Origin of the sequence: Vibrio ostreicida (genome assembly GCF_013074385.2) — a bacterium.
Classification (GTDB): domain Bacteria; phylum Pseudomonadota; class Gammaproteobacteria; order Enterobacterales; family Vibrionaceae; genus Vibrio; species Vibrio ostreicida.
This window is the reverse complement of sequence record NZ_JABEYA020000012.1, coordinates 1-57,671: the sequence shown is the minus strand read 5'-3', so window position 1 is coordinate 57,671 and position 57,671 is coordinate 1. Positions and strand designations below refer to the sequence as shown.

Here is a 57,671-nt window from a genome sequence, read left to right as displayed (position 1 = left end):
CCTTCTTTAATTTATGTCATTCACCGTAGATAAAGAGTCATCGTCTCATATAACAGGGAAATCGTCGTTATCATGAACTTTTAAGTGAATAAATCATTATTAGTGAGTTTTAGAGCGTTTTTAGGTGCAAAGAAACACGTATGGTGGTCGGGGTGGGAAGCATAAAATGATCCAACCTCGCGCTAAACGAGGCGAACTCAAAATATGAGGTAAACACAGAGTACTGACTAAAACCTAAGCTCAAGATAGGGAAAAATAGGGTGACTACACGCAACTTAGAGGCCATAGCTGGCTCCTTGAGGAGGAATGGAAGCCGCTACTGGTTACGACACCCTGTGAAAACTCACCTGATGAGCTAATTTTATAGGTATATTTAATTATCCTGCCACCTGTAGTGTTGACTTCTTCACCAAGGGTTTCCAATTATTTATATTAAAATATGGCCTTTAATTTATATATAATACTGTAAATTCAAATGATTACACTATATGCAGACGACCAATATGGCATTTAAGCTAATGACGTAAAATGAAAAACCTGTTAAGATGCGCGCCCTTTGATACTCGGATGAGAACCTATGAATCGCAAAAAAAGAATTAATCAGATCCTAAAAACGAAACTCAAAAAGAAAAATTCAAAACTGCATAAGAGTAATAAACCTCGCTATGTATCAAAACAAGAGCGCGAAAAAATTGAGCAAGAGGACATCCACACTTCAGATAACGCGCTCAATGAGAGCAATCTAGAGGAACAATTAACGCCCTCTCAAGAGTAGTTCTTCCTGAATAGGAATAAATTTATCGCACACATCAACTAATGATTGTGCGCTCAGGCCTGGTACGCCGCACACATCAAACACCGTGCCAAATCGCTCTTGAACACGTTTAACCAATACATCAAAGTCTCCGTCTCCGGAGAGTAAGATAATGCGGTCTACACTGGGGGCAACCTCAAAAATATCAAGGGCAATACCCACATCCCAATCTCCTTTTGCACTTCCATCTTGCCTTTGGATAAAGGGCTTCAGCCTGACATCGAAACCTATCCCTCTTAGAATATGATGAAATTGCCTTTGCTTAGCATCCTGCGACGCTATCGCGTAGGCGTTTGCTATTGCGATTTCCTTTCCTAAAGCAACAGACGACCAAAACTCGTTGTAATCAAAATGAGCACGATATTTTTCGCGAGTGGTGTAATAAATATTCTGAACGTCCACAAAAATTGCAATTCTTTCCATTATGTCTCTCGTTGGTGTTGAGGTATACAAACTGTAAAACCAACGATTCTAGCAGTAAAGGGGAAGTCACTAACAATAAATTTCAACTCAATCTAAGACATAACCTTTACCACAAACATCATGCATGGTTCCAAAAAATCGATGTGACTCGCAGTATCGAATCATTTTTTGGCCAATCTACCACGTGCGGATTTAACTATTTTATAATCCTTTGTCTTAGGTAAAACCAACTTGTAGATAATGTGCATCAAGTTTTTTCAAAGGCTGTGTTATTCATGACAAAAAAGTGTGATCTTGGTTCAATCAATTGCTTGATTCCAAAACCGAAAAGCATACTATTACCTGATATTCGCACAAGTGCATAACCCTTTAAAAAGGCGAGGTAAATGGAGCTAGATATTTTTAACCCTTCCAGACAGTTACGACGTTCAGTTATGTTCTGGCTGAGTACGCTCTTTTGCCTTGTTTCAGCGACGATTATCACCGTAAATCTAGCGTGGGGTGTTCTTGACTCTATTACCGTCGTGCAAAGCATTTTTTGTCTACTTTCACTATATATGACGTACAGTGGTTACAAAAAATCCGTTTCATTGAGCATGGCCAACGGCTATATCTACTCGATTATTGTTGTTTTTTACGTCAGTACATCGGCCTACCCGATAGAATACGGATTTTTCCTATGGAGCTTTTTATACCCCGTTCTTTTCTATCTTATCCTTGGAAAACGCTATGGTTTCCTCGCGACATGCATCGGATTTATAAGTCAGTTTGTTCTTATTTTCTGGAAGTCTTTTGCCGATGGTTCATGGAGTTACACAGAGTTAACCACAAACTTTATTCTCGCTTATCTCAGTGCTTGGTTGGCTTCACATATTTTAGAAGTTAAGCGCAAGACGTCAGAAGCCTCTTTAGGACAACTAGCTTCACGTGATGCATTGACCAACGTTTATAATCGTCATGCACTGGTTCACAACTTTGAGCGTTACCACAAAGAAAGTGAAATTCTCCCTCTGGCGCTACTGATCCTTGATTTAGACCATTTTAAACAGGTTAATGACCAATATGGCCACGATATTGGTGATAAAGTGCTCGTCCAAACTGCAATGTTAATTGATACATTAAGTGATGAACACCTCGTTTATCGTATTGGTGGAGAGGAGTTTTGTATCGCTCTCCACAACACAGATATGACTCATGCCATACACAAAGCAGAGCAGATACGTACAGCGATAGAAAGATCGCCCTTTAATAATGCCGAGCAACCAATATCTCTAACGGTCAGTATCGGTATTTACCAATGTAATTTGTACAAAGATCTAGAGAGTGTTCTAAAAGAGGCCGATAAAGAGCTGTATAGAGCGAAAAAAAATGGTAGGAATCAAGTTATGGTCTGTAATCAGAATGCACGACCACTCAGTTGTTCCTAACGTGTCTTTGAATCTTCTTCATCGAAAATAATGTTATAGTTTTCAGTGTAATTACATTGAGGTTGACGGCTACAAGTAAAAAATCGACGTCCCTTAAATTCTCCCTGAGTCGCTGTTTTTATAACCATAGGGCTACCGCAACGCTTACAAAATCGAACCTCTTTTTCTGGTTCAATTAAATCTATATGCGTGGCGAGAAGGCGGCGTAACTTCCCCACTTGATAACTGTGTTTTATTGATGTGCCAATAAGCGGAATCCCAGAAGACTTGCAGACATGCATGAGTAACTTCTGCCTTTCTATTTTTCCCTTCTCCAATGTACGCCCATCGTCTAACTCTATCGCAACAGACACTTGCAGAGTTCGCGGATCACAAACCACAAAGTCAAAATAACTTTTGGCAATACGATTGTTGGCAATAAACCATTGTTTTTTATCCATCGCGAGTGGTGCGACGACATTGGTCATATTCACTTTAACCATCACAACACCATGTTGCCCCACTGCGGCAACCAATGCATTGTAAAAGGCTGTCTCTTGCATATTGATTAAAGGCCCTTTTTGCTTGAAAACACTATCTTTTAACTCTTCTTGTCTTAAATAACGTTTTTGAACAAACAAAAAGAACAAAGCCAACAAAACGCCAACAATAATAACACTTTCCATTTCGCGCTAACTTCTCCGATTAGAAATAGGAATGATCATCTTTTTAGTTTTTATACGCTAACTTCATGATCATGTCAGCGTTTATATGAAAGCTGGTGTTTGTTATTGAGATCCATGCTCAGGTAAAGCAAGTTCAATCACAACTCTGCCCTCAGGCTTCAGTTGTTCGAAGGTCGTTTGCCAGTATTTTTTGACAAGACGTTCCATCAATCCACTTTGCTGTGCGTTTAACAGTGCTTTTTCCAAAATAGATTGGTAATGGGCGAATTGCGGGGAAAGATAAAAATAGAAATCTTTTTGATAAACCAGTAATAAACGCTGCTCTACCGCAAGATGTGGGTTCTGTTTGGCTTCGTTAAGTACTTCAATCATCCCTCTGGGAAAGTAATTGACGAAACCTGTCGAGGTCAGTTTGGAATAAAGAGATCGCCATTCGCCATCTTGTATGTACACTGGTAACTGATTAGATTGCCAAACATCAACATCAAACCAATTTATCCCCATTCCGGCGATCAGCCCTGAATTTTTCAGATCTTTCAGGTTATTGATCGAATCAAACTTTGTTTGCAACTCCGGAGGAATAAGGGCCACTCTTTTGCCAATTAAACCATTGGTTAAGGGCACACGAACTGGCACAAACTGTTTGTTCCGCTCGGCCGTAGCAATAAGCCAAGTCAGCGACAATTGCCCCATAGAAACCATTTTTTTTGCTCTTTTTTGCGGTATATGCTCTTTGGGTATCTCAATGATAACCTTGTATCCGTCAGCTTGTAAGGATTGATAGAGCAGTTCATGATAGAAAGCATGCCCCCCATCCACCTGTGATGGTAATGTTAACTCAATATCTTCGAGTGCAAGGACTTGAGTGCTCCCACACAGTAACGTCATTAAAAACAGCCATAAGTAGTTACGCGCAATCATAATTTTATAGATACCTCAGTCATAGGCATTGATAATTTATTGAGTAATCGACTGGATTCTGCCTAGCCGATTATTTCAAATCATCGTGTCCTCGTTGAAGTTGATTGGCAACTTGACCACTTACCCCAAAGTTAAACACATAAAAGGGCCAAGCTTCAGTAACTACAAGGACGATCTCAAACCCACCCGCTTCATAACCCGTCTGGTTGATGCACCATTTCTCTCGATTTCTCATCAGTCCACAGTCAAGGTGAACCTCTCGCAATTGCTGGGCGGCGTCGCGTTTTCAACGCCTTGCTATCCCAGCGTTTAATCGTGCAAATATCCATAAATGTAGAGGGCAATAAGAGATCCGTCTAGGCAAGCGGGAGTACAATTCTTGGCCAATGGCTTTATTTATAGCCTGTTAGGGTTTGTAATAGCTTCGTTCTGGTCTCCCCACACTGCCGTAGTTTAAGTCGGCAGCTAATTCTCCAGCGCCGATCAAATATTCTAAATAGCGTCTTGCTGTCGTTCGACTTGCTCCTATCTTTTCACCCGCAGCATCCGCGGTCAAAATAGGGTTAGACGAAAACAGTGAGCGTATTTTATCAAGCGTAACTCGATCGATGCCCTTGGGTAACCGCAGCTCCGTAAGGTCTGTTAAAGTCGAAAATTGCAACATCTTGTCTACCAAAACCTGATCGATATTGGAAGAATTGACCAACTGTTGGGTTTGTGACGCGTACTTTTGCAATGCAGCCTCCAAACGCGAGAAAATAATTGGTTTGAGCAGATAATCGACAACGCCACAACGCATCGCCTGTTGAAGTGTTTCTACATCTCGATCGGCAGTGATCAAGATAACATCGCAGCTCTGATTGAGTGACCGCAAGCTTTGAAGCAATTCAAGACCAGTACCGTCAGGTAAGTAAACGTCTAATAACAAAAGATCCGGTTTTAAAACGTCAAGCTGAAGCTCAGCCTCTGCCTTACTCGTCGCAATACCGATCACTTCATAGTTATTCATTTTCTGCAGATATCTTTGATGCAGATAGGCAATATTGAGGTCATCTTCTACCACCATTACTCTTATTGGGGGGGCCATAGTCACTGCCGTCATAAGGGTTGCTCCTTAGGCAAATATACCGTCACAATAGTGCCATGAGGTAGGTTATCCACCATTTCCAATGAACCTTGATATTGCAATGCGAGCTGATTCACCAAATAAAGGCCAATCCCTCGAGAGGCATCCGCTTTTGTCGACACTCCCCTTTCGACCAATTGTGCACAAGCTAAATTTGAAGGCAAACCACATCCCTGATCAATGACTTCTAGAATAATTTCATTGCCAAAATCACCAATGGAGACTTCGACGTTTCGCCGTGTCCCAAGTGATATCCCTAACTTAATGGCCTCGCGCATCGCATCAAAAGCATTATCGATAAGATTCCCTAAGATTGTCACGACATCCTCAGCGTGGATTCTTTTCGGTAATAGCCCAAGGTGGCTTCCATCATCCAGTGTCATTTCTAGGCCAATTTCGCGAGCCCGTTCGGTTTTCCCTAATAGCATGCCCGCAATAAGCGGATCTTTAATGGTATTGCGTAAACATTCTATGAGTAATTGGTAGTGTGCTGTTTCTCGACCAATCAGTTGCTTAACAGCTTCAAGTTCTCCCATTTGCACCATCCCACTAATGGCACTGAGTTTGTTACTGTATTCATGTGTCTGAGAGCGTAACATATCTGCATACTCTTTCGTTTTGGCCAACTGCTCCGTGACCACATTCAATTCGTCTCTCAAACGAAAACTTGATACCGCGCCCACCACTTTTCCAGCGACAATGATTGGGCTCCGGTTAGCGATTAAGCATTGCTCATTTAAATAGAGGTGAATATCGTTATCGTTGCGTGCGGTGGTCAATACGGTCGGTAGATCACTGTCGGGCAAGATATGACGAAAGGGTTGATTGATGCTCTCTTCTTTATTCAAACCCAATATTTGGCAAGCACTCCTATTGATGGACCTAAGCCTTGCTTGATCATCAATACTTAAGATACCCTCTTTTAGCGTTTCCATCGTGACGTCAAGTTCCTCATAAAGCCGACCAATTTCCTCAGGTTCAAAACCCAATATCGCTTTTTGAAATCGACGTGAGACATAACTGGAAATGATCGCATTAGCAGCAACCACCAGTAAAGCCATCATGATCAAGAAGGTAAGAAATGGTTCGACTCTTGCGTGAAGTTTATCAATAAGATAGCCAACGGAAACCACACCAATAATCTTTCCTTCGGCATCAACAACAGGTGCTTTTCCTCTCACTGAGTATCCGAGTGAACCTTGAGCGAATGAGATATATTGCTCCCCTTGAATCAGCGCGCGAGTATTATCACCGCCTTTCATCGGTCCACCTATCCTGTCATTGATTGGATGGATCAGTCGAACCCCTTTCTGATTACCGATAACAATAAAAGCAGCGCCTATAAGCTCTGTGAGAGCTCGGTAACGCCGTTGCTCAGTTTGATGTCCCTGTTGCTCTATCATGTCAATCACGAATGGAGACTGGGCCAGAAATGACGCTACACCGAGTGCCTTCATTCCCATTTCTTCTTCCTGAGCTTGTTTGACATAATGAAAACCCGCCGCCGCCAGCATTAGAAGTTCTATCAAACCCGAAAGAGTCATAATGATCAGCATTCTTTTGCGAAAACTGATACTACTCCATTTCATAACCCCTCCTTCCTTAATTCTGGAGAGGCTATCATTCTATTGACATTGATACGAGTTACCGCTCTGCAATTTGTGAGCCTGATAATTCAATGAGAATGACTTTTACCGAGTCAATGACAAGCAAGACAATTAAGCCTCACTGTCGCCGGTCAGGTGAACGACTCAAATAGAGAGATGTTGTTCACAAACGGGTAAGCCTATTTTTACTCTATGCAACCTTATTTGTATAATTATTAGACAGAAAGGTATGTTAACTGTGTCTTCGATCAGCCTCTATCTTATCGTTCGCTGGATTGTGGGCAAGACCCTTAACGGAGGGAAAGTCATGCAAAAGGACATCTTTGGTATTTGTTTATCACAATCAATGTTAGCAAAAAACTTGTCAAGCACCTTCACTCACGTGAGAGCTTATGAACAATCCCCACAAAATGACCATGTGCAAGTTTTGCATACATACTCTCAGCTTTCAGGGAGAGAGTTACTCTCAACGATAAAGAAATCAAAACGCTTACTGTGGCGCGCAGAGTATGTCTGCCTAGATCCGGATAAGTCGTAATTCTTCTCGTTGAAAGAAAGCGCTACCCAGAGATACTGGTTTCTGATTTGGCGCGTTTTATTTGATAGAGATATTTTATCCAGCTTTTGGCTTGGTTCGATGGTTCAATACTCTCTGAGATTTTTGCTTGGCTCAACGCTTTGTCTAGTCGGTTGAGCTTATAGAGCACTTGTGTTTTTGCCAACGCCACATCTGCCTTTCTGCCCTGCACTTGGTCTAGGATATTGAGTGCGTTGAGATAATCGCTTTGTTGAACCAAGAGTTGAGCAACGTTCCATAGGTATTGAGCGTCGTGGCCTGCCGCCTGCTTCCATACGATAAGGGCTTTATCCCATTCCTTGGCCAATTGCCAATAAGTGGCTTGTTCGGCCAAATGCTGGGCATCGTTGTTTGCTTCTTCCAATTCGCTCATCTCTAACGCAGCTCTTTCAGCGATACCTTGTTTAGCATACATTTGTGCCAGTAAACGTTGATCGGTGGGCGTCAAATCAAGTCCCTGCAGCTTGGCTAGTGCAAGCGTATCTAGTGCTTTCTGATCTTGGCCGACATGCAGTTGGATACTCACCATCTGGCGCCACCATTTCAACTGTTTGGGCTGTAAGTCAATCAACATCTCTAAGCTGCCTATTGCTTGCCGCCATTGTTTTAATTCAAGCTCTGCGCCTAGCTTCAGAGACAGTGGAGTGAGCCGATCTCTCGTTTCAGGCTTTAAATAATGGTTAACGGCTACAGTGACCTCTTCCCACTGTTCTAGCTGGTAGTGTGACTGAGCAATTCGCAACCAGAGATCACTGATGACTTGAGTTTTCGGTACCTCATCAACCAGTGAATAATAGTATTTAAGCGCCAGTGCAAACTGGCGATCGTTGAGGTAGAGATCAGCTAGCATTCTTTGACTGACCCAAGCCTGTTCACCTTTTAGCCAACCACTCTCAATCGCCGTTGCCATGTAGTGAATCGCTTGTCCATTATTTCCATCTTGCCAGTAGAAAACGGCCAGCATTCTATCAATAAAAGCCTTGTCATAACCTCGAGATGTTTCAATGCTTTTAAGCAATATAATCGCTTGTTCAAACTGCTGGTCCTCGCCCAACTTGTGGGCTTTTTGGACACGTACGGCAGCATATTGGCTGAGCTCGATGCCAAAAACCATTGGCGAACTCAGCATTAACATCATCATTGCAATTATTCTTATCATTTCGGTAACTTAAATTCCACTCTAGCACTACGTCCCACCTGTGACACCGCCACACCATCAACCAGCTTAGGTTGGTATCGCCATTTCTTGAGTGCTGTGATGGCTTCACGTTCAAACATTCGTTTTGGGCTGGCATCAGAGATTTGAATATCAACCGGCTTACCCGTAGGATCAATGGTAAACACCAACACCACATACCCTTCGACACGACGCTTTTTGGCTTTTGTCGGGTAACGGGGTTCAACACGATATAGAGGCAACACTTGTTGACTGACATTGAAATCACCAAACGTCGGGGCGATGATTGATAGCCCTTGGACATTGGTATTAAGCGCAAGTGAAGTTTTGGGTATCGATGAAAATTGATCCAGTTTGGTACTGGACTGAGTAAGCGCTTTTTGCTCAGGAATCTCTGGGGTTTCTGGTGGCTTAGGAATCGTTCGCCGACGTCGATTAACTTGTTGTTCATTGTCGACCATAACCATGTTAAAACTCACTGGTTGACTTGACTCATCGCTGCGGTTATCCATATCAACCATCATCGCCATCAAACTAAACAACCCTAAAGTACCGACAAGGGCGAAAGGCGCAGCTATCAAAAAGCGTCCCACTATTTTTTCTCCGCCGCCAATGCAATATTCTTTACACCTGCCCCTTTGGCGGCATCCATCACTTTGACGACAACCCCACTATACGCATATTCATCAGCCTGAATGACCAAAGACGCCTCAGGTTTATCCAATAGAAGGTGCTCAAGCGCCGCTTGAACACGTTCAACATCAACAATACGCTTATCAATATAGACATCGTTCGCCGCTGTCACCGCCACAAAAATACCCGCTTGTTCTTGACTTGCAACATTTTCGGCTTGTGGTCGACTGACTTCGACTCCAGACTCTCTGACAAAAGAACTGGTCACGATAAAAAAGATCAGCATGATAAATACAATATCAAGCATCGAGGTCAGATCTACCTGAGCTTCATCTTGAGAATAGGAACGTCGGCCAAGCCTCATCGCTGACTCCTTAGTGATTTTTCTAGTTTTATTTCTCTGATTTGGCATGCTTTAACTAATCGAGCATGAAAAAACATCCCCGACAGTGCCGCCACCATACCCACCATAGTCGGAAGCGTCGCCATTGAGATACCTGATGCCATTAGCTTGGGACTGCTGCTCCCCTGACTAGCCATGACATCAAACACGGTAATCATCCCTGTTACCGTGCCGAGCAAACCCAGCATGGGACAAATAGCCACCAAAACTTTTAAGATATTGAGGTTATGGTAAAGGACAGTGTGCGCCTGTGACAGCCAACCTTCTCGGATGGCACGAGCATACCACGAGTCCTGTTCATCGCGAGCTAGCCACAACGAAACCCAAACTGTTCTTTGTTTTGGATACTGCACAATGAGATAGATGATTCGTTCAAATATCAGTAACCAAGTTAATACGACCACTGCAAATAGCCACCAAAGCACCTGCCCACCCTGCTGCATAAAACTCTGCAGAGAGGTGAATACATTGTTACTTGAAACAATATCCGTCAACACAATAACCACCGAGTCCATTAAGCTGCGCTCTCCTGCGGACCCTGATTTGCCTGAATATCTCTTTCTGCTTGAGCGGCAACCAAAGAAATGCTTTGTTTTTCAAGAATTGCCCGAATCGCCGCTGCCTGTGAACTGAGTATATTGTGAGCGAGTAGCAGCGGCATAGCCGCAATCAGTCCAAGAACGGTAGTGACTAGGGCCATCGAAATTCCGCCAGCCATGACTTTGGGATCGCTATTACCAAACTGTGTAATAACTTGGAACGTTTCGATCATACCTGTCACGGTTCCAAGTAAGCCGAGCATTGGTGCTAATGCTGCCAACAACTTAAGCATCGAAAGGCCTTTTTCAAGGCCTGATTGTTCGTCGACAATGGCTTCTAGCAAGCGTAACTCCAGCGCTTCGACGTTGAGCTTGTTTTCTTTACTGTACACAGCAAGAACGCGACCAAGAGGGTTATCTGTTGGGGTTTGTGGTACTTTTAACTGCGCGTGAATTTTCTTCCGAGCAATAAGTAGACTGACACCACGGATCAGGGCAATGATCAAACCTATGCTCATTAAGCCCAAGATGATCTTGCCAACCAATCCCCCCGCTTGAAGACGTTCAAACAAAGTGGGGCGTTCTTCCAGCTGAGCCAACAAAATACCTCGAGACGGATCCAATACAATATGTTGCTCTTGTCCTGAGGATAGAGCTGACAAACTCAGCTGGGTTGGTGCTTGGCGCGGTTGCTGCTTATAAGTCTGAGCCTCTCCCTTTTTAGCCAACCACCTGAGATAGCCATCCTCTCCCACCAAGCCAATGGAGCCAAGGCGCACAGCCGTTTTATCGTGGGAGATGCCCTCCCCGTCAACAAAGCGAATAGGTATGGTGACGAATTCCCCACTGGCTTGTATCTGCTCCTCTAGCGCCAACCAAAGTCCTTTTAGTTGTGCCATGGAAGGGAGTTGGGAAGCCGCAGCGATTTCCTTTACCGTTTGTGTATACGTTTGCTTGTCAGCCGAGGTCACCGAGTTTTCAAGCTCAGACTGAAGCTCTTTTGCATTTTGGCGCACAACACCAAACACTTCACCAAGACTTCCGCTTTCCAAACGCAATTTCTCTTCCAATCGAGCGAGCTTATCTTCATTGTCACCAAACTGACCAACGAGTTTATCGTTTTGTTTTTGCAAAGCGCTGCGCTGACGCAGCAGTTGAGACTTCCGTTGTTTCAGTTGCGATTCAGTTTGCTGAAACCTAGCCTCACGCTTAAGATTATGTTGAGCCTGCTGCTTATTCTCCAATTGGGCTTTATCAACCAAATCGGCCAAGGCATTCGTCGTCCCAATGCTACACAGCACAATAAGCGATATTATCATGTTAAATTTCATCAGAGTCTCCCTGCTTGACATGCGTTGAGACCGGAAGGACGACTAAGCTTGGGCTGGTCTGCTTTGTGGCTATGTCAAACGCCTTATCAAGATCAGATTTTATTGATTTATCAAGGCGTTGCCACCGTTTTTCACCCTGATTCCATGACCAGAATTTAGTCCGGTTTAAGCTCCGAGCAACTAAAGACACCCGCCCTAGGTGGAGAATGTCGACTTCTCTCGCCATGTTCTCGACTTCTATTTTTCCTTGATACCAGCCCAATTTGGACCCGTAATCAAGCTCGATCTGATAAGCTTCTAGAATTCGACGATATTTTTCAGCGTCACTCACATCCGCACGAGTCATCAATGTTTCCAGCTTGACCACTCTCGCTTCACGCTGCGCTTGCTTGATGGGGATATCCTTCTCTATCACCGTTCGTAAACCGGAAATCATTTGATACATCAACGGCACCAAACCTTCACGCGTCGTTTTGATCTCATCAATCTGGATCGAGATATTGATGACTTCTTGATTTTGGCTTTCAATCAGGGCCGATAGATGAGATTGATAAATATCTAGATTCTTGATTTCTTCTTCAAGCTGTTCGACTTCTTGCTTCAAACTCAGCGTGTTTTCAGCACTAAAATCGATGCGCTTTTGACTTGCGGCAGAGGATGCATTCGTTTTACTTTGGATAGATTGAGCGCTGTCAAGGGTCGAGGCAATGACGCCAAACGCTGCCATCGAGAGCAACAAGGATAAACTGGATTGTCTAAGATTCATAACGTGTGTTTTCAATGATGTCCGGTCAGATTAGTGAGAAGCAATCTCATTTTCACTTGTTGCACATATTAACGTGATTCCATAAAATTTCAATCAGCCCTTTACTCAATAACTCATATCAATCCCACTCAACGTCATGAATAATCGTAAATTATGGTTATTTAGAACACGTGTTATTGCCCCAAAATTGGTCTCAGGATCGTCGCAATGGTGACAAACACTCATAAAACAAGAAATATATGCATTCTGATGTATAATTTAATTAGTGGAACTCACATTTGACTCACTCATGCGAATAACTGATAAGTCTTTAGTCGAACAGCAACATATCTCTGATAACGAGTTGATGCAGAGGTTACGCTTATTTCGGCTAACACCTAGCGATCTCTGCGAGATACATTCGATTAAAAACATCATCAGTCGAGAATTGGACCAAATTGTGGACGAGTTCTACGAACACCAAACTCACACACCAGATGTGGAAACGTTAATTGGTGATTCAGGCACGCTAAAACGCCTCATTGCGGCGCTCAGGCAGTATATTATTGATTTATTTAGTAAGGATATCGATCTGGATTACGTTGAACACAGGTTAAGGATTGGTTTGGTCCATAAAAGAATTGGCATCGATCCCAAGCTGTACCTCTCAGCGGTCAATTATCTCAAAAACACGCTCATTCTACGAATAAAGAATAATATCAACGACGAAAGCTATGCCGATAAACTGTGTGGCATCCTTGAGAGACTGATAGACTTTGATGTTTCATATGTTTTTGATACTTATATTAAAAGTATGATGAACGAAATTGAAATTGAAAGAAACAAATCCAATAGCTATGTCGCTGACTTAGAGTCAATCGTATTAGAAAGAACCAAAGATCTCAAGGAAATGACTCGCCTTGATTCACTCACGAATCTCTATAACAAACGGGCGTTTGAGGAATTTTCAAGCAAGTTATTTCTAGAGTCAAGACAAAGAGGCGAACCCATATCGCTCTTATACATAGATATCGATGCGTTTAAAGCGTTCAATGATCTGCACGGACATGAACACGGCGATAACGTGCTCATCGCGGTATCGGACAGCCTGCGAGGGGTGTCTCGAAGTGTGGATTTGTGTTTTCGCATGGGGGGCGATGAGTTTGTTGTGGTTATGCCCAACTGTGCAAAAGAAGATGCCAGTTTAAACTACATCCCAAGGCTATTGGAAAAACTTGAGGCCATGCGCAAAGATGTTTCTTTGAGCATAGGAATCGCCCAGTCTGGCCCTACAAATTACCTTTCCTGTCGAGATACATTGTCGAGAGCGGATAAGGATATGTATCTCAAAAAATCAGTCACGCATGCTGAAAAGAGCAACCCATCGCTGACCTATATTACCCCCAAAAGTAAAAAATCGAGTTCACAGTGAATACTGTTTTTGCCGTATCTAAAAAAATCCGTCATGTACATGGGGAAGCACACTGAAATACATAGTCCATTTCTCCCATCGACTGCTTACATCAGACCCACCCCCCCCCCCAAATCAGCCATCAAGGTTAGCCCCTCCAACAAAGGCGCTACAAATAACGCTACTTATCGCTCACCCCAAATAGCCACACCGCGCCCAAGAGACTTTTTAACTTTATCTTTGTGGCCCGCCAGTGTGTCGTTGGTGTTATCGGAGCCACGTCGAGTAAATACTGGTAAGACGTCGGGGTCAATTTCACTTCTCCCCCATGAGCCAACAATAAAGTTTTAGGCGACATTTGGTAGACCCGCTCGAGAGATTGACGGTACTTGTTAGGATGGAAAATAGGGAATGGAGCGATAAGTCGCTTTTTAACTTCAACAATCAGATCGGCGACGTAAAGCAGCCGCTGTTGGGGGTGATACAAAGAAAGGTCTCTGTCAGTATGCCCCGGCGTTTCCATGACTTCCCAATCTTCAAACCCTGGGATTGCCTGACCATCTTTTAGAGTAAGATCCGGATAGAGATATCTTGGATACCAAAGTCTGCGTTTTGGTTTTTTCATTCGAGAAGCGACCCAACCCGCCAAAGCGACATCCGTTAAGTGCATCACAATACCGACAAAACCACTGTACCACTGCTTTTCCTTTTCCGCAGAAACGATTTTACATCCTGTTAGCTCTCTGAGTTTATGGGCCCCTCCAGCGTGATCTGGGTGCATATGAGTCACGACAACCATTTTCAATCTCGTAAAGGGTACACCCATCGTATGAGTAATATAGTGCTTGAGAAAAGGGATATCTGCCCGACTCGCCCCATCGAGCAACATGAGCTTATCTGAATATTCAGCCAAATACATTGTTTGGATATAACCCTGAATCGTATGTAGTTTCATCTCAAAACCTATTTAGCCTCGTACTAATGATTCAATTTAGCAATACGAGACCAAATGAAAAGAGTAAAAACTCTACGTTGTGACCTTGGCGCTATCTCACATTGCGTCTTATGCCTGACCATCGAAACAATCGTCCGTCAGTACGGTATAACAGCAAAGCCAATAAAATAAGGCCACAGCCAAACAGTTTATTGACAGACAAGGACTCCCCGTACATTAAGATGCTCAGTATTACGGTCCAAATCGGTTCTAGAAGCATAATGAGCGCTGCATTCGCTGGTTGACTATGTTTTTGCCCTAGCGTTTGCATAACATAGCGCAAGCTCGTTGCCAAAAGGGCACTGGCCGCAAACCACCCCCAAATACTCAGCTCCACACGATCAGGGATAACTTCAAACATCACCGACACAAGCAGACCCAACACGCCAGTAACAAACAACTGTATGCAAGTCAGCATGAGTATCGGCATAGACTGCGCTAAACGGCTGTTGACATTGAAATGAAGTGCAAGCAGGCACGCATTGGCCAGAAACCATAATTGCCCTGTGGCCCCATTCCACCCATCTTGAAGAGATAATAAACCGAGACCAGAAACCGCAATCGGCATAGCGACCCAAAACGCCCGTTTTGGCCGCACGTTAAACAGAGCCCAAGCCACAATAGGGACAATGATCATCGATAGGCTAACAATAAACGCTCCCTCTCCCAACGTCTCACTGATGGCAATCGCATGAACCCAAGTCAGCAAAGCCAAAGCAAGAATGAACCCACCGCCCATTGCCTGCATACATTGAACCACGGTCATATGCTTGAATGATTTAAGGCAGAAGGGAAACAAAAAAAGGGAAGCGACGATAAAACGCAGGCCAATAAAGCCAAATGGGGGTAAACCCTCAATGGTTTGTTTCGAGAATATCCAGCCCAAGCCCGCCAATGCTGTGGTGGCGACGAGTATCCATGCGGATCTGTTTTCAGCATTCAATGGTGATTCTCTCTAGGGTTGACGAAATAGACGATTCTGCGACTGCAGTACATTTTGATAATGTCAGATTCGTCTATAAATACCAAGTAAACTCTTTTATATCTTTATTACACGACGTTTGGAGAAAAAATATGATGATTATAGGGCACCGTGGTGTCGCGGCATATTACCCTGAAAACACTCGCTCAAGCGTGCAAGCTGCCGCGGATCTCGGTCTCGAATGGGTTGAAGTTGATGTACAACCAACCAAAGACAACATTTTGGTTGTTTGTCATGACTATACGATTGATCGTTGCAGCAATGGGCATGGCAGAATTGACCAATTGACCCTCGATGATCTTCGTCAGTTTGACTTTGGGGATTGGTTCGATAAAAGGTTTCGTGGCGAAAAAATAATGACGTTGTCAGAATTACTTCTACTTTCTCGCCAACTGGGCATCAAACTGAACATAGAAATCAAAGTAGACCATCAGGATACACTGAATGTAGCCAGTCTAGTGAAACAAACTCTCGAATCTGACCTAACCGCCCCAGACACCATTATACTATCAAGCTTTGATCACGACATCATGCGACACTTGCATCTTAGATTGCCTGACTATCGCCTCGCGGTGTTAACCGAGTCTTTGTCGTCCAATGATATTCAACTTCTCGAAGATATATCAGCATTTAGTTGCAATCTTCACTATCAGCGAGTCAATCAAGAACAGATTTCTCAATTACAATCCTCCGGTTATCAGGTCTGGTGTTATACGGTCAATCAGCCCGAATCTATTCGCTGTTTAACGAATATTGACGCGATTTTCAGTGACGATCCTGCGCGTTTCTTATAAGGGAAGACCTCTCTTTATTCCACGTCTTTGAAGTCGTCCATTCGTGCGACTTTGATGATCTTCATTGATGACTGAGAGAAAAAACAGAGACATTAAAAGAATCAATACGTTAATACCAAATACACATCATCCCTCTTTCAAGCTGGGTAAAAAATCATCCCGCAAGGTTGATCCAGCCGAGCAAATGAACTACTGTATATTTAAACAGTATGTATATAAGGACAGCATCCATGTTTCAGGCTCACTCGGAAAATAGACCCATATCAAAATTTAACGTCTTGGCCCAATCAACTCAGCCCATGATGATGCCGCCCTCAACGCTCAACCGACTAGCAGGTTTATCGCATAGTGACCAATGGATTCTGTTTACCGCTGAATGCCCTCGCCCTGACTACAATCAGTTTTCTTCGTATAAAGTCCTGTGTAAAAAAATTCTCCAAATGAAACCCTCACAACGGTTATCTGAAGTTGATATAGTGGCGAAAGCGATTAAATCAGGAAACGCTAGTGCTATTGTCGCATCGGATAATATTACTCAGATCGAACGAAGCTGGCTGCACAATTTAGCTAACCAGTATCACTGCGAGGTGTTTTTTGTCGAAAGCGGCGCGAATCACTATCACTAATCAGGCAATACAAACGCACGATGGATAACAAAGGCTCGATTCCTCATCATAGAGAAACCAAGACAACGCCCTCGTTCCTCGATTTCAATATTAATCTTGTCACAGCAAAGGCAATCGTTTGCCTTTTACCTGAAAGCTTGATTAAGTTCTGGTATCATCCAAGCATAACCGCTTGCCTTTCCAAGCCAACCTTTCACTTTTGATAAACATAGGTATGCCTCAATGAGTCTTGCTGATCAAGTTCTTGCCATTAATGATGATCTTCCCATTCGCACTCTGAAACCCGTCCACAGCGGAAAAGTCCGTTCGGTCTATTGGTTGACTGAAGAGGATAGCCAACGACTAATTAAAGAAAAAGGGTACGATGTTGCCGCTGATGCCCCTTTAGCTATTATGGTAATCAGTGATAGAATTTCTGCCTTTGACTGTATTTGGCACGGTCAAGAGGGACTCAAAGGGGTGCCAGGTAAAGGGGCGGCTCTCAACGCCATTTCCAATCATTGGTTTGAACTTTTCAAAAAAAATGGCTTAGCGGATAGCCACATTCTTGATATTCCTCATCCACTTGTCTGGATTGTACAAAAAGCGAAACCTCTAAAAATAGAGGCCATTTGTCGTCAGTATATTACTGGTTCAATGTGGCGTTCATATGAAAAAGGCGAGCGTACATTCTGTGGCATTGAGTTGCCTGAAGGGCTTAAGAAAGACACAGTGTTACCCGAGTTGATCATGACTCCCTCAACGAAAGGTGTTTTAACTGGCATTCCAGGCGTGCCTGAAGCCGACGACGTCAATATTGAACGCCACGATATCGAGCAAAACTTTGCTGCATTCAATTTTTCTCATCAAGACGACATCGCTCAATATGAGAAATTGCTGAGAGAAGGCTTTGTTCTCATTAGCAATGCCCTAGCTGAGGTTGAACAAATCTTTGTTGATACTAAATTTGAATTTGGCTATGTAAAAGACTCTACCGGTAGAGAGAAAATGATTTACATGGACGAAGTCGGGACACCGGACTCTTCAAGAATATGGGATGAAAATGAATATAACGCGGGCCATATTGTTGAAAACTCTAAAGAAGGTTTTCGTCAGTTTTTGTTACGTTATTTCCCTGACCCTGACATCCTGTTAAATAAAGAACGCATGTCAGAGCGCTTAGCTCTCGCGCGTAATAATGAGCTTCCTACCGACGCCTTACTCGATATTTCACGCACCTACATTGATATAGCCGAAAAAATCATCGGCAGACCCATTAAAATGAGTGACCACCCAAAGCAAGAAATCATCAATATACTTGATAAGAAATATGGACTCATAAGGTAATTACTGTGTCTTCGTCTGGCGCAGTCTAGGCGATCTCTCCGGTCTGGTCGGTGTGCCAAGCCCGCATTGCCTATCTAGCTAACATCCAATTACAGTCATCAGAATAGAAAAAGCCCGGTTTCAAACCGGGCTTAGGATACATCCCGAGTCTCTTGATGATTGGCCTTCCATCACTGTATAAACACTGACATCTTCACCAATAGTACTCAGTTGGTTTGCCTTATAACTTAAAGCGCGCGATTTCTTGCTCAAGTTCATAAGAAAGCTCTGACAGCTGCGCCGCCTGAGACGCTGCGTCATGTGCTTCATCAGACAATTCATTCGACACATCTCGAATACCCACCGTGTTGCGGGTAATTTCAGATGTCACAGAAGCTTGTTCTTCCGCCGCGGACGCAATTTGCGTAGCCATATCGCTGATTTGTTCAACTGCGGTTTGAATCTGTGTCAGGCTAATCGCTGCAGAATCTGCGTCAGTGACACTGGTATCGGCCAGTTGTCGACTGTCCCCCATGATCCCAACGGCTTTAGAGGTTGTGCCTTGCAGAGTTTCAATCATTTGTTGAATCTCTTTAGTAGACGCGTGCGTTCTTTGACTGAGTACTCGCACTTCATCGGCTACCACGGCGAAACCTCGACCTTGTTCACCCGCGCGTGCTGCTTCAATGGCTGCATTCAACGCCAGCAAGTTGGTTTGCTCAGCAATATCTTGAATCGTCGATAGAATCGTACTGATGCTGTTACCATGTGTTTCCAGTTCTTGAATGACACCCGTCGCGACCTGAACTTCTTGCGCGAGATTCTGAATAGAATTTTGCGTTTGGATGACCTGCTCGCCGCCGTGGACGCAAGCGGTCACTGCTTCTGTGGAATTTTGAGCAGTATTGTCCGCATTACCCGCGATTTCCTGAGTCGCCGCCGCCATCTCATTGATTGCCGTTGCGACCATATTGACTTCGTCTTGCTGTAAACGAATGCGTGCACTTCGCTCTTCAGCCTGCTCTGCGGTATGTTTTGCTTGCTCCGACAGGGATGCTGAAACACGGCTAAGCTTAGAAACCATGGCATGCATGTTACCAACGAAGGTATTAAAATTAGTGGCGAGTTGCCCCACTTCATCATCGCTGCGTGGTTCGAGACGTTGAGTCAGATCGCCCTCACCTGACGCAATTTCCTCTAAAGCACGAGAAACATGGCCTAAGTCTCGGAATAAAAAGCTGACGAGCCAAGAAACAAGACCAATCACCATGATCGTAATAACAATGGCGGTGAGGAAGAGGTCTTCCAGTAGTTCCGTATGCGCGGCTTCTTCAATGCTACGGTCCATTTCTATCGCAAAAATCCACTGTGTATCAGGCACCTTATTAAAGAAGTAGAATTTTTCTTCTCCGTTTCGTTCAATGATTTCCATTGAGCCTGAAGCGGCCGCCTTTTCAATCATGCTCATCGTTAACTTTTTCGACAACGCAGTGACGGGTTTAAGCAACAGTTTTTCATCAGGATGCGCTAGAAACGTTCCATCTTGAGTATCAATCAACATGGCGTAAGCACGTTCACCAGCATCAAGACTAATGACATCATCAATCAACTGATCAATTAACACGTCGGCACCAACAACACCAATAAGTTGACCATTGCGGCGCACAGGCTCAGCAATCGTAACCAAAAGTGCATTGGTGATAGCATCTTGATAAGCGGTCGTAATGATCTGACGGCCAGCTGAATTGGCATCTTTATACCAAGGGCGAACCCGAGGATCGTAGTCTGCGCGATTTCGTTCTGGATGTGAACGATACATTCCGCCTTGAGGCGTACCTAGGAAAAGCTCGTCAAAACCACCCGCCTTGCGAGCAAGTTGAAGAAAAGGAACAATGTCCGTTTCTTGGCTGTAATCATTAAAAGCCTTCGCGATGTTTTTACGGATACTAATCCAGTCCGAGATTCCCTCAGATGCGGTTGTCGCAAGGCTCTCAGCCCGAGCATAAACGCCATTACGAGTTTGTTTGAACAGTTGATCAGCAGACAGCCAAGTCAGGGCACTTGCCATTAGTACGACGGCCAATAAACTGGCGCCAATAAATTTTTGTTTGAGTGACAGTTTCATAATTCTTAATATTGATTGTGGAACAGACAGAAGTTGCGAATTTTATAACCATTTATCTCATCATGCACGTAATATTATTTATCCGATGTTAATAGTTATAAAGTTATTTTTTTGACGCCATGCGCCCGTCATAAATAGCATTGATTATTACGCTAGATTAATTGTTTTTATTAAATTTGTTAGATTCATTCCATTTATATTTCAATAGCGTCAATTTTTAATTGTATATGTTAGATAGTTTTATTTCGTAAGATAAGTGACCTTCCGGTTCATGTAAATTACGGCCTTCTAGAGAAGGGGATTTCATGTAAGCCCCATTTAAGACGGCTTTATCTAGAACGAACGGTTGCTGTTCAGAACGCTCTTGCTTCTCTTGAACCCTTAACATCGTGTCCGAATGGTTTCTTTATTCACTCTGACCCTATCGATAAATAGCCCCTTGGCCAAAAGGGTGGCCCAACGATATTCTTCCTCAAACTCGAAACCTATTGAATACTTTTAAAGCTATTTCACCTTGGATTATGCTCACCAACTGAGGATATCGACATCTTAAAATGCGTGTGAGGCTTAATTATATGTACTCATGTTATTTGGCTTCTTTGGCTTCGCTATAAATCCAGAAAGCATTTAACATCGATAAAGCGACAAGGAAGGCCTAACCGGATAATAATTACCTATTGAGGTAAGTCGTTTAAGTCTGAAAATAAAAAACCGGGCTCTTGGCCCGGTTTAGTTTACTGCCCATTATGTGTTATTCGGACACATCTTCCCCGGCTTCTGATGTAGGCTTAGCATCATCTGCAACAATCTCGTTGCTTTCTTGTTCGGCCTCATCGTCAGACGGAGCAAGTTCTTCAACCTCATCAATGCGCTGCAAGCCAACAACATTTTCATCGTCAGCGGTACGGATGAGTGTCACGCCCTGCGTGTTGCGGCCAACTTGGCTCACCTCAGCAACGCGTGTCCGAACGAGAGTACCTGCATCAGTGATCATCATCATCTCGTCGCCGTCTTCAACTTGAACAGCACCGACAACTGGGCCATTTCGGTCGGAAACTTTAATAGACACAACCCCTTGAGTTCCACGGCCTTTAGTCGGATATTCGGCCAGTTCAGTCCGCTTACCATACCCATTTTGCGTTACCGTCAGGATATCACCTTGGTTTGATGGAATGATAAGCGAGACCACTTGATCATTTTCCGCCAACTTCATACCACGAACACCGGCTGCCGTCCGGCCCATAGAACGAACCCCCTTAAACTTGATTTCCGGCTTCCCATGCTCGTCTAGCACTGGGTTTCCATTCTCATCAAGAACGGGGATCTCTTCCGCTTCTTTGAAGCGCACTACCTTACCCGCTTTTGAGAACAACATTATTTCGCTGTCCCCATTAGTGATATCCACACCAATCAGCGAATCATCTTCACGCAGGTTGAGGGCAATAAGACCATTTGAGCGAACATTAGCAAACTGGTCTAATGATGTCTTTTTAACGGTGCCATCACCCGTCGCCATAAAAATAAATTTCTCAGGAGAGAATTCACTCACAGGTAAGATAGCCGTAATACGTTCACCGTCTTCAAGAGGAAGAATATTGACGATCGGTTTACCACGAGCTGTGCGGCTAGCCAAAGGAAGCTGATAAACCTTGAGACGGTATGTTTTTCCACGAGTAGAGAAACATAAAATATTGTCGTGAGTATTCGCCACAAGAAGACGTTCAATGTAGTCCTCTTCTTTCATCTTGGTGGCACTCTTGCCTTTACCACCACGGCGCTGGGCTTCGTAATCGCTTAGAATCTGATACTTTACGTAGCCTTCATGTGACAATGTCACAACAACATCTTCGCGTGCGATCAACTCTTCCATATCTATGTCATGAATCGCCGCGGTGATTTCTGTGCGACGTTGGTCACCGTAGCTGTCTCGAACTGCTTCCAGCTCTTCACGGATGACTTCCATCAGGCGTTCAGTACTAGCAAGGATATGCATTAATTCGGCAATTTCTTCCAACAGAACCTTGTACTCATCAAGAATCTTTTCGTGTTCTAGACCCGTTAGTTTCTGTAAGCGAAGATCCAAAATGGCTTGAGCTTGAGGCTCTGTCAGAAAATATTGATCATCACGGATACCAAATTCTGGTTCGAGCCATTCTGGGCGAGCAGCATCAGTACCTGCGCGCTCCAGCATATTCGCCACATTACCCAGATCCCACCCACGAGCAGTCAGGCCAGCTTTGGCTTCTGCAGGTGTTGATGCGCGACGAATCAATTCAATAATTTCATCAATATTGGCCAGTGCCAGCGCCAAACCTTCAAGTATGTGCGCACGCTCACGAGCTTTGCGCAGTTCGAAGATGGTGCGACGAGTCACGACTTCACGACGGTGATCAACGAAACATTTCAGAGTTTCTTTAAGGTTAAACAATTGTGGCTGTCCATTGTTCAACGCCACCATGTTTATACCAAATGTGGTTTGTAGCTGGGTGTTCGCATAGAGGTTATTCAGAACCACTTCACCCACCGCATCTCGCTTACATTCAATGACGATACGCATACCGTCTTTGTCTGACTCATCACGTAATGCGCTGATACCTTCGACTTTTTTATCTTTAACTAACTCTGCGATTTTCTCAATCAAGCGAGCTTTATTAACTTGGTAAGGGATCTCGGTAACAATAATGGTTTCTCTACCATTCTTGTCTGCTTCAATATCCGCTTTCGAGCGCATGTAGACCTTACCACGACCTGTCTTGTAAGCATCTATAATGCCTTTCCGACCACTGATCAATGCAGCAGTAGGAAAGTCTGGACCCGGGATGTACTCCATCAACTCATCAATAGTGATGTCTTCATTGCTGATGTAAGCAAGACAACCATCAATCACTTCGCCAAGGTTATGAGGCGGGATGTTGGTTGCCATACCGACCGCAATCCCTGAAGCACCATTCACTAAGAGATTAGGCACTCTTGTTGGTAGGACCGCTGGAATCTGTTCGGTGCCATCATAGTTGGGCACATAGTCAACCGTCTCTTTATCAAGATCCGCCAATAGTTCATGAGCGATTTTCGCCATACGAACTTCGGTATAACGCATGGCCGCCGCTGAGTCACCATCGATTGAACCAAAGTTGCCTTGGCCATCAACAAGCATATAACGTAGTGAGAACGGCTGAGCCATACGTACGATGGTATCATACACAGCACTATCACCATGAGGGTGATATTTACCGATTACGTCGCCGACAACACGGGCAGATTTTTTGTATGGTTTATTCCAGTCATTACCCAATACATTCATCGCGAACAAAACACGTCGATGCACTGGCTTCAAGCCATCGCGCACATCGGGAAGAGCACGACCAACGATTACGGACATCGCATAGTCAAGGTACGAACCTCTAAGCTCATCTTCAATGTTAACTGGCGTGATCTCTTTAGCTAGATCGCTCATAGAGCCAATATCCCTCTATTTGTATATCGTATTTACAATATGTTTAAGGTGCAAAAATATAACACACAAATCCCCAGTTCGGCATCACTTTCCCTGACCTTTTATCAGGTTGTGAGCTTGGTAGTGAATCAAACGCTGAGAATTTGCACACTCTATGTTTATCTTGCTGAATAATGGTTATATTTACATCAGCTTGGTTAAAAGTGATTCTGTCTATGACGGAGTGAACGTTAAGCGTTATAATGCTAGCCTCATGCCGTAAGTCTCACAGTAGATAGAGTAGTTATGATTCAGTCACAAAATGTCGATCCAAACGAAATAAAAAAATTTGCAGAAATGGCCTCACGCTGGTGGGATTTGGAAGGAGAGTTCAAACCCCTACACCAAATTAATCCACTGCGCTTGGATTACGTCATTGATAATGCCCAAGGGTTATTCGGAAAAACTGTACTCGATGTTGGCTGTGGAGGCGGTATTCTCGCTGAAAGCATGGCAAAACAAGGGGCACTAGTGACCGGCTTAGATATGGGAAAAGAACCTCTGGAAGTCGCCCGTTTACACGCGTTGGAGACAGCCACTGAGTTGACCTATATCCAGAGTACTATTGAAGAGCACGCGCTAGAAAATGCAGGTAAGTACGATGTCGTTACTTGCATGGAAATGTTAGAGCATGTCCCTGACCCACAATCGGTGATTTCATCCTGTGCACAACTGGTCAAACCCGGTGGCCATGTTTTCTTTTCAACACTCAACCGCAACTTTAAATCGTATCTTTTTGCCATTGTTGGTGCCGAAAAATTGCTGCGTATCGTTCCCGAGGGCACCCATGAACATGACAAGTTCATTCGACCTGCTGAACTGATTAAGATGATCGATCAAACCGACCTCACTGAAATGGGCATTACTGGACTTCATTACAATCCATTAACCGACCGATATAAACTGGGTCACAAAGTGGATGTCAATTACATTGTTTACAGTCAAAAATCTTTCTAGACCCACACTTTTCGCCCTCTAGTTCTCAGAATGCGGAGGCTCAGCTGACTCCGCTTTTTACTAAATTTTGAACAATTTAGAGAAGAATGATTCCAAAATAACCAGCCAAATAATCACGACCAAGTTTGTTCAAAGATCAAGGAATTTTTTTTTGTTTATGGTTACTTCTAAACCGATCTCAAAACGGTAATTTTATACAATCAATAGGTCTCTAATCCCATCGGTTAGTGGTTACTTACTGAAATTTTCAATTTTGTTAGTTATCCACAAGTCATCCCAGAACTGTAACTTGAAAAGACATCCCGATAGCACTATCTTGTAAGTCACACAGCAATGAACCCCTATATGTTGTGTTTGTACTATAATAGATAGATAGACTTTGATCACAAAGCCGGAACATTTTTTACAAGAACCACAAGAAAATACGGCTTTTATTAGTTTTGTTAGGGAAATTAAGCAGAATGAACCAACAACTAACCGTTACCAAGCGTGACGGCCGCAAAGAAAGTATTGATCTGGAAAAGATCCACCGAGTAATTACCTGGGCTGCGGAAGGCCTAGAGAATGTCTCTGTATCTCAAGTTGAACTTCGTGCGCACATCCAATTCTACGATGGGATCACGACAACTGACATTCATGAGACCATCATTAAGTCAGCGGCCGATCTGATCTCTGAAGATACACCGGATTATCAATACCTAGCCGCTCGGCTGGCTGTTTTTCATTTGCGTAAAAAAGCGTATGGCCAATATGAGCCCCCCACACTTTACGAGCACGTTGCTCGTCTGGTTGATATGGGAAAATATGATCAGCACATAATGAAAGATTACACCCAAGCAGAACTCGTTGAGCTTGGCCATTTTATTGATCACAAACGCGACCTTGATTTCTCTTACGCTGCAGTCAAACAATTAGAAGGAAAGTACTTCGTCCAGAACCGTGTGAGTGGCGAAATCTACGAGAGTGCTCAATTCCTATATATACTGGTTGCCGCCTGTTTGTTCGCAAACTACCCAAAAGAAACGCGCCTTAGCTACATCAAACGTTTCTATGATGCAACATCCACTTTTAAGATTTCCCTACCCACGCCGATCATGTCTGGCGTTCGAACTCCGACTCGTCAGTTCAGTTCTTGTGTTCTTATAGAATGTGGGGACAGCCTTGATTCTATCAATGCCACCGCAAGTTCTATTGTCCGTTACGTTTCTCAACGTGCGGGCATAGGCATTAACGCTGGTCGTATTCGCGCGATTGGATCTGAGATCCGTAATGGTGAAGCGTTCCATACTGGCTGTGTTCCTTTTTACAAATACTTTCAAACCGCCGTTAAATGTTGTTCACAAGGCGGGGTTCGCGGTGGCGCAGCCACTGTTTTCTATCCATTGTGGCATGGCGAGTCTCAAGCACTGATGGTGCTTAAAAACAACCGTGGTGTTGAAGAAAACCGAGTTCGTCATATGGACTATGGTGTCCAACTGAATAAGTTGATGTATCAACGCCTCGTTGAGGGCGGAAATATCACGCTGTTCTCGCCTTCAGATGTACCGGGTCTTTACGATGCTTTCTTTGAGAATCAAGATGAGTTCGAACGTTTGTATGTCAAATACGAGAACGATCCAACCGTCAAAAAAGAGAGCGTCAAAGCTATCGAGATGTTCTCTATTCTGATGAAAGAACGCGCCTCAACTGGGCGCATTTACATTCAGAATGTTGATCACTGTAACACTCATAGTCCATTTGATGCTGCCGTTGCGCCTGTCCGCCAGTCCAACCTCTGTTTGGAAATTGCGCTGCCAACAAAACCTTTGACCAATGTAGAAGATGACTCTGGCGAAATAGCGCTGTGTACGCTCTCTGCGTTCAACCTTGGTGCGATTAAATCCTTAGACGATTTCGAAGAGCTGTCAGACCTCGTAGTTCGTGCTCTCGATGCCCTACTTGACTATCAGGATTACCCATTACCCGCGGCTTACAAATCGTCAATGAATCGCCGTACTTTAGGGGTTGGCGTCATTAACTATGCCTATTATCTAGCCAAGAATGGGGTGAAGTACTCCGATGGCAGTGCCAATGGCTTGACCCACCGTACCTTTGAAGCTATCCAATACTATCTATTGAAAGCGTCAGTCGCATTGGCCAAAGAGCAAGGCAGGTGTCCATCATTTGATGAGACAAACTATGCTAAAGGTTTATTGCCGATCGACACATACAAAAAAGACGTCGATTTGGTCTGTGATGAGCCCTTTCACTACGACTGGCAAAGCTTGCGTGAAGAAATTATGGAGCATGGTCTTCGTAACTCAACCCTGACCGCTCTGATGCCTTCTGAAACATCTTCCCAGATTTCAAATGCGACCAATGGTATTGAGCCACCAAGAGGGTATGTTTCAGTTAAAGCGTCTAAAGATGGCATCCTTAAACAGGTGGTGCCTGATTTCACTAACCTGAAAGAAAATTATGAACTTCTTTGGGACATAGGCTCAAACGACGGGTATCTGCACCTCGTTGGGATTATGCAAAAGTTCGTCGATCAAGCGATATCAGCCAACACAAACTATGATCCCGCTCGTTATGAAAGCGGTAAAGTACCAATGAAGAAATTGTTGCAAGACCTGCTGACAGCATACAAATTCGGAGTAAAGACACTTTACTATCATAATACGCGAGATGGTGCTAAAGACGACCAGAAAGACGCAGTACAACCACAAGATGAAGATTGTGAAGGCGGCGGTTGTAAGATTTAACCTTACTCATTCATAATCAGTAAAACAGACTATCGTATGCCTCTCAGATGAGAGGCGTAAAAGGAATTGAGGCATCATGGCTTACAGTACTTTTAATCAGACTAAAAATGACCAACTAAAAGAACCCATGTTTCTTGGTCAATCGGTCAATGTCGCGCGCTACGACCAACAAAAGTTTGAGATTTTCGAAAAACTCATCGAAAAACAACTTTCTTTCTTCTGGCGCCCCGAGGAAGTGGACGTATCGAGCGATCGTATCGATTACAATAAACTTCCTGATCATGAAAAACACATTTTCATCTCAAATCTGAAATATCAAACCTTATTAGACTCTATCCAAGGCCGCAGCCCCAATGTTGCCCTACTCCCTCTGGTCTCATTGCCTGAGTTGGAGACTTGGATCGAAACATGGTCATTCTCAGAAACCATTCATTCACGTTCTTACACTCACATTATACGCAATATAGTGAATGAGCCGGGCGCAGTATTTGATGATATCGTTGAAAATGAGCACATTCTTAAGCGTGCAAAAGACATTGCGCACTACTACGATGACTTGATCCAAATGACGAATGATTACCATCGTTACGGTGAAGGGACACATGAAATCAATGGCCAATCAGTCGATATCAGTTTGCACGAGCTTAAGAAGAAACTCTATGTTTGTTTGATGTCAGTCAACGCATTGGAAGCGATTCGCTTCTATGTGAGCTTTGCTTGTTCTTTCGCTTTTGCTGAACGTGAACTGATGGAAGGTAATGCAAAAATAATCAAATTGATTGCCCGTGATGAAGCATTGCACCTCTCTGGAACTCAAAACATGATCAACCTGCTACGTAATGGTCAGGATGATTTCGCTTTCATGCAGATTGCAGAAGAAGCAAAGCAAGAATGTTTTGATTTGTTTAAAGAGGCGGCGGAACAAGAGAAAGAATGGGCAGAATACCTATTTAAAGATGGCTCGATGATTGGACTGAACAAAGATATCCTAAGCCAATACGTCGAATACATTACTAATATCCGTATGCAAGCGGTCGGATTGCCGACAGCTTATCCAGAAGCCACCACCAATCCCATTCCATGGATCAATGCTTGGCTCTCTTCTGACAACGTACAGGTAGCGCCACAAGAAGCGGAAATTTCTTCTTATCTAGTCGGCCAAATAGACAATGAAGTCGCGGCAGATGACTTTGAAGGGTTTGAATTGTAATGCCACGAATTAAGATCAACGATTCAGCGTCAATTGAGTCCAACCCATCGAATACAATTTTGGAAACCATGGAACAAGCTGGGCTCCAACCTGAGTACAACTGCCGTGACGGCCACTGTGGAGCATGTCGATGTCAGTTAGTCAGTGGCGATGTTGAGTACGTTGGTTTTGCAATGGCATATACATTAGAGAATGAAATTTTGCCTTGCATCTGTAAGGCAAAATCTGATGTCGAAATTGTCGACGTTAACTACGCGCTAAAAGAACAATCTGCATGACGACGAAAACCCGATGCTTTACGTCGGGTTTTTTGTCACTATCATACTCGCAGCTGAATGCCGGATAGTAATTCATCGGCGGTAAGCATAGACACCGCTTTGTCCGCGATCTCCCTTCCATCATCATCAAACAAAGATAAGCGATAGCCTAATGACTTGGCTTGATTTTCCTCTTCAGGTGCCTTCAACCACATGGAGATTACATCCTGCTTATCGCCACTAAGTGCCTCTCCCAAAATAACTTTTTGACTTGCTACCTGATACCAAACCAAAATCTTTGAATGATGGAACATGCTGCCCTCCCTTGAGTGAAACCCGAGATGAGTACTCATTTTAAGCGCTAATAAAACAAATGCACGCAGCAAATTGGCCAGAAATTGGGCTTCTATTTAAAATCATCGCTTTAAGCGATAGACGATTTTCTTCTAAGAAAAAATTGTTATCGCTCACACGTAATAACAAAACGATTCATTCACTTACCCCGTTATGCGTATTGACGGGTGTTTGACATGCCTAAAAGTTTGGTCTAATCAGAAATTACACTGATCGGGACATACATCTCTTTATCTCGTTTGAGTGAACTGTAATCTGGAAACATAAGCTTACCCGATAAATACCGCCTTAGCATATCAGCCGCAACCGTAGAAATAATCAACGTTTGTTGGTCACGTTTATAAGGTCGATTGAACACTAACCTTTGCCCCCATTCCCCTTCTCGGGTGGAGATCGCGACAGAGAAAGCATTTTCAGAGACTTTCCCCGTTGAAATGGCAATGTCGGTGGCACATTTGTCTTTGGTTGCCCCAGCTAAAGCAAAGGCGGCCGCCAAATCATCGGTGTCAGTGCTACTCCCCAAGTCGACTTTATTTCCTAACACCCAACCATGCCCGCAGTATTCGGCTGCTTTTTCATTTGAATGTAACCAGTGTGACAAAGCTCCGTGCGTTGACTGCTCTGCTGTAGAAATCGACAATTTTCGCTCAATAATTAAATGACCAACATGATCTTGCATCGATTCATCTACGCTCACGACATTACTCTCGATTAGATTGTGAATCATCTGCAATAATTTGATTCGGCTTTGGAGATCACCTTTTGGCCCAAACAGTTTTACTTCTATGTAAGGCAGATACGAACGGTAGCCAACAAAGTAACCTTCGGGGAGTTGCAATCTGTCCAGTTGATCCGATAACGCGGATTCTGAAGTGCCAAATGTATGAAGTTTACTGCACTCTAAACCAACCTGCGTTGTGTGTTCTTGTTTTAAATGCGGCAACACCTGAGATTCAACCATCAGTTTAAACTCATCAGGCACCCCAGGGGTGAAGTAAAAATCACACTCATTAAAGCGCATTAAAAAACCGCAAGCCGTTCCGATTGGATTATCAAGTATCACCGAACCTTGTGGTAGCATTGCCTGCTTACGATTGCATTCCGGCATTGATATACCGCGAGCGGCAAAGAAATTTTCAAGCTTCTCTAACCAGTCGGGAAATAACATCAAAGGTTTGTCAGCAGCCTGTCCAGCAGCCTCTGCACTCAAATCATCGGATGTCGGCCCTAAGCCACCATTTACAATGACCACGTCGCTATTGAAGCTCAGCATCAGCAATTCTTCAGCCAATGCCGCCTGACTATCCCCGACGGTCGATCTCTTCGATAAAGAAAATCCTTGTTCAAAGAATTGTTCAGACAACCACGCTGCATTTGTATCTACGATATCACCATGGAGCACTTCCTCTCCGGTACTTAACATCGCTATTTTTAACATATCCCTTTCCTTGTCAGGCCGCTCTTTTAACCTAATCACAGTCACTATCATTTATAATGATGAGTTTGATTTTTAGAGTATCAAAAACCGTTAAGCTTCTTATTCAGAACAATTTCCGGTTTCCATTTTTCATACTTTGATGGATAATTGTGCACCTGAATGTTGTAAGACACAAGACTGTGGAGTATATCCGTGTACCGAAAATACATCATCGCTTTTATCTTGTTCACGACTTCCAATGCCCATGCCAATGACGCTGAAAATTTGATGGGCTCTGCTGATAATACCACTTATTTTGAACATACGACTGAAAACGAAAACCACCCACTTTTCAATTATTCTTATAATCCTAGCAAGAGTTATGCCTTAGGTTTAACAGAAAATGACTTAAAGCTCGAAGAACCGCCCCTCCCTCGTTACCTTACGGTAAAAGATGACAAAGATTGGAACTACCTCAAAGGACAAACTTACACCATATTAGGGCTCAGTGTTGCGACGGTCGGTTTGATGACACTTTTGCCTGAATCGGTCACCAAATGGGATGAGGAAGATAGGGACCTCAGTGGCTTGGGGTCCAAGTGGGTGGACAATGTGTCCTCGGGCCCAACTTGGGACCGAGACGAGCACTTCTTAAATTATGTGATGCACCCTTACTTTGGTGGTGTTTACTATACCGCGGCAAGGCACTCTGGCTTTAATGAGTTCGAGTCATTTCTCTATTCGGCCACGATGTCGACCTTCTTTTGGGAATATGGTGTCGAAGCGTTTGCAGAAATCCCTTCATGGCAAGATCTCTTCATTACCCCTTTCTTTGGTGCGGTGGTCGGAGAAATAATGTTCGAGGCCGAACAAGATATCATTACCACTGGTAGAGAAGTCTGGGGCTCTCGAACAGCCGGAGACGTGACCTTATTTTTCCTTAACCCCGTTGGGCATATCCACGGCTGGGTAAGCGACGCGTGGGGCGGCTCCGCAGAGTTTCAATACAGCAGCAAGCCTTGGTTTGGTAATCAAGATGCTGCCCAATTTGCCCTTGATGCTGGAGCCCATTCTGACCATATTTTTTATGGCGCACAAGTGATCATAAGTTTCTAGTCCTTACGGAATACACCGTTGCCGTCCCCCGTCAAAGAGCGGCGAAACAGTACCGCTGATGCATCTGACCTGATTGGTAAATCCAATAATCACAGATGCCGCTCAGCACTGAATGCTCTCTCAACTGGGTCATCACCTAAAAAATGAGATTTCTCTAACTTCTCAGTGACGTATTGGCCACCCAAATCATATCTGCGACTCGAACCTTGTCAGTTAACCGACGTTTGGCTGAGCGAACGCTTAAAGTCAGAGTAGGAAAACTCATTGAGCTGTTGAATCTCTCCATTGCTACGTTGGCAGTATATTGAAGGCATTCTTAGTCCATTAAACCAATTCAGCTTAACCATGGTATAGCCAGCACTGTCTATCACATGCAGTCGCTGTCCGATACTCAGCGGCTTTTCAAAATTGGCGACACAGAACTGGTCTCCTGCCAAGCAAGAGCATGAACCAATGATATACTGATGTTCACCGCTGTCAGTCGCCTCTTTGATGGAGGCTGGTTCATTGTAAATAAGCGTATCTAAACGATGGGCTTCTGTTGCAGAGTCAACGATGGCGGTTTTTTTTACGTTGTCGACAATATCAACGACCGTCACAACAAGATCGGTTGTTTGAGTGATAATGGCCTCACCCGGTTCCAAATATAGCTGAACATTATGCTTTCGGGAAAACGCTTTTAGGGCGAGGGCAAGGGTGTCAATGTCATAACCCGGCCAAGTAAAGAACACGCCTCCCCCAAGACTGATCCAATCAAGCTGCTCAAAATAGTCCCCAAACTTGTCTGAGATTGAATCAAGCAGTTCGATAAAGGCATGAACGTCTTTATTCTCACAGTTCATGTGGAACATGACACCATCTATACCGTGAAACACTTCAGGGTCTATATGGTCGGCTTGAACGCCTAAACGAGAGTATTGCCGCGCTGGGTTGGCCAAATCTTGACCAGAGTAGCTCACTCCTGGATTTAAACGCAATCCCAGAGATGCTTTTCCTTCAACGATATGGCGATGGCTGGAAAGTTGGTTTTGCGAATTGAAGATAATCTTGTCACAAATATCAGCCACTGCGCGGACATCGCCCTCACTGTAACCCACACTGTATGCATGAGTTTCCCCTCCAAAGGTTTCATGCCCCAACTTAACCTCAAACGGCCCCGAGCTTGTCGTACCGTCTAAATACGGTTTTATAATGTCAAATACACCCCATGTCGAGAAACACTTCAAGGCTAAAACCAGCTTAACCCCCGACATTTCTTTTAGGTGCTTTGCCTTTTCTAGGTTCTCGACCAGCCGCTCTTCGTTGATCATAAAATACGGAGTTTCTAATTCACTTTTTCTCATTGTATTACCTTAAATGGAACAAAACCGACGCGTACGCATCGGCTTATTCTTGTCATGTCACTTGGGGGAGCGAAACCATCACTTCAGAGCATGAATCACTGGCTGACTGGGCTCTAATTCCATAACCTGCCAGTCCAGCCCTAGGTCAGGCATAGTATCGAGGAACGGGTCCGGGTTTAATTGCTCCATATTAAACACGCCTTTCTCTGCCCACGCTCCTTTGAAAAACTGAAGAGCCGCTGTAATGGCGGGCACACCTGTTGTATAGGAGATAGCTTGATGTTCAACGTCTTTGTAGGCCACTTCGTGATCTGCGTTGTTGTAGATAAACACACTGCGTTGCTTGCCATCTTTCTTGCCTTGAACCCAAGTGCCGATACACGTTAGGCCCGTGTAGCCGGGTGCCAAAGATGTCGGATCAGGTAACAGCGCCTTAAGGACATGCAGAGGCTGGACAACTGTACCATCATGTAGGGTTAACGGTTCTGGACTTAATAAACCGATATCACGCATACAATTGAAATAGTTTAGGTATTTATCACCGAACCCCATCCAGAACTCAATGCGTTTTGCTGGAATGAATTCTTTCAACGAGCGGACTTCATCATGAGCCATGGAATAGACTTTGTGAGAGCCACAGTTTGGAAAATCAAATTCAAGCATCCGAGAATGGCATGGGACCTGTTTCCATTCTTGGTTTTCCCAATAGAAAGAATCACCCTGAATTTCTAACATGTTGGTTTCAGGATCAAAGTTGGTCGCAAACTTCTTACCGTGATCACCCGCATTGACGTCCATAACATCTATTGTGTCGATTTCGTCGAACAAGTGCTTAACCGCATAAGCCGCGAAAACAGACACCACACCCGGGTCAAAGCCCGCTCCAAGAATTCCGGTAATCCCAGCATCTTTAAACTTTTCACGGTAGCCCCATTGCCAATCATAAGCTTGAGGAACTTGTTGGCCCTCAGAGCAAAGGTCAACGGCGACCGATGTGTCTAGGTAAGAAACTTTTGCTTGATAGCACGCTTCCATAATGGCCATGTTAACCCATGGAGGTCCCGCGTTGATGACAAGATCAGGCTGAACTTCTTCGATCAGCGCCACCAAAGCGTCCACATCATCAGCATTGACTGAACGAGCTTGCAACTTTTTGGATGGATCTTTCAGGTTATTTTTTTTTCGAATAGATGCGATGATATTTTCACATTTACTTATCGTACGAGAAGCGATGGTGATATCACCCAATATTGGATTGTTTTGAGCCGCTTTATGTGCAACCACCCAACCAACACCACCTGCACCAATTTGTAGAACTGCCATAGTTTTCGTTACCTTATCCTTTTAGCTCAGACACTAATTTGTTAATTTCACTCAGCAAAGACTCGAAGTCCGACATCTTCAAACATGGGTTTAAAATTGTGAACTTAAGCGCTGACTTTCCATCCACGACCGTTTCACCCAAAACGGCAATGCCGCGCGTGAGCGCTGTGAGCCTAAGTGTTTTATTCAATTCATCGACATCTTCAGTGCAATGACCGACTGCACGGAACAAGATCGTTGATAATGAAGGCTCAGCCAATAGTTCAAAACCTTCATGATCCTGCACCAAGCCTGCGACTTTCTGAGCTTGTTCGAGAAGATGATCATACATCTCACCTAGGACGGTTGGCCCCACGTTTTGCATCGTCATAAAGACTTTTAACGCATCGAATCGTTTTGTCGTCGCCATCGACTTATCAACCAAATTGGGCAATTTATCGTGTTCTCGGTTTAAGTAGTCCGCATGATGCAACAGGTACTGAAAATTCGATTTTTCCTTTAGCAATATCGCACCACAGCTAATGGTTTGGAAAAACAGTTTGTGGAAATCCACACTGATAGAGTCAGCCCGCTCAATCCCTTCAAGCCGCGATTTGTGACTACTCAAAATAAGAGCGCCACCATAAGCACTATCAACATGGAACCAAAGGCCATTCGTTTCAGCCAAATCTGCGATGGCATTAAGGTCATCAATCGCACCATGATCCGTCGTCCCCGCTGTACCCACAACGACAAATGGAATCAATTGTTCCGATTTCATGACTTCCAGTTCATGAGCTAACGCATCAAGCTGGATAGTGCCGTTTTCATTGGCCTCAACACATCGTACTGAATCTGCGCCAAGTCCAAGCAGCGACGCCGACTTTTGCACCGTAAAATGTGCCTTTTTCGAACACAGAATACGTAATCTATCCGAGTAATCGGGTAGGCCCCGCTTTTGAATGGAATGACGATCAATTTTGTCTGCGATCCAGTCACGCGCAAGCATTAAACCCATGAGATTACTTTGCGTCCCTCCGCTGGTGAAAACGCCATCCGATGTTTTCCCCAAACGGAACTTATCACACATCCAATCAACCACCTTCTGCTCAACATAGGTGGCCGCGGAGGCTTGATCCCACGAGTCCATCGATTGATTGAGGGCCGCGATCATAGCTTCAGCCACCACAGAAGACATCAATGGCGGTGTATGCAGATGTGCAATACAGTTGGGGTGCTGGACAAAAATAGAGTTTTTGGCAACCAGTTCAGCCGTCTCACCTATCACATCAATCAATGATGCATTTTTACTGTCTAAATCAACTTCGTTGACAGCTTGCTCGAGAAAACGGGGTTCTAGGCCAGAATAAGGGGCACTCACTTGCTCAAAAACTGACTTCATTGCAGCGGTGCAATGGTTCATCACTTTACTAAACTCATCACTGCCCTGTTCACCCGTTTGGATAAAGTGTTGCTTCCACTGCGCATTGGAAGACTCAGGCTCTAAATGATGGCCCCCTGCCGCTATGATGGCTTCTTCAAGAACACGTAAAGCAAAATCAATTTGTTCGAAAGAGATAATTAGAGGCGGTAAAAAGCGAATAACTGAGCCATCACGACCCCCTTTCTCAACAATCAAACCGCGTTCTAATGCTGCACGCTGGATACCTAATGTAAGCTCACCATCTGACATAGGCTCCCCAAACGGGTTGCGTTCAAAACCGGGCTTACGCACTTCAACACCGAGCATCAAACCTTTGCCGCGTACCTCTGCGATGCAATCCACACGTTTCTGAATGGCTTCTAACCCGTGACGGAAATATTGACCTGCAATATTGGCATGTTCGACTAAATTATCGCGTTCAATAATCTCTAATGCTTTGGCTCCAGAGACCATGGCAAGCTGGTTGCCACGAAATGTCCCCGTATGCTCTCCCGGATTCCATGTGTCGTGTTGCCTATTGATAACGAGTAATGACATCGGCATACCGCCGCCGATCGCTTTAGACAAACACAAAACATCTGGAACAATACCAGATTCCTCAAAAGCAAAGTTGTAGCCGGATTTTCCAACACCACATTGGATTTCATCGAAGATAAGTAAAATACCGTGCTCATCACAGATTCTGCGTAATTCACGAAGCCAAAATGCGGGTGCGGGAATAACACCACCTTCACCTTGGACAGGTTCAACAACCATCGCCGCTGGTTTCATGATGCCCGATTCATCGTCTTGCAGTAAGCGCTCAATATAACGAATACTCGCTTTTGCCCCTTCATCGCCACCCAGACCAAATGGACAACGAAGTGCATAGGGAAAAGGCATGAAGTGGACATCGGACATTAAACCCGTGCGACGCGCTTTAGTGCTCAGATTTCCCATCATTCCCATGGTGCCATTTGTCATACCATGGTAAGCCCCTCGAAAGGCAAACATGGTGTTTCGGCCCGTGGTTTGTTTCGCTAATTTAATTGCGGCTTCAACAGCATCGGCACCAGAAGGGCCACAGAATTGAATAACGCAGTGATCGGACAACTCTTGTGGCAAGAAATGTTTAACCGTCTTGATAAAATGCGTTTTCGCTTGAGTTGCAATATCAAGCGTTTGATAAGGCAACCCAGAATCGAGCTGCTCCTTTAACGCTTGGTTGATCTCGGGATGGTTGTACCCCAAAGCAAGTGTACCCGCACCCGCAAGACAATCGAGAAAAAGCTGGCCTCGTGTGTCTTCAACAAGTGCACCATAAGCTTGCTTAATCGCAATAGGCAGACGCCGCGGGTATGAACGAACCGCAGATTCATGCTCAGCCTGCTCCTGAAGAACACGATCAGGCGTAAGGTCATACAGGCCATCGGCCGCTGGAATATGGGTAGAAAATGGGGTCGATATTGCCGAATTATCGACATCAAAGGCTGTACTCATGATTGAATCCCTTGAAGTATAACGCTATTTAATAGCGTTTATCATTGCTAACAACAGGTGCAAAACCAACCTAGGCAGACCAGTGGCCTTAATGAGATTTAGATTGGCTTAACCACAGCTTCGCAGTAACCACGGACTTACGTGTATGCGAAATCGATCCATCGAGGTGACGGATTCAAGTTTCTAATGATCAATCAAGGTTCGGTAATACTACCGTTTTGAAGCACAGGGCATTTAGGAAGCACTAAGCTGATTAAACGTTGTTTCTTAAGTGAGTTCAATGTTGGGTTTCCCATTCACATGTCGCATCGCGACCACAGTATCCCGTCTATTGGCAACAAGGTTGACCAATACCTACCCTACGTAACGCACACTCAGCCCGAATGTTCATTACGCGTTTCCCCCAGAGCGACAAACTAACTATTAACTCCGAGATTGCGCGCGAAAATATCATAAAACAAAAACGCTTAGCAAGAATTTTTGTCCACACATAAAGCAATTTCACGCATTTATTAACAAAGACATCACTTAAGGTCCTCCAGCAACACTTTGTTAGTCGAAAGCCGGATACAAAAAAGCCAGACATCGGCCTGGCTTTTTTCAACTAGAAGAATCTAAGAATTGGTTTCGGCTGCTGGCTTATCCGCCAGCGTTACCTTTTTTGGTAAAGAAAAGTGCAGGAGTAGATACCCTATCACCGCCGCTGTTGTGGAGCCCATCAAAATACCGAGACGCGCATAAGTATCAAACTCAGCATTGACTGGGCCAAATGCCAGAGAAGAAATAAATATCGACATGGTAAAGCCAATACCACACAACACAGAGACTGCGAAAATGTGTCGGAAAGTAATACCCTCAGGCAACTTTGCTAAGCCCAATTTTACCGCAACCCAGCTAAAGCTGAAAATACCAAGCGGTTTACCGACCAATAGTCCCATGGCAATGCCCAATGGCAGCATCGACGTTAATCCCTCTAGAGAAATCCCTATCAATGAAATGCCTGCATTGGCAAACGCAAACACCGGCAAGATACCAAAGGCAACATATGGGTGAAGTGCATGTTCCATATGTTTTAGCGGCGAACGCTCACCTTTTTTCCCTTTCAAAGGGATCGCAAAACCAATCACCACACCAGCTAGGGTTGCATGGACCCCCGATTTCAGCACGGCAAACCACAGGATTGCACCGACGATCATATAAGGGGTCAGTTTGGTTACCCGCTTGGCGTTGAGCAAAAACAGCGCTGCCGTCATCGCGAAACCCACCGCTAGAGCAGAAGTCGACAAATCCCCTGTATAAAATAAGGCAATAATCACGACCACACCAAGGTCATCAATAATCGCCAATGCCAATAAGAACACCTTAAGGCTGACTGGCACGCGCTTACCAAGCAGGGCCATAATGCCCAGAGCAAACGCTATATCGGTGGCAGCGGGAATCGCCCACCCCTGAATCGCCTCGGCATTCTGGTAATTAAAAGCAACATAGACCAACGCGGGAGCTAACATTCCCCCAACGGCAGCAATCGCAGGAAAAATAGCCGTTTCTCTGGATTTTAACGCCCCTTCTAGCAGCTCACGTTTGACTTCTAGACCTATCAGCAGAAAAAAGACTGCCATTAGACCATCGTTAATCCAGTGAGAGACGGACATACCCAAAATGTATGAATGTAATACCGCCTGATAGGCATCGTTCAAAGGGGTATTGGCAATAGTCATTGCGATTGCAGCGGCAATAACAAGTAGAATCCCGCCCGCTGACTCGAGTTTGAAGAAATCGCGAATAATATCACTCATGATATTTTCCTTTTATTTATCATGTTAATAGGTGATTAACAGTAGAGCCCTTGAGTGTATAAGAATCGATTCCTCAGGAAAAATCGCTTGTTTAGATGTTTAACTTCGGAATTTTCGATATAAACACTCAGGCGATTTAAGCACTGTGGTCCAACAGTTGTTCCATATCACTTATTATAGGTAACTTCATAGAATTACCAGTACAAACAATAACACACCGCCATTTTTCATAAAAATATGCGCTTAGAATCACTCAAGAAGAAAACAAGGTGAAAAAGCTCGAGAGCTTTTGGGACGTCAGAACAGCTAATAACCTGCTAGTTGCATAAATCCTGACCCCTGATGACTCCCTGTGGTGTGCACCGTTCCCTGCCAAAATGGCACCACAAAGGGAAGCCACATTTCTTGATTGATCGCCTCGGTAGTCAGGTCAATGTTTTGGTCTGGGACACGTATGCTCCATTGCAAAGGAACCGAACGTCCATCATTCAACCTAGAAACTCGTATGGGCTCAACCAGCAGTTTGTCAGACGATAAATTCAGGCTTGTGCCGTCACGCTTAGACAAGGTTCCAAAAACATAGGGGGACTGCTTAGCATATCGATAGTGGCTGACAGAAAGTGTTGTTTCCTCATCCAGGTTGAACACAAACCAATCCCACCCTTGCCTATCTTGGACCGCAAGATCACTTGACCATTCTTGACTTATCCAAGCTTGGCCTTCGACCACGATAGGAACGCCGTTTCCTAGCTGGAGAGTACCTTGAACAGCCACAAACGGATGAGAAATTTTATGGGACGCTAACGGCAACATTTCATGCTTTTTAATGTAGCCTTTTTCCCCAGGGATGACATAAGGCCCCTTTTCAAACGTCGTCAAAGCTACGGAAAAATCATCACTTTTCGCACTCAAATGACCTGTAAACGGGCTAGTTCCAAGTGAACGCCAAAACCAGTTATCAATCCAAAGGCTAAATGGCTGCGCGCTCGTACCGGCTTGGCCAATACCACCTCGAGCGACTCTTTGATGTTGCCAAACTCGGTGTGCGTTCGAGACAACGGCGTAGGCAATGTAGAGCTGTGGATTTCTCCACCCTTCTTCTTTTCTGTCTTCCGTAGCAAGTCGAAAGTAACTCCACTGGATACCATAAGAGTCTCCTTTCTGGTCAGTCACATTGGCATAGACTTGCCACGATTCTTGTTGATAGTCATTGTGGAAATTGAAATCTTTGGTCAAATACACTGGAGCATCGGGTAGAACAGGGTCAAATACCTGATTGCTGGCGGGCGATGTTATCTTGCTCTGTGCACTCAATTTTTGCGACGTCAACTTGTTAAGGCTAAGCAAGATAATCGTGCTGAACAAGACAACGAAAAACAGTGCAATAACCCAATAGCCGCGCCTAGAATGGACGCCAAAAACTTTTTTCATTTACAAGGCATCCCGCATTGATTTCATTGGCGCTGACCTTATCGTTCTCAAAACGGGTAGCCCACCCGCCAACATTAATGAAAACATCGCTAACAAACCAGATTGAAGATACTCTCCTGGGATGACTTGCAGCTCTAAGGTCCAGCCAAAGGATTGCCTGATAACGATATCGACGACAATATTGGCCAGCGCCAACCCCAATGGGAGAGCAATCAAAACCGAAATAAGGCCTAGAATGAACAATTGCAAGCCAGCCATCGCCACTAACTCTTTCCCTGACATACCCAAACAACGTAACAAAGAGACATGTTTTTGACGAGAAACTTCACCGGCCACGGTAGCGAAGAAAAGCCCAAAGACGGCAATGAGTAACGTAATATTTCCGAGTTTACTGGCAATGGAAAACGTACGATCAAATATCTTCATCGCCTGCTTATGAATCTCATCATTATCAAAGACACGCTCAGGATTTAATCTAAATACTGTCAACATTTTTTGTTTCAGCGCAGACACGTTTGCGTCCGGTTTAAAGACCGTACCTAACATAACACTGCCGCTCCCAGAAGAAGTGAAAAGCCAGTTGCGATGCGAGAGCAAAACCTGATTATAGGGATTACCGTAATCATAATAGACACCCACAACCAGCCAACCGGGACCAATTCCCACAGGCAAATCGAGATTATCTCCAGGACGAATGTTCAATTTTAGCGCCATGGATTCACTGATCATAACACCTTTAGAATGATGTAAATGGTACCAATAGTTGGGGATTCCTAACTTGACGGTAAGTGCATCCAGCTCTCCTTGGGACGACCCCGTACTCACCACCTGTAACACATCTTTATTGATGTTAACTTCTCTCTCCCAGCGCCACCAAACTGAGTCCACTTCCTCTTGCTTGGTAAGCCAAGTACTCATTCTTGCTGCGGCACTGTTATTGGGGTAGATGTACATATCGGCGGCCAATCGTTGATTCAACCACTTATCGGTGGTGTCGCGAAAGCTACCCACCATTGTCTCAACACCAATATTCGCTGCCATTGCCAACATAAAAGCCATGGTCGCCACACCACGATAACTCATACTCGCGCCCGCATCCGCAAAAAACCAGCGCACTTTTACCCACTTTAAAGAAAACGATAAACTATCGAATACTTTCCATATTAAGAACGGTGTGAGGAGTGCGACGCTGAGTAACATCAGTACAATAATGGCAAAACCCGCCCCCTGAGTCTGAGGGGCCTGATAAATCGCGATACCAACGACACAAAGAGCACAAGCTAACAAAGCCTGAATGGCAAATTCCTTTCCGCTAAACCGCACTAACGACAAGTGCGCGCTTAAGCGAATGGGTTGAGCACGGAGCAAGCGTACCAGAGGCCAAGCGCAAGCGGCAAAAGCCGCTAAAATCGTCAAGGCAAAGCTGTAAATACTGGTTTGCCAGCTCCAGGAGATCAACAACCCCACATTCGCATCATAAAGGCTGTTCAGGCTTGCTGATACGGTTGGGATAAGTTGGTTCGCGAGAAGTAGGCCGAAGAAGTTGCCGGAGAGCCAACTGACAAGCACGAAAACAACAAGTTCCAAACTTAACGCCTGTGCCAACTGCCACCCCGATACGCCAGCTTGACGCATCGCACCGACCAAAGGTTGTCTTTGGGTCAATGATAAGGACATCGCTTGATAGAAGATAAACAACCCAACCAAGAAAGCCAACATCCCCATAGCGGTAAGGTTCATATGAAAAGCCTGAGTCAGCGACTCTAACTCCGTACGAGTATTGCGCGTAAGTGCAATACCATCGGGTAAGTACTGTTTTAGCTTAGCCAGTTTTTTTGGTGGCATATTACCGCAAGCAATTTCGGAGATACCTGAACGTTTGTCTAAGGTTCTAAGCTTTGATATATCTGCAATTAGGCGAGTTCCGCCTAACTTGTTGTATTCATCAATAACAATCGGACCAATTCGAGTACCGTCAGCTAAATCAATAAAATCATGGTCTTTCCATCGCATATGGATAGCTAAGTCAGCGCTGACGATAATCGGATAAGGCTTCTTGAGTAATTTCAACAAGGAGAAATCACTCAACATCTTATCTTGATTTAACGGCAGCATAGCCACTGGATCAACGCCAACCAAGACCAGATCAGCACCATTAGACATCTGTAAGCGGAGACTTTTAAACGGTGAGCATTGGTTAAAACCATCACGACGCAGCTGTACGTAAAAGCCTTGAGGAATGGTGTTGGTGATATGCTTAGGGCGGATACGATAAGGCAGGGGGTTAGAAAACAGTTTTTCACCATGCTCATAACTTTGTTTAGCATGGTGATTGATGGCTGTCACGCCAACGAGTAGCGAAACACCTAGGGTTAAACCTAGCCAGACAAGAAGAATTTGAAAAGGGTAACGTTTATAATGGCCAAGTAATGCTTTAGTGACGGGCCAAAACATGAAGTTGCCCTCCTTGCAAACGCACTCTTCCTTTCATATGAGCTGCGACACGCTCACTGTGTGTCACTAACAACAGTGTACAATTCAGCTGGCGGGTAAGCGTCGTTAGCAACCTCATTACCGCTTCAGCATTACGCTCGTCAAGGCTTCCTGTCGGTTCATCCGCCAAAAGAATTTTGGGCTCCATATACAATGCCCTTGCGATCGCCGCACGCTGCTGTTGACCACCAGAGACCTCTTCAGGGTAACGACCTAACAGAGGCATCAAATCAAGTGCAGAAAGGATCTGGCGCCATAAACCGGTATCTTCTGGTAGCCCTTTAAGCTGACGACAGAAACGAATGTTATCCGCTATATTGAGTGTCGGCAACAGGTTGAACTGTTGGAAAATAAGTCCCACATTGTTGCGCCTAAACGCTGTTCGCTTGCTTTCAGCAATACTATGCATTGGAAACGTTGGAAACCAGATCTCTCCTGAATCGACCGAATCCAGACCAGCGATCAAGTTAAGTAACGTGCTTTTGCCCGACCCACTCTCGCCCATCAATGCCACCTGCTCCCCCTGCTCAAGAGTTAACTCAGCACCTTGTAAAACGGGGTGAAAATCACCGCCATCTACGTAACCTTTGCAGAGTTCTGTCAGTTGAAGCATTAAACGTCCCACAAGCGAACCAAATTGGACTGTGAATCTACACTAAAACCACGCTGGTAGGAAGTAATTTGGACACTGGATCACAACATATGCATCAAAACCCTTAGCATTAAGGTTTTATGTCTAATTTCCGATCAAATTATTTCATTATTTTCCGCGCTTCATCAAGAAAGTTCACCCATTCAAAGGCGTGGATAACCCTCGCTGCTCTCTCTGCTTAGGGGGCCAATGACACAACGGGGGGCAGCGTGATACTGGCCCACTCATTTTTCTTCAGAGCGATACAAAGGGTATTCTTAAAAAAGCGTAAAAACCTCCAAAAAGAGACCCATTGTAAACGTTATAATGGGTAGTTTTTCGGTATTTCCGCCAAGTGCGTACCCTGATTTGCCGGATACACCAAATATTCACCATGGTACTTCACATTCGATTTGTAATCAGTCACCTTGTACAACACAAAGCCCGCAAGGCAGGCCTGTTCGACGAACTGAGCATGATTGCCGCGCACAAACCAACTCATAGGTTTAACTAAAGCCTCTCCATCAAAGCAGTCGTCGCACTGATTTGAACACAGTGCAAAAGAGTTCGGCCCCTCGGTAAAGATCTGTACTTTACCGCATTGAGTCAGCGGCTCAGACGTTGAGACTTCCCAGCCAGATTGCTCCATATGATCGAGAAATGCTTCGATGTCACTGTCTTTAAGGGCAACCTCTTCCTGATTGTGAGGAAAAAATGCCCCATAAAACTGAGAGATCCGCTGAAACGTCGCCATCAGCGCTGACTCATTACCTTTTGACCGCCCCATTTTTTGCCAGCGGGTAAGATCACTCACGACGATTCGCGAAAATTGTTGTGATTTTAAAACCCGAGTCACCCAACGAACCAGATAATGATTATTTGAGACGGGGGCATCCGTCACTTTGCCCAACTTATGTGCTGCGGTGAGTTCTTCCAATGCAGTGTTAACGACATTTTGAATTTCAGATGTGTACTGCGACATTACGCCTTTCTTCCAAATTTCCAGTAAAAACCGACGGACAATAAAGAACATCCCGTCATAACAAGTATCATTGGCCATGCCACACCATCAGGCAAAAAAGCAACCACCGCACCGACCAGTGAACCCAAGCCAAAACGCAAGGTTCCTGCCAAAGAGGAGGCCGTTGCTGCCATTGCCGGATAACCACTCAGTAGCAAACCCATGGTGTTGCTTCCAATGGTGGATATCGTGCCAATGAACAAAACCACACACGGTACCGTGCCCCACAACCCTAGGTCAAGAACCCAGCCGATAAATAGCCAAACGCCCGCAATCAGCTGGACAACAAGTCCAAATCGCAGCATGGTATGCGAGCCTACTCTTCGCACAAAACGCCCATTAATTGACGTCATAATCATCATTGCGACGATATTTAAAGCAAACAGATAACCAAAGTTTTTGGGTTCAACACCATAGAGATCAATGTAAACAAAAGATCCGGCCGTCAGAAAGGCAAACATACCTGAAAAAGAAAACGAGCCAGACATTATCAACCCCATCGCCATTGGGTTTTTACACAGATGAACATAGTTTTTCAACGCGGTAGCAAAACGCAGGGGTTGCCTATTTTCGCTCGCCAATGTTTCTGGAATTTTCCACAACACCAGCACGATCACAACCGCTGCAAACACCGTCAAAATCCAGAAAATCGCTCTCCAACCGAACCAATCGGAGACATACCCTCCCACCATAGGAGCGACAAGGGGCGCCATGGTCATGACCAAGGTGATAAACGACATCACTCTTGAAAAGTCGTCTCGGTCAAACATATCCCGTACAACAGCCTGAATAACCACTGCTGCCGCCGCACCCGCGAACCCTTGTGCAGTGCGCACACACATCAAAGCTTCAATACTATTGGTTGTTGCACTGATCACCGAAGCAACACCAAAAAAAAGCACGCCTAAGAGGAGCACAGGTCGTCGCCCAAAACTGTCAGCCAAAGGGCCATGAATCAGTTGCCCCACAGCGAATCCCGCCGTGTACATAGTCAAGGTAACCTGAACCGCACTGGCAGAAACACCTAAATCATTGGCAATGGTAGGCATTGCGGGCAAGTACATATCAATAGCGAGTGGGGTCAATGCTCCCACTGCACCTAGAACAAAAAACAGTAACAACGACGTTTGAGACGCGTTCGAGATTGGGGTTTCAGTAGTGGGCATAACGCTCCTATTAAGCTGCACTGAGCGACACCCGTGCAGCCATTAGACCAAGATAGCGGACTTCCGTGAATAAGTCTGGCAACCCAACTATAATGAGCGAACTATTGATGAAAAACGAGCTTTTAATCAGTGAATTATTGCCATACAGAGTCAATTTCTGACTGTGTTAGGTAACGATATTCTCCAGGTTCCAACTCTTCATCCAACAAAATATGACCAATTCGCTCTCTGTGCAAATGTTCAACTTTATTGCCCAACGCGGCAAACATACGTTTTACTTGATGGTATTTACCCTCTGTCAGTGTCAGAAGGACCTCACGTTGTTGTGGATCGATAACCTCTAGCTTGGCAGGTAAGGTCGCTACTTTTTCATTCCGCAGTTCGATACCTGACGCAAATTTTTCAACATAGTCGTCACCAATCGATTCAGCCAGCCATACACGATAGGTCTTTTCACATTTGTGCTTTGGCGAAGTAATACGGTGAGACCACTTCCCATCATCCGTGATCAAAACCAGCCCCGTCGTATCAACGTCAAGTCGACCAGCAAAATGCAGGGCCTCGATTTTCACTTCATCAAGCAACATAAAAGCCGTCTGGTTAAAACCATCTTCATGCGAGCAAACAAATCCATCCGGCTTAAACAACATAATGTATCGAGGCCCTGGGGCATTCAGAACGCGGCCCTGCCACTCGACGCTACAATCAGCAGACACCTTAAATGCACCGCTTTTTTGCACGGTGTCATTCACCGTAACATCCCCACTTTTCAGAATTTTCGTTGCTTCTTTCCGAGTTGCACCGAGTGCATCACATAAGTATTTATCTAAACGCATGAATACCTCATCTCTATCAGGTGAGGTAGTATAGTCCCACAAGACCAAATAGTTGAGATATTTCACACAATTTATGTATACACTCCGACCTTATCAAACCGACTCAGTCAAAGCTGTGATTCACTATTTCCGCAAGCACACCAGTCCGGCGGTGTTAGTGTTACCCACCGGTGCCGGAAAAAGCTTGGTCATCGCTGAACTCGCAAGGCTTGCGAGAGGTCGGGTATTGGTCTTGGCTCATGTTAAAGAATTGGTTGAGCAGAATCATGCAAAATATGAAGGTTATAATCTCACGGGTTCTATTTACTCAGCGGGGCTAGGCAGAAAAGAGACAGACCAGCAGGTGGTGTTTGCATCGGTACAATCTGTGGTCCGTAATCTCGACGAGTTTAAAGATTCATTCTCGTTAGTCGTTATTGATGAGTGCCACCGAGTCCCCGATGATAAGAATACTAGCTACCAGAAAGTCATTACCCATTTGCGTGAACTCAACGATGGTATCAAAGTGCTCGGTCTTACCGCGACACCTTACCGTTTAGGTATGGGTTGGATCTATCAATACCATACGCGTGGGCTGGTCAGAACAGAAGACTCACGATTTTTTCGGGATTGTATCTTTGAATTGCCAATCCGCTATTTGCTCGATGAGAACTTTCTGACACCAGCCCGAATGATGGATGCGCCAGTCCTAAGTTATGATTTCTCCCAATTAAAACCAGCGTCTACCGGAAGATATAAAGAGCACGAGCTGGATCTGGTCATCGATAAAGCCAAAAGAGCAACGCCTCAGATAGTAGAACAAATATTACAATTGTCACAAAGTAAACTGGGCGTGATGATTTTCGCCGCCACCGTTCGCCATGCAGAAGAGATTTTCAGTCTATTGCCCGACCAGCAAACTGCGCTGGTCATTGGCGAAACACCGACCCCTGAGCGTGATACCATTATCCATCGTTTTAAGAATCGTCAAATCAAATACTTGGTTAATGTCTCTGTGTTAACCACGGGCTTTGATGCCCCGCATGTTGACCTCATTGCGATACTGAGGCCCACCGAGTCGATTAGCCTTTATCAACAAATTGTCGGACGAGGATTGCGTCTGTCACCGGGCAAGAAGGAATGTTTGGTGCTGGATTACGCAGGTAACAGCTATGACTTGTATCAGCCAGAAGTGGGCGAGCCTAAGCCCGATTCTGACAGTGAAATCATCACCATCCCCTGCCCTGCCTGTGGCTTTAATAACAACTTTTGGGGAAAGTTGGATAACAACGGTTTTCTGATTGAGCATTTTGGTCGAAAGTGTCAGGGCTTTTTTGAAGATGAGGAAAATGGCCAGCGCGAGCACTGTGACTATCGATTCAGGGCGAAATATTGCGGTGAATGCGGTGCAGACAACGACATTGCTGCTAGGATCTGCCACGAATGTGATGCCACCTTGGTCGATCCTGACAAAAAACTCAAAGAGGCGTTAAACCTTAAAGATGCCCTAGTATTCGAATGCCTATCAATGACTCTGAGTGTCTATAAAGATAACAAGGGGAAAAGCAGCGTAAAAGTCTCTTATGTCGGAGAAAACAAGGCGCAGGTACACGAATTTTGGTCACTCTCCACAAAGAGACAAAAGCTAACGTTTAAAAATTGTTTTGTTCGTCCCCACCTTGCCGATAAACATCGTCCCTTTGAAGCGGCTTCTCCAACAAAAGTCGTGAATAACCAGCATCGGTTCCGTCCCCCTCAATTCGTGATAGCTCGTAAACACGGTCGGTTTTGGAAAATGCGCGACAAAATCTTCGAAGACGAGTTGGTCAACTAACATCAATGCTTAGCCAGCGATATTCACCTTGTATTCAGAAAAGTACCACTATAATGATTGATAGAAAATCCGAGAAGGTTACCTTATGTTTTATAGACAGTTAGTATGCTCTGTCGCAGCGTCCCTCAGCTTAATGGCGAGTTACCCGAGCTACGCAGACAAACATAATACGGATGAAAACATCCACCCAGCACTTCAGGATGTCCATAAACCCGGAACAGAAATTGAATTTGACGCCGATCAGGATGAAGTTTTTGAAGCGGTCCGTCAGGGGTATATCCGCCCATTCTCGGAACTGTATACTGCGGTAGAAAAAGACCTCCGTGGACGAATTATCAAAGTCGAACTCGATGAAGACGACGATGTGTGGATCTACGAACTCAAATTGAACTTTAAAAATAACATCATTAAAGTTGAGTACAATGCTACGACTCTGGATTTACTTTCAATGAAAGGCCATAACGTCAAAAATGCAATCAAAAACTAAAAGAGCGCCCCTATGAAAATACTAGTCGTGGAAGACGAACCCCGCTTGGGCCAACAAATCATTGCCGCGTTTGAACACAATGGTTGGGTCCCTGAGCTTTCCGTCGATGGTATCGATGCATTATATCGCGCCACATCGGAACAATGGGATGCGATTGTGTTGGATCTTGGTTTACCCAAATTGGATGGCCTGACCGTATTGAAAGGCATTAGAGATGAAAACGTTAATACTCCAGTTGTTATACTGAGTGCACGCGACACCTTAACTCAGCGCGTTGAAGGTCTCAATGCTGGTGCTGATGACTACCAAACAAAGCCTTTTGAAATGGTGGAGTTAACCGCAAGAATTCGAGCCCAGTTACGCCGTGCTTCAGGCAACGCTGCACCCGTAATGCAGGTGGGTGGATTGAGTCTGGATACTCGAACGTCCAAAGTTCTATGGCAAGAGCAAGCCATTGACCTTACTGCACTGGAATATAAAGTCATTGCTTACTTTATGCACAACTCAGACAAGGTCATTTCACGAACCGAATTGGTTGAGCACATCTACAAACAAGATTTCGATCGCGATTCAAATACGATAGAAGTCTTTATTGGACGTATCCGCAAAAAAATCGCGCCAAAAGTCATCAAAACAGTTCGAGGCCTTGGGTATCAGCTTAATGCCAACTAAAGCAAATCAATTGCTCAAACGCCTAAGCTTAAAGAGCCGTCTTGTCTTAGCGGCCATTGTCTGGCTCACCGCAATGATAATGGCTGCAGGCGTGATGGTACCCTCTCAAGTCTATCGTTATATGGAAGAGGATGCCAAAGCACAGCTGTCTACGTTTATGGATGAAATCGCAGCCACGTTAGAGGCCGATGAACAAGGTCATATTTCTTTATCTTCCCCGTTGTCAGATCCTCGATTTAGCCGCCCCTATAGTGGCTTTTATTGGTCCGCGAATACCGATAAGGAGCTGCTGCGTTCGCGCTCTCTTTGGGACAAAAAAATCATCCAGAAAGGCTTGGAACACTCTCTTCTCGGTGCCCGTGAAGAAAAACTGATCCATATACGTTCAACTCTCTACTTTCCTGATTATGATGGCCCCATTGACGTGGTCATTGGCATGGATGAACAGCCTATTGAGGACACCGTACGCAGCCTTACTGGCCAACTTTGGGTTATTCTCTCCCTTCTGTATATTGGTGTGCTCACACTGATCATTATTCAAGTTCAGTGGTCGTTAAGTCCTCTTAGCAAAATGCATCAGGAATTATCGCAATTACGATCGGGAAAAAAAACGCAATTGGATCAAGAATACCCACGTGAAGTCTCACCCGTCGTTTCTGATCTCAATGCATTGGTTTTCCATTATCAAGAGCTGCTTGAGCGAGCAAGGCATCACGCGGGAAATTTGTCGCATGCGCTTAAAACGCCGCTTTCTGTCTTAAAAAATGAAGTGGATTGTCTGGACCATCACCTCCAGAAAAACCTCATACCTCCACTCAATCAAATCCAAAGCCAGATCGATTATCATCTGGGCAAAGCGCGAATGGCCGGTTCAAAACATATACTTTCAGTCAAATCGTCCCCGTCTCATCGAGTCGACGCTATTTCCAAAGCTTTCGATAAAGTCTACGTTCAGCGCCATATTACGCTGGTTAATGAACTGGACTCCGAGTTAGTCATCGCGGTCGAAGAAACGGATCTTGATGAAATGATGGGTAACTTATTGGAGAACGCTTACAAGTGGTCACGCAGTATGATTCGGGTTCATTCGAAACAAAACCCTCTCAACAGCGATTCCGTTGACATCATCATTGAAGACGATGGCGAAGGTATCCCACAAGATAAGCTCACCCAAGTGATCGAACGAGGTGTTCGGCTGGATGAGACGACCCCTGGGACAGGGCTTGGGCTAAACATTGTCAGTGAAATGGCGCACAGCTACCGCGGTAAACTAATTTTAGAGCCTAGCTCACTTGGGGGTCTCAAAGCCGTACTTTCAATGAAGACCTCTCAATCCAACCATTAATAGTGACGCCCAATAACTATCCTAGCGCCACTGATGTTCCGGCCATTTGTCATGTTCTAAAATGGCCCCGATATCGCTGATTCGCTAAACTCCATACCTCAGTGGGCGGTTTGTCAAACCCACTCAGGTAGGCAGGATATTCGACAAAATAGCGAGAAGGTTTAGCGTTTAAACGTGAATGAGAAATCTTAATTATTATTGATTTATGAATCAGGCTCAACTTGGCTAGAGTGGTGTTATTCGATATTTTATACTGCCACCAAATCAGCTAGAACACATCATAACAGCGAGGCAAGTGGACAGGTAAACAAGGATAATGTGATGAGAAATCCTCTGATTGCCATCGGCATATTGGTTAGTGGCTATCTTTTGGTCAGCCTCCTAAAAGCGGATGTCGATAAAAGGCTGGTCAAACAAGATATTCTGAATACGATTCAAACCGATAATCAACTCAACACAGCAGATCGAATCGCTGATACATCCAGACTTTTTCTTGGGGTCGATTACCAAGCCAATACTCTGACGTCAATCAACGCGGAAAAGGAAACTCTGGTCAAAAACCTTAATCATGTCGATAACTTAACGTTACTCGACTATGTTATCTCCCTAGCGTTCTCCGATTCATTCGCTCAATTTGAACACAACCTCAGCAGAGTGCGCTACCTGCATGGACACATTGACTATATTACTCGTCGGCATTTTTTCTCTGACTGGCTTAACGACAATACTTTCAATCTGATTGATATGACCGCTAAGCTCAGTACGCGCACCGTCACCACCTTAAAGCACATCAACCAAAAAACCCCGCAAGGTCAGCGATGGATACCCTCTGTCCCCATCACAGATAGGCATATCAACTTTATTCCACGTCAGTTCATTGATGAGAATCTGATGGCGCAGCTAAAAAATGGAGATTTGATCGGTATATACAGTCACAAACTTGGCTTAGACGTTTCCCACACAGGAATACTGATTAACAAAGAGCGTAAGGTCTATCTTCGTCATGCCTCGTTGAAAAACGACAAGGTGGTCGATACTCCACTGATGCAATACCTCAAAAACAAACCAGGGATCCTCATCTACCGTTTCAACAACCCGACTCTAGCCTACACCCCCATTCAATAGGTCATATGGTAAACCATTTTATTACCAATTAAGGCGGCACTGCCCTCACCTAACCGAGCAAAGGTGACACGCCCATCAAACGCCCCCGTTCTGACAAATAAATTTTCGATGACACCTTGGTTTTGCGTAGGTACATCCAGCGCAATTTGCTTTTGCATGGAAAATAAAACGCCTTCACTGTCAAGGGTGTAGTGTCCGGAACCTGTATAACCAACACGACGTTGGGACAGGAGAGAATAAACATTAAATGTCCCATTTTCGTTCAAAGTTAACTCTGTCCGCAAAGGGAGCGTCACAGCAGCACTTACTCCCGGCCTCCCAGAATCTATATGTGCTGTCGTATGGCTAATAAAATGTCGGTTCAGAGTATTGTCGTCAATATAAGAGAGTCCCCCACCTAAGCCTAAACCCATCACTAAGCCAACTGGCGTAATCCATTTATTCACAATCAACGACTCCACTATTTTTATTAAAGCTCAGCGATCGTCCGTTACCATCAACGATCAGGTGCAACTGACCAAAATCATAGACAACAGCATTATTGTATACATCTGCTTGCTTCCCCTCTTGCACAAGGAAACGACATACAGAGTATGTATGTGTAGTGAACGAGGCTAAATCGACAGGAGAGCGCAACGTTTCTGTCACCATATAACTGGCCAGCGTTCCCAAAAAAAACAAGCCCAGAGCGGAGTAATATTGCTGAATTTTTCTGATTATCCCTAACGTGGTGGCTTGCAATATGTGCGTCTGGCCGCTTGACGACAACACATCATACGCTGGCTCTGCACTGGCACGACTTGGGCTTTCGACAGACTCGGCAGGTATGACCCGACCAACAAATTCGTAACCCGTCCCCCTTACGGTCCGAATCACCTCATTACCTCGGCCTTCCAACGCTCTGCGGCAGTTGGAGATAGAATGTAATAAGCTACTATGCTCCACCAAAATACCACGCTTGTGCCAGACTTCATGCATCAACTCATCTTTTGTGAGTACCTTACCGCCATTCATTATCATATAGTTAAGCAGCGCGATCTCATTAACACCGATAGGATGACGAACCTGAGTCTCCTGACTGTCGATAAAACCTTGTTCTGCATTAAAAATGTACGCTCCGTTAATAATAAACATCATCTCCCCTCAACCGTACTGCATGACCATTGCCAACTTATTAGCATCGAAAAGCTGTCTCCTAAACGATAACCTAATCCACATAGAACCTAGCCATTGTGAAAAGTACCCTCACGGCTTGAGATCTACCTGATAAAACTTGCGGCTCGTTATACCTAAGATTTTCTCTCCTCGGTTAAGGCAATGTCAGGTTAAGACTCTTTCACAATTAACCATTATTAAAAAACATCAAGCACATGATTTATAAGAACTAAAACAAAAAACCAGCGTAGATACGCTGGTTGTATTAGGGTCATTTCATTTACTGTTCTATGGTTGAGAATAAATAGGAATATCGAGGAGCGACCAAAATAATCTGTGACTCGCTATAAGGAATGATCGTTAGATCCTCGATAGAATGCATACCACGTTGACTGAACATGGTTTCCATCGTACTCAGAGTTTTGCCTTCAGGCACCACCTGCTCCGCGTTGAAGGGCATCAACGCCAACCCATATGCACTGAAATGGTAATGTCCGGCCGTATTAAAACCAACCAGACCACCCGTAAGAAAATACATTTCATACTGCCCTGAACGTTTCAAGGACAGTGACGAACGCAACCTGACCTTCTCACTTCCGTCTTGGGTGGGTGTCACTATGTGGGTACGGCTTTCAAAATTCTGGCTAACCGTTGGTGAACTCACTAAGCCAGCACCACCTCCTAATAGGAGACCGAACGCGACACTCGCAATGACATAAGCCTTATTCACAGTTCACCTCAACCTCCCCCTTCTGGTAGGTAACGGAGATCCCATGTTGATCCACCAGAATCATTTGATTACCACTATCGAATGCACGTACGTTATCCAAAGTGATCGGCTGCTTTGTCTCAAGGGTACACCTCTGATAATGAAGTTCTGAATATTCTGCCTCAACCCAGGGGCTCCGAAAAGAGGAAGCGAGCCAGTATGCAAGCCCAGCACTCAGAGAAAACAGCAACGCATAGCGTGCATGGTACTTAAAAAACAATACCGTTGAATCAGACGCGTTGTTGCCTACTGACGTCGGATTGCTTTCCTCAACCACCGATTGGTCAGGTTGGTATGGTTTGACCTCACCATTAAACTGATAGCCAACACCGCGTATGGTGCTAATTAACTCGCCATTTCTGTCCCGCAATGTTTTCCGACACGTGGATACGCAATGCAACAAACTACTTTCTTCGACGATAACTCCTTTACTATGCCAAACTTGTTCAAGCAGTTCGGATTTCGGCAGCGGCCTGTGAGGATGTTCAACCATGTACTGAAGCAACGATATTTCATTGCCACCTAACATGGTTTTTTGGCCTGATTTTACGTCTTCTACGAAACCAGCCCGTAAGTTGAGAATATAATCATTATTGATAATCAGCATTATAATTGACTGAATATAGGTGTGTTCTGTTTGCTAACCATATATGAAAACGCGACAAAAGAAAAAGCAGAGCGGCAAAAGAAAGCGTATTTTTTATCTCCTAACATTTGGGCCGCCATTCTCTCCACTATTTGCCCACACACCGTCGCTTAACAGATGTTCCCTATTGCAGGAAAAGTGAGAGAATGCTAGTATCCGCGCTCGCTTGATAAGTTACAATCTGTCTCTTATCAGGTGAGTTACCACATCGAGGCAAGGTCGCATTGCAGGATGTGAACATTAATTTTCTAATTTTGAGAGTCATACTATGAAATTTGAAGCAGTAGTACGTACTGAACTAGGTAAAGGTGCGAGCCGCCGCCTACGTCATACTGGCAACTTCCCAGCTATCGTTTACGGTGGTGAAGCAGCACCAGTATCTATCGTTCTAAACCACGATGACATCGTTAACCAAATGGACAAGCCAGAGTTTTACGAAGGCCTTGTTCTTGTTATTGATGGCGCTGAAGTGAAAGTGAAACCGCAAGACGTTCAACGTCACGCGTTTAAGCCAAAAGTTGAGCACATGGACTTCATCCGCATCTAATTCCCTACCAAGGAATTCGTTGGATTGATTCCAGCCTTTTGCATATCAGATCATCGGCTTTACCATCCGAGACATCTAAACATTCGAAACCCCGATGCTACCAACATCGGGGTTTCACCGTTTTTGAGCTCCACCTCAACCATTGTGCGATATACAACACCCAACCTTAAACTGAAAATAACAAGCGTTACGAACCGCTCTTGAACAGTCTACTCACCCTATGCCCAAAGGCTAGCCGCTGCGGTTGCCTCTCTTATATTTCAATCAAAGGATCTCACAATGGGCAATATTCAGATTCTACAGCAAACCCTACAAAACCAACGCCCCTCCATTCAAAAAAACGCGTTAATTCTCTGATGCTTGCTACGAAAAGTGTGCTGATGGCTCTAAGTTAACCTTACCCAAATGGAGGAGGTATTCCGCGACCTAAAGAGTACCGCTGATGGGATCGCACTTCGTCACAATAGAACCCGCTTTACTAAGCGGTTAGGTATTCTGCTTCTTATTGCGTTGCTCGCTGAAATCTTGATGTGGTGGAATGGCTTCATTGCAGTACAAGCCAAATGGTATGTTAACTTTCAAACCAACAGCATTAAACACCGTCGAGCTCTATCCATACCTCGTCTCGGCAGAGAAGTGCAGAATCATCGGCGATGACTAAATTAATGAATCTCAATACCAATGGGGTATGTTCGAATATCAAAGGCTAACACCCCATTCAGGGCTGGGGAAATTATGAGGAGATTCGTCAGCGCCTGAATAACACATTTTCTGCCATTCAAAGTAAGTTCAAATTGAACACTTAATACGGCAAACCAAAGAAATCTAGAATGCCGAATGTAGCAAATCGTGTCGATGCATTAGTTGAATGTAATTTACACCATACCCACATAATCTGGCATGGATTGAATGCGATGACACCAATTTTTAATTGCTGGATAATCCGTTAGATCAAAACCACCTTCACCTGCAACATGGGTATAAGCATAAAGAGAAATATCAGCAATTGACATATCATTACCAACTAAATACTGAGTTTCAGTCAATTGACTTTCCATTAATTGAAGAGCTTTATGACCACCTTCTCGAAGTGAAAGATATTCAGCTTCTCTTTCTTTTGGCATACCCAAGTACTTTTGAATAAAGCGAGCGACGGCAATGAACGGCTCATGGCTGTATTGTTCAAAGAACAGCCACTCATACACTTTTGCTTTTAAGTACGTATCTGTTGGTAAAAATGCTGTATTCTCAGAAAAATAGCCTAATATTGCGTTCGATTCACACAGATGACGACCATCATCTAATGCAACCGCAGGGATTTTTCCATTTGGGTATTTAGATAGGAAATCAGCCGTTTTTGTTTCACCATCTAAAATATTCACATGAATCCACTCATGTTCAACATTTAGAAACGATAGTAACATCTTAACTTTTAGACAATTTCCTGATTGGAGATCACCATATACTTTCATTTCATTCTCCTTGACGATGAAATTCAACATCAAGCTAAGCGGCTAACAAACTGACCACCTAACTCAATTGACCACCTTGAACAGTTTGATTTTGTTACGTTCGTAACCATTTATGCGTGATATCGCTGTCCACTACCCATAAGCATGTTTATACGCCTTAGGGACTGTGCTTATTACGAACGCCTGATAGCACTCCAAGCACCACAGCCTTCTGGGCCTTGAACACGCATTTAGCAACATTCGCTCAACACAGGTTTGCCCTGCCCTCACTCAACAGCTGATCACGCCTCAACCCACGTTATTTTAAAAGTCCCCCTTTTCTCCGCGGGCGATGACCTGCCTTTTAACCGACGTAGTCAGCAGGCGTTTTATTCAATCCTCAAATTAATAATCATAAATTATTGATTATTAATTATTCTTAGCCCTGCCTGTTTAATATTGTACCTTTCCACACTAACTGTACAGAATATTATTTTTGGAAAAGAACCATGAAAAACATTCTATCACTAATAAGAAGAATGGTGA

Annotated in this window: 52 protein-coding genes; 19 read left to right on the top strand and 33 right to left on the bottom strand. The window is 44.5% G+C overall.

All coding sequences use genetic code 11. The features are described 5' to 3' along the window. Nucleotides 1–109 precede the first annotated feature (109 nt). Nucleotides 110–286 (bottom strand): hypothetical protein, encoded by a 177-nt coding sequence (locus HLM86_RS14920; RefSeq protein WP_170883585.1) that lies wholly within the window; start codon nucleotides 284–286, stop codon nucleotides 110–112. A gap of 291 nt (nucleotides 287–577) precedes the next feature. Between HLM86_RS14920 and HLM86_RS14915 the strand changes: the two genes are divergently transcribed. Next, nucleotides 578–775 carry a DUF2986 domain-containing protein gene (locus tag HLM86_RS14915; RefSeq protein WP_076587704.1) on the top strand — a complete coding sequence of 66 codons (198 nt, stop codon included), beginning with the start codon at nucleotides 578–580 and terminating at the stop codon, nucleotides 773–775. On the opposite strand, the gene HLM86_RS14910 is transcribed toward HLM86_RS14915, so the two are convergent. Then, entirely contained in the window at nucleotides 755–1,237 is a 483-nt protein-coding gene (locus HLM86_RS14910) for a LabA-like NYN domain-containing protein (protein WP_076587702.1), read from the bottom strand. The genes HLM86_RS14915 and HLM86_RS14910 overlap by 21 nt on opposite strands. Nucleotides 1,238–1,623: 386 nt before the next feature. Here HLM86_RS14910 and HLM86_RS14905 point away from each other — a divergent pair, with 386 nt between their 5' ends. Then, nucleotides 1,624–2,664: a GGDEF domain-containing protein gene (locus HLM86_RS14905; protein WP_170883584.1), complete on the top strand. Its 1,041-nt coding sequence runs from the start codon at nucleotides 1,624–1,626 to the stop codon at nucleotides 2,662–2,664. Here HLM86_RS14905 and HLM86_RS14900 read toward each other — a convergent pair. The 4 genes from HLM86_RS14900 to HLM86_RS14885 form a co-directional block, all read right to left on the bottom strand. Continuing rightward, nucleotides 2,661–3,329 carry a DUF2726 domain-containing protein gene (locus tag HLM86_RS14900; protein WP_076587698.1) on the bottom strand — a complete coding sequence of 223 codons (669 nt, stop codon included), beginning with the start codon at nucleotides 3,327–3,329 and terminating at the stop codon, nucleotides 2,661–2,663. The two genes, HLM86_RS14905 and HLM86_RS14900, sit on opposite strands and share 4 nt — an antisense overlap. Before the next feature lie 102 nt (nucleotides 3,330–3,431). Next, nucleotides 3,432–4,250, bottom strand: coding sequence for a hypothetical protein (locus HLM86_RS14895; protein WP_076587696.1), 819 nt, complete (start codon nucleotides 4,248–4,250; stop codon nucleotides 3,432–3,434). Between the two features lie 406 nt (nucleotides 4,251–4,656). Then, nucleotides 4,657–5,337: a response regulator gene (locus HLM86_RS14890; protein ID WP_390226247.1), complete on the bottom strand. Its 681-nt coding sequence runs from the start codon at nucleotides 5,335–5,337 to the stop codon at nucleotides 4,657–4,659. Nucleotides 5,338–5,348: 11 nt separating this feature from the next. Further along, entirely contained in the window at nucleotides 5,349–6,965 is a 1,617-nt protein-coding gene (locus HLM86_RS14885) for an ATP-binding protein (protein ID WP_170883583.1), read from the bottom strand. 325 nt (nucleotides 6,966–7,290) lie between these two features. On the opposite strand from HLM86_RS14885, the gene HLM86_RS14880 reads away from it, so the two are divergent. After that, a complete protein-coding gene (locus tag HLM86_RS14880) occupies nucleotides 7,291–7,521 on the top strand; it encodes a hypothetical protein (RefSeq protein ID WP_076588100.1) in 231 nt (76 codons plus the stop codon). 22 nt (nucleotides 7,522–7,543) lie between these two features. Here the strand turns inward: HLM86_RS14880 and HLM86_RS14875 are convergent, their stop codons facing one another. Genes HLM86_RS14875 through HLM86_RS14850 form a run of 6 tightly spaced genes read right to left on the bottom strand, consistent with a single transcriptional unit; the run spans nucleotide 7,544 to nucleotide 12,409 of the window. Next, nucleotides 7,544–8,719: a tetratricopeptide repeat protein gene (locus HLM86_RS14875; RefSeq protein WP_076587688.1), complete on the bottom strand. Its 1,176-nt coding sequence runs from the start codon at nucleotides 8,717–8,719 to the stop codon at nucleotides 7,544–7,546. Next, nucleotides 8,716–9,330, bottom strand: a complete 615-nt coding sequence (locus HLM86_RS14870; RefSeq protein ID WP_076587686.1) for an energy transducer TonB — start codon at nucleotides 9,328–9,330, stop codon at nucleotides 8,716–8,718. Before HLM86_RS14870 ends, HLM86_RS14875 begins: the two co-directional genes overlap by 4 nt. Next, nucleotides 9,330–9,734: an ExbD/TolR family protein gene (locus tag HLM86_RS14865; protein WP_076587684.1), complete on the bottom strand. Its 405-nt coding sequence runs from the start codon at nucleotides 9,732–9,734 to the stop codon at nucleotides 9,330–9,332. The genes HLM86_RS14870 and HLM86_RS14865 overlap by 1 nt, the downstream gene beginning before the upstream one ends. Further along, nucleotides 9,731–10,288: a MotA/TolQ/ExbB proton channel family protein gene (locus tag HLM86_RS14860; RefSeq protein WP_170883582.1), complete on the bottom strand. Its 558-nt coding sequence runs from the start codon at nucleotides 10,286–10,288 to the stop codon at nucleotides 9,731–9,733. Before HLM86_RS14860 ends, HLM86_RS14865 begins: the two co-directional genes overlap by 4 nt. After that, nucleotides 10,288–11,643, bottom strand: a complete 1,356-nt coding sequence (locus HLM86_RS14855) for a MotA/TolQ/ExbB proton channel family protein (RefSeq protein ID WP_076587680.1) — start codon at nucleotides 11,641–11,643, stop codon at nucleotides 10,288–10,290. Before HLM86_RS14855 ends, HLM86_RS14860 begins: the two co-directional genes overlap by 1 nt. Continuing rightward, nucleotides 11,633–12,409: a DUF3450 domain-containing protein gene (locus HLM86_RS14850; RefSeq protein ID WP_170883581.1), complete on the bottom strand. Its 777-nt coding sequence runs from the start codon at nucleotides 12,407–12,409 to the stop codon at nucleotides 11,633–11,635. Before HLM86_RS14850 ends, HLM86_RS14855 begins: the two co-directional genes overlap by 11 nt. Before the next feature lie 289 nt (nucleotides 12,410–12,698). On the opposite strand from HLM86_RS14850, the gene HLM86_RS14845 reads away from it, so the two are divergent. Next, nucleotides 12,699–13,820, top strand: a complete 1,122-nt coding sequence (locus HLM86_RS14845; RefSeq protein WP_076587676.1) for a GGDEF domain-containing protein — start codon at nucleotides 12,699–12,701, stop codon at nucleotides 13,818–13,820. 160 nt (nucleotides 13,821–13,980) lie between these two features. On the opposite strand, the gene HLM86_RS14840 is transcribed toward HLM86_RS14845, so the two are convergent. Together HLM86_RS14840 and HLM86_RS14835 are read right to left on the bottom strand one after the other, a co-directional pair. Then, nucleotides 13,981–14,754: an MBL fold metallo-hydrolase gene (locus HLM86_RS14840; protein ID WP_076587674.1), complete on the bottom strand. Its 774-nt coding sequence runs from the start codon at nucleotides 14,752–14,754 to the stop codon at nucleotides 13,981–13,983. A 91-nt stretch (nucleotides 14,755–14,845) separates the two neighbouring features. Further along, nucleotides 14,846–15,736: a DMT family transporter gene (locus HLM86_RS14835; protein WP_170883580.1), complete on the bottom strand. Its 891-nt coding sequence runs from the start codon at nucleotides 15,734–15,736 to the stop codon at nucleotides 14,846–14,848. 131 nt (nucleotides 15,737–15,867) lie between these two features. Here HLM86_RS14835 and HLM86_RS14830 point away from each other — a divergent pair, with 131 nt between their 5' ends. From HLM86_RS14830 to HLM86_RS14820, 3 genes are all read left to right on the top strand, one after another. Next, nucleotides 15,868–16,569, top strand: coding sequence for a glycerophosphodiester phosphodiesterase family protein (locus HLM86_RS14830; protein WP_170883579.1), 702 nt, complete (start codon nucleotides 15,868–15,870; stop codon nucleotides 16,567–16,569). A gap of 230 nt (nucleotides 16,570–16,799) precedes the next feature. Beyond that, nucleotides 16,800–17,195: a SulA-like leucine-rich domain-containing protein gene (locus tag HLM86_RS14825; RefSeq protein WP_170883578.1), complete on the top strand. Its 396-nt coding sequence runs from the start codon at nucleotides 16,800–16,802 to the stop codon at nucleotides 17,193–17,195. Nucleotides 17,196–17,417: 222 nt separating this feature from the next. Beyond that, on the top strand, nucleotides 17,418–18,521 hold the full coding sequence (locus HLM86_RS14820; RefSeq protein WP_076587668.1) for a phosphoribosylaminoimidazolesuccinocarboxamide synthase: 1,104 nt from the start codon (nucleotides 17,418–17,420) through the stop codon (nucleotides 18,519–18,521). 220 nt (nucleotides 18,522–18,741) lie between these two features. On the opposite strand, the gene HLM86_RS14815 is transcribed toward HLM86_RS14820, so the two are convergent. Next, entirely contained in the window at nucleotides 18,742–20,625 is a 1,884-nt protein-coding gene (locus HLM86_RS14815) for a methyl-accepting chemotaxis protein (RefSeq protein WP_076587666.1), read from the bottom strand. A 751-nt stretch (nucleotides 20,626–21,376) separates the two neighbouring features. Beyond that, nucleotides 21,377–24,079: a DNA topoisomerase (ATP-hydrolyzing) subunit A gene (gene gyrA / locus HLM86_RS14810; protein ID WP_076587664.1), complete on the bottom strand. Its 2,703-nt coding sequence runs from the start codon at nucleotides 24,077–24,079 to the stop codon at nucleotides 21,377–21,379. A gap of 285 nt (nucleotides 24,080–24,364) precedes the next feature. Between gyrA and ubiG the strand changes: the two genes are divergently transcribed. The 4 genes from ubiG to yfaE all read left to right on the top strand — a co-directional run bounded on the left by ubiG (nucleotide 24,365) and on the right by yfaE (nucleotide 29,307). Then, nucleotides 24,365–25,075: a bifunctional 2-polyprenyl-6-hydroxyphenol methylase/3-demethylubiquinol 3-O-methyltransferase UbiG gene (gene ubiG, locus HLM86_RS14805; protein WP_170883577.1), complete on the top strand. Its 711-nt coding sequence runs from the start codon at nucleotides 24,365–24,367 to the stop codon at nucleotides 25,073–25,075. A 461-nt stretch (nucleotides 25,076–25,536) separates the two neighbouring features. Continuing rightward, the gene (gene nrdA, locus HLM86_RS14800; protein WP_170883576.1) at nucleotides 25,537–27,819 is read left to right on the top strand and encodes a class 1a ribonucleoside-diphosphate reductase subunit alpha; all 2,283 of its coding nucleotides are present in this window, start codon (nucleotides 25,537–25,539) and stop codon (nucleotides 27,817–27,819) included. Nucleotides 27,820–27,895: 76 nt separating this feature from the next. Further along, entirely contained in the window at nucleotides 27,896–29,029 is a 1,134-nt protein-coding gene (gene nrdB / locus HLM86_RS14795; RefSeq protein WP_076587658.1) for a class Ia ribonucleoside-diphosphate reductase subunit beta, read from the top strand. Beyond that, the gene (yfaE, locus tag HLM86_RS14790) at nucleotides 29,029–29,307 is read left to right on the top strand and encodes a class I ribonucleotide reductase maintenance protein YfaE (protein ID WP_076587656.1); all 279 of its coding nucleotides are present in this window, start codon (nucleotides 29,029–29,031) and stop codon (nucleotides 29,305–29,307) included. The genes nrdB and yfaE overlap by 1 nt, the downstream gene beginning before the upstream one ends. A 41-nt stretch (nucleotides 29,308–29,348) precedes the next feature. On the opposite strand, the gene HLM86_RS14785 is transcribed toward yfaE, so the two are convergent. Together HLM86_RS14785 and HLM86_RS14780 are read right to left on the bottom strand one after the other, a co-directional pair. Next, entirely contained in the window at nucleotides 29,349–29,600 is a 252-nt protein-coding gene (locus HLM86_RS14785) for a 30S ribosomal protein S6 modification protein (protein WP_076587654.1), read from the bottom strand. A 233-nt stretch (nucleotides 29,601–29,833) separates the two neighbouring features. Further along, nucleotides 29,834–31,078: a CinA family nicotinamide mononucleotide deamidase-related protein gene (locus HLM86_RS14780; protein WP_076587652.1), complete on the bottom strand. Its 1,245-nt coding sequence runs from the start codon at nucleotides 31,076–31,078 to the stop codon at nucleotides 29,834–29,836. Nucleotides 31,079–31,270: 192 nt separating this feature from the next. On the opposite strand from HLM86_RS14780, the gene HLM86_RS14775 reads away from it, so the two are divergent. After that, a complete protein-coding gene (locus HLM86_RS14775; RefSeq protein WP_170883575.1) occupies nucleotides 31,271–32,173 on the top strand; it encodes a DUF3943 domain-containing protein in 903 nt (300 codons plus the stop codon). Nucleotides 32,174–32,382: 209 nt separating this feature from the next. On the opposite strand, the gene nspC is transcribed toward HLM86_RS14775, so the two are convergent. The 10 genes from nspC to rsuA all read right to left on the bottom strand — a co-directional run bounded on the left by nspC (nucleotide 32,383) and on the right by rsuA (nucleotide 47,115). Then, a complete protein-coding gene (gene nspC / locus HLM86_RS14770) occupies nucleotides 32,383–33,516 on the bottom strand; it encodes a carboxynorspermidine decarboxylase (protein WP_076587648.1) in 1,134 nt (377 codons plus the stop codon). Between the two features lie 78 nt (nucleotides 33,517–33,594). Then, entirely contained in the window at nucleotides 33,595–34,839 is a 1,245-nt protein-coding gene (locus HLM86_RS14765; RefSeq protein ID WP_076587646.1) for a carboxynorspermidine synthase, read from the bottom strand. Between the two features lie 13 nt (nucleotides 34,840–34,852). After that, nucleotides 34,853–37,741, bottom strand: a complete 2,889-nt coding sequence (locus HLM86_RS14760) for a pyridoxal phosphate-dependent class III aminotransferase (RefSeq protein WP_076587644.1) — start codon at nucleotides 37,739–37,741, stop codon at nucleotides 34,853–34,855. Nucleotides 37,742–38,355: 614 nt separating this feature from the next. After that, nucleotides 38,356–39,537: a Na+/H+ antiporter NhaA gene (nhaA, locus tag HLM86_RS14755; protein ID WP_076587642.1), complete on the bottom strand. Its 1,182-nt coding sequence runs from the start codon at nucleotides 39,535–39,537 to the stop codon at nucleotides 38,356–38,358. A gap of 306 nt (nucleotides 39,538–39,843) precedes the next feature. Next, a complete protein-coding gene (locus HLM86_RS14750; protein ID WP_170883574.1) occupies nucleotides 39,844–40,968 on the bottom strand; it encodes a lipocalin-like domain-containing protein in 1,125 nt (374 codons plus the stop codon). Beyond that, nucleotides 40,969–43,422, bottom strand: coding sequence for an FtsX-like permease family protein (locus HLM86_RS14745; RefSeq protein ID WP_076587638.1), 2,454 nt, complete (start codon nucleotides 43,420–43,422; stop codon nucleotides 40,969–40,971). After that, nucleotides 43,403–44,074, bottom strand: a complete 672-nt coding sequence (locus tag HLM86_RS14740; RefSeq protein WP_076587636.1) for an ABC transporter ATP-binding protein — start codon at nucleotides 44,072–44,074, stop codon at nucleotides 43,403–43,405. The genes HLM86_RS14745 and HLM86_RS14740 overlap by 20 nt, the downstream gene beginning before the upstream one ends. 340 nt (nucleotides 44,075–44,414) lie before the next feature. Beyond that, nucleotides 44,415–45,074 (bottom strand): DUF2913 family protein, encoded by a 660-nt coding sequence (locus tag HLM86_RS14735; RefSeq protein WP_076587634.1) that lies wholly within the window; start codon nucleotides 45,072–45,074, stop codon nucleotides 44,415–44,417. Further along, nucleotides 45,074–46,279, bottom strand: a complete 1,206-nt coding sequence (locus tag HLM86_RS14730; protein WP_170883573.1) for a Bcr/CflA family multidrug efflux MFS transporter — start codon at nucleotides 46,277–46,279, stop codon at nucleotides 45,074–45,076. Before HLM86_RS14730 ends, HLM86_RS14735 begins: the two co-directional genes overlap by 1 nt. A gap of 134 nt (nucleotides 46,280–46,413) precedes the next feature. Next, a complete protein-coding gene (rsuA, locus tag HLM86_RS14725) occupies nucleotides 46,414–47,115 on the bottom strand; it encodes a 16S rRNA pseudouridine(516) synthase RsuA (RefSeq protein WP_076587631.1) in 702 nt (233 codons plus the stop codon). A gap of 73 nt (nucleotides 47,116–47,188) precedes the next feature. Here rsuA and radD point away from each other — a divergent pair, with 73 nt between their 5' ends. The 5 genes from radD to HLM86_RS14700 all read left to right on the top strand — a co-directional run bounded on the left by radD (nucleotide 47,189) and on the right by HLM86_RS14700 (nucleotide 52,557). After that, nucleotides 47,189–48,928, top strand: a complete 1,740-nt coding sequence (gene radD, locus HLM86_RS14720; RefSeq protein WP_076587629.1) for a DNA repair helicase RadD — start codon at nucleotides 47,189–47,191, stop codon at nucleotides 48,926–48,928. A gap of 85 nt (nucleotides 48,929–49,013) precedes the next feature. Continuing rightward, nucleotides 49,014–49,415: a PepSY domain-containing protein gene (locus HLM86_RS14715; protein WP_076587627.1), complete on the top strand. Its 402-nt coding sequence runs from the start codon at nucleotides 49,014–49,016 to the stop codon at nucleotides 49,413–49,415. A gap of 12 nt (nucleotides 49,416–49,427) precedes the next feature. Next, nucleotides 49,428–50,087 carry a response regulator transcription factor gene (locus HLM86_RS14710; protein ID WP_076587625.1) on the top strand — a complete coding sequence of 220 codons (660 nt, stop codon included), beginning with the start codon at nucleotides 49,428–49,430 and terminating at the stop codon, nucleotides 50,085–50,087. After that, a complete protein-coding gene (locus HLM86_RS14705) occupies nucleotides 50,077–51,432 on the top strand; it encodes an ATP-binding protein (protein WP_076587623.1) in 1,356 nt (451 codons plus the stop codon). Before HLM86_RS14710 ends, HLM86_RS14705 begins: the two co-directional genes overlap by 11 nt. Before the next feature lie 321 nt (nucleotides 51,433–51,753). Then, nucleotides 51,754–52,557, top strand: a complete 804-nt coding sequence (locus HLM86_RS14700; RefSeq protein WP_076587621.1) for an N-acetylmuramoyl-L-alanine amidase-like domain-containing protein — start codon at nucleotides 51,754–51,756, stop codon at nucleotides 52,555–52,557. On the opposite strand, the gene HLM86_RS14695 is transcribed toward HLM86_RS14700, so the two are convergent. The 4 genes from HLM86_RS14695 to HLM86_RS14680 form a co-directional block, all read right to left on the bottom strand. After that, nucleotides 52,551–53,003 carry a hypothetical protein gene (locus HLM86_RS14695; RefSeq protein WP_076587619.1) on the bottom strand — a complete coding sequence of 151 codons (453 nt, stop codon included), beginning with the start codon at nucleotides 53,001–53,003 and terminating at the stop codon, nucleotides 52,551–52,553. The two genes, HLM86_RS14700 and HLM86_RS14695, sit on opposite strands and share 7 nt — an antisense overlap. Then, complete coding sequence (locus HLM86_RS14690) at nucleotides 52,996–53,694, bottom strand: winged helix-turn-helix domain-containing protein (protein ID WP_254868819.1); 699 nt, start codon at nucleotides 53,692–53,694, stop codon at nucleotides 52,996–52,998. The genes HLM86_RS14695 and HLM86_RS14690 overlap by 8 nt, the downstream gene beginning before the upstream one ends. A 298-nt stretch (nucleotides 53,695–53,992) precedes the next feature. Further along, nucleotides 53,993–54,442, bottom strand: coding sequence for a hypothetical protein (locus tag HLM86_RS14685; RefSeq protein ID WP_170883571.1), 450 nt, complete (start codon nucleotides 54,440–54,442; stop codon nucleotides 53,993–53,995). After that, on the bottom strand, nucleotides 54,435–55,088 hold the full coding sequence (locus HLM86_RS14680; RefSeq protein ID WP_170883570.1) for a winged helix-turn-helix domain-containing protein: 654 nt from the start codon (nucleotides 55,086–55,088) through the stop codon (nucleotides 54,435–54,437). Before HLM86_RS14680 ends, HLM86_RS14685 begins: the two co-directional genes overlap by 8 nt. A gap of 307 nt (nucleotides 55,089–55,395) precedes the next feature. Between HLM86_RS14680 and rplY the strand changes: the two genes are divergently transcribed. Together rplY and HLM86_RS14670 are read left to right on the top strand one after the other, a co-directional pair. Beyond that, entirely contained in the window at nucleotides 55,396–55,674 is a 279-nt protein-coding gene (rplY, locus tag HLM86_RS14675; RefSeq protein WP_076587608.1) for a 50S ribosomal protein L25, read from the top strand. A gap of 405 nt (nucleotides 55,675–56,079) precedes the next feature. Next, the gene (locus tag HLM86_RS14670) at nucleotides 56,080–56,331 is read left to right on the top strand and encodes a hypothetical protein (RefSeq protein WP_245798173.1); all 252 of its coding nucleotides are present in this window, start codon (nucleotides 56,080–56,082) and stop codon (nucleotides 56,329–56,331) included. A gap of 218 nt (nucleotides 56,332–56,549) precedes the next feature. Here HLM86_RS14670 and HLM86_RS14665 read toward each other — a convergent pair whose 3' ends face one another. Then, the gene (locus HLM86_RS14665; RefSeq protein ID WP_076587604.1) at nucleotides 56,550–57,146 is read right to left on the bottom strand and encodes a glutathione S-transferase family protein; all 597 of its coding nucleotides are present in this window, start codon (nucleotides 57,144–57,146) and stop codon (nucleotides 56,550–56,552) included. Nucleotides 57,147–57,671 lie beyond the last annotated feature (525 nt).

Coding starts and splice junctions, on each gene's coding strand:
- rsuA (WP_076587631.1), bottom strand. CDS start 47,115: ATGCGTTTAGATAAATACTTATGTGATGCACTCGGTGCAACTCGGAAA.
- ubiG (WP_170883577.1), top strand. CDS start 24,365: ATGATTCAGTCACAAAATGTCGATCCAAACGAAATAAAAAAATTTGCA.
- HLM86_RS14885 (WP_170883583.1), bottom strand. CDS start 6,965: ATGAAATGGAGTAGTATCAGTTTTCGCAAAAGAATGCTGATCATTATG.
- HLM86_RS14915 (WP_076587704.1), top strand. CDS start 578: ATGAATCGCAAAAAAAGAATTAATCAGATCCTAAAAACGAAACTCAAA.
- HLM86_RS14880 (WP_076588100.1), top strand. CDS start 7,291: ATGCAAAAGGACATCTTTGGTATTTGTTTATCACAATCAATGTTAGCA.
- HLM86_RS14665 (WP_076587604.1), bottom strand. CDS start 57,146: ATGAAAGTATATGGTGATCTCCAATCAGGAAATTGTCTAAAAGTTAAG.
- HLM86_RS14715 (WP_076587627.1), top strand. CDS start 49,014: ATGTTTTATAGACAGTTAGTATGCTCTGTCGCAGCGTCCCTCAGCTTA.
- HLM86_RS14670 (WP_245798173.1), top strand. CDS start 56,080: ATGGAGGAGGTATTCCGCGACCTAAAGAGTACCGCTGATGGGATCGCA.
- gyrA (WP_076587664.1), bottom strand. CDS start 24,079: ATGAGCGATCTAGCTAAAGAGATCACGCCAGTTAACATTGAAGATGAG.
- HLM86_RS14710 (WP_076587625.1), top strand. CDS start 49,428: ATGAAAATACTAGTCGTGGAAGACGAACCCCGCTTGGGCCAACAAATC.
- HLM86_RS14850 (WP_170883581.1), bottom strand. CDS start 12,409: ATGAATCTTAGACAATCCAGTTTATCCTTGTTGCTCTCGATGGCAGCG.
- HLM86_RS14830 (WP_170883579.1), top strand. CDS start 15,868: ATGATGATTATAGGGCACCGTGGTGTCGCGGCATATTACCCTGAAAAC.
- HLM86_RS14910 (WP_076587702.1), bottom strand. CDS start 1,237: ATGGAAAGAATTGCAATTTTTGTGGACGTTCAGAATATTTATTACACC.
- HLM86_RS14855 (WP_076587680.1), bottom strand. CDS start 11,643: ATGAAATTTAACATGATAATATCGCTTATTGTGCTGTGTAGCATTGGG.
- HLM86_RS14700 (WP_076587621.1), top strand. CDS start 51,754: ATGAGAAATCCTCTGATTGCCATCGGCATATTGGTTAGTGGCTATCTT.
- HLM86_RS14705 (WP_076587623.1), top strand. CDS start 50,077: ATGCCAACTAAAGCAAATCAATTGCTCAAACGCCTAAGCTTAAAGAGC.
- HLM86_RS14825 (WP_170883578.1), top strand. CDS start 16,800: ATGTTTCAGGCTCACTCGGAAAATAGACCCATATCAAAATTTAACGTC.
- HLM86_RS14815 (WP_076587666.1), bottom strand. CDS start 20,625: ATGAAACTGTCACTCAAACAAAAATTTATTGGCGCCAGTTTATTGGCC.
- radD (WP_076587629.1), top strand. CDS start 47,189: ATGTATACACTCCGACCTTATCAAACCGACTCAGTCAAAGCTGTGATT.
- HLM86_RS14895 (WP_076587696.1), bottom strand. CDS start 4,250: ATGATTGCGCGTAACTACTTATGGCTGTTTTTAATGACGTTACTGTGT.
- HLM86_RS14845 (WP_076587676.1), top strand. CDS start 12,699: ATGCGAATAACTGATAAGTCTTTAGTCGAACAGCAACATATCTCTGAT.
- nrdB (WP_076587658.1), top strand. CDS start 27,896: ATGGCTTACAGTACTTTTAATCAGACTAAAAATGACCAACTAAAAGAA.
- HLM86_RS14905 (WP_170883584.1), top strand. CDS start 1,624: ATGGAGCTAGATATTTTTAACCCTTCCAGACAGTTACGACGTTCAGTT.
- HLM86_RS14820 (WP_076587668.1), top strand. CDS start 17,418: ATGAGTCTTGCTGATCAAGTTCTTGCCATTAATGATGATCTTCCCATT.
- HLM86_RS14900 (WP_076587698.1), bottom strand. CDS start 3,329: ATGGAAAGTGTTATTATTGTTGGCGTTTTGTTGGCTTTGTTCTTTTTG.
- HLM86_RS14875 (WP_076587688.1), bottom strand. CDS start 8,719: ATGATAAGAATAATTGCAATGATGATGTTAATGCTGAGTTCGCCAATG.
- HLM86_RS14735 (WP_076587634.1), bottom strand. CDS start 45,074: ATGTCGCAGTACACATCTGAAATTCAAAATGTCGTTAACACTGCATTG.
- nhaA (WP_076587642.1), bottom strand. CDS start 39,537: ATGAGTGATATTATTCGCGATTTCTTCAAACTCGAGTCAGCGGGCGGG.
- HLM86_RS14890 (WP_390226247.1), bottom strand. CDS start 5,337: ATGGCCCCCCCAATAAGAGTAATGGTGGTAGAAGATGACCTCAATATT.
- HLM86_RS14730 (WP_170883573.1), bottom strand. CDS start 46,279: ATGCCCACTACTGAAACCCCAATCTCGAACGCGTCTCAAACGTCGTTG.
- HLM86_RS14690 (WP_254868819.1), bottom strand. CDS start 53,694: ATGATGTTTATTATTAACGGAGCGTACATTTTTAATGCAGAACAAGGT.
- HLM86_RS14920 (WP_170883585.1), bottom strand. CDS start 286: ATGGCCTCTAAGTTGCGTGTAGTCACCCTATTTTTCCCTATCTTGAGC.
- HLM86_RS14745 (WP_076587638.1), bottom strand. CDS start 43,422: ATGTTTTGGCCCGTCACTAAAGCATTACTTGGCCATTATAAACGTTAC.
- HLM86_RS14860 (WP_170883582.1), bottom strand. CDS start 10,288: ATGGACTCGGTGGTTATTGTGTTGACGGATATTGTTTCAAGTAACAAT.
- HLM86_RS14780 (WP_076587652.1), bottom strand. CDS start 31,078: ATGTTAAAAATAGCGATGTTAAGTACCGGAGAGGAAGTGCTCCATGGT.
- HLM86_RS14680 (WP_170883570.1), bottom strand. CDS start 55,088: ATGCTGATTATCAATAATGATTATATTCTCAACTTACGGGCTGGTTTC.
- rplY (WP_076587608.1), top strand. CDS start 55,396: ATGAAATTTGAAGCAGTAGTACGTACTGAACTAGGTAAAGGTGCGAGC.
- HLM86_RS14840 (WP_076587674.1), bottom strand. CDS start 14,754: ATGAAACTACATACGATTCAGGGTTATATCCAAACAATGTATTTGGCT.
- HLM86_RS14765 (WP_076587646.1), bottom strand. CDS start 34,839: ATGGCAGTTCTACAAATTGGTGCAGGTGGTGTTGGTTGGGTGGTTGCA.
- nspC (WP_076587648.1), bottom strand. CDS start 33,516: ATGAGAAAAAGTGAATTAGAAACTCCGTATTTTATGATCAACGAAGAG.
- HLM86_RS14785 (WP_076587654.1), bottom strand. CDS start 29,600: ATGTTCCATCATTCAAAGATTTTGGTTTGGTATCAGGTAGCAAGTCAA.
- HLM86_RS14760 (WP_076587644.1), bottom strand. CDS start 37,741: ATGAGTACAGCCTTTGATGTCGATAATTCGGCAATATCGACCCCATTT.
- HLM86_RS14740 (WP_076587636.1), bottom strand. CDS start 44,074: ATGCTTCAACTGACAGAACTCTGCAAAGGTTACGTAGATGGCGGTGAT.
- HLM86_RS14865 (WP_076587684.1), bottom strand. CDS start 9,734: ATGAGGCTTGGCCGACGTTCCTATTCTCAAGATGAAGCTCAGGTAGAT.
- HLM86_RS14750 (WP_170883574.1), bottom strand. CDS start 40,968: ATGAAAAAAGTTTTTGGCGTCCATTCTAGGCGCGGCTATTGGGTTATT.
- yfaE (WP_076587656.1), top strand. CDS start 29,029: ATGCCACGAATTAAGATCAACGATTCAGCGTCAATTGAGTCCAACCCA.
- nrdA (WP_170883576.1), top strand. CDS start 25,537: ATGAACCAACAACTAACCGTTACCAAGCGTGACGGCCGCAAAGAAAGT.